The sequence below is a fragment of the Natrialba sp. PRR66 genome, assembly GCF_034808065.1.
GTDB classification, from domain to species: Archaea; Halobacteriota; Halobacteria; order Halobacteriales; family Natrialbaceae; genus Natrialba; species Natrialba aegyptia.
Genome location: NZ_JAXHGN010000001.1, coordinates 451790 through 509460, shown reverse-complemented (window position 1 = coordinate 509460; position 57671 = coordinate 451790). Strand labels below are relative to the sequence as shown.

51 protein-coding genes, 1 tRNA gene and 3 pseudogenes (1 of these 55 cut by a window edge) are annotated in these 57671 nt (G+C 60.8%); 20 read left to right on the top strand and 35 right to left on the bottom strand.

The genetic code is table 11. The annotated features are described in order from the left end of the window. Window positions 1–304: 304 nt before the first annotated feature. The 6 genes and pseudogenes from SM755_RS02400 to SM755_RS02375 all read right to left on the bottom strand — a co-directional run bounded on the left by SM755_RS02400 (window position 305) and on the right by SM755_RS02375 (window position 8161). Window positions 305–1129 (bottom strand): annotated as a pseudogene (locus SM755_RS02400) (IS5 family transposase). Between the two features lie 245 nt (window positions 1130–1374). After that, a pseudogene (locus tag SM755_RS02395) lies at window positions 1375–2368 on the bottom strand (IS110 family transposase). A 508-nt stretch (window positions 2369–2876) separates the two neighbouring features. Then, entirely contained in the window at window positions 2877–3692 is an 816-nt protein-coding gene (locus SM755_RS02390; RefSeq protein ID WP_323171285.1) for a methyltransferase domain-containing protein, read from the bottom strand. Between the two features lie 264 nt (window positions 3693–3956). Further along, window positions 3957–4595, bottom strand: a complete 639-nt coding sequence (locus SM755_RS02385; protein ID WP_323171284.1) for a CPBP family intramembrane glutamic endopeptidase — start codon at window positions 4593–4595, stop codon at window positions 3957–3959. Between the two features lie 515 nt (window positions 4596–5110). Continuing rightward, window positions 5111–7066, bottom strand: coding sequence for a serine hydrolase (locus SM755_RS02380; RefSeq protein ID WP_323171283.1), 1956 nt, complete (start codon window positions 7064–7066; stop codon window positions 5111–5113). Window positions 7067–7323: 257 nt separating this feature from the next. After that, window positions 7324–8161, bottom strand: a pseudogene (locus SM755_RS02375) (IS5 family transposase). A 505-nt stretch (window positions 8162–8666) separates the two neighbouring features. Here SM755_RS02375 and SM755_RS02370 point away from each other — a divergent pair. After that, on the top strand, window positions 8667–8852 hold the full coding sequence (locus tag SM755_RS02370) for a hypothetical protein (RefSeq protein WP_323171282.1): 186 nt from the start codon (window positions 8667–8669) through the stop codon (window positions 8850–8852). 142 nt (window positions 8853–8994) lie between these two features. On the opposite strand, the gene rpsJ is transcribed toward SM755_RS02370, so the two are convergent. The 8 genes from rpsJ to SM755_RS02330 all read right to left on the bottom strand — a co-directional run bounded on the left by rpsJ (window position 8995) and on the right by SM755_RS02330 (window position 16056). Then, window positions 8995–9303 (bottom strand): 30S ribosomal protein S10, encoded by a 309-nt coding sequence (gene rpsJ / locus SM755_RS02365; RefSeq protein WP_004215311.1) that lies wholly within the window; start codon window positions 9301–9303, stop codon window positions 8995–8997. Continuing rightward, window positions 9304–10566 carry a translation elongation factor EF-1 subunit alpha gene (gene tuf / locus SM755_RS02360; protein ID WP_323171281.1) on the bottom strand — a complete coding sequence of 421 codons (1263 nt, stop codon included), beginning with the start codon at window positions 10564–10566 and terminating at the stop codon, window positions 9304–9306. A 171-nt stretch (window positions 10567–10737) separates the two neighbouring features. Further along, window positions 10738–11691, bottom strand: a complete 954-nt coding sequence (locus SM755_RS02355; RefSeq protein ID WP_323171280.1) for a homoserine dehydrogenase — start codon at window positions 11689–11691, stop codon at window positions 10738–10740. Then, complete coding sequence (locus SM755_RS02350) at window positions 11691–12248, bottom strand: amino acid-binding protein (RefSeq protein WP_369335238.1); 558 nt, start codon at window positions 12246–12248, stop codon at window positions 11691–11693. Before SM755_RS02350 ends, SM755_RS02355 begins: the two co-directional genes overlap by 1 nt. A gap of 315 nt (window positions 12249–12563) precedes the next feature. Further along, entirely contained in the window at window positions 12564–12929 is a 366-nt protein-coding gene (locus tag SM755_RS02345; protein ID WP_323171278.1) for a NifU family protein, read from the bottom strand. 76 nt (window positions 12930–13005) lie between these two features. Further along, on the bottom strand, window positions 13006–14439 hold the full coding sequence (locus tag SM755_RS02340) for a hypothetical protein (RefSeq protein WP_323171277.1): 1434 nt from the start codon (window positions 14437–14439) through the stop codon (window positions 13006–13008). Window positions 14440–14497: 58 nt separating this feature from the next. Further along, entirely contained in the window at window positions 14498–15475 is a 978-nt protein-coding gene (locus SM755_RS02335) for an ROK family protein (protein ID WP_323171276.1), read from the bottom strand. Window positions 15476–15597: 122 nt separating this feature from the next. After that, window positions 15598–16056, bottom strand: a complete 459-nt coding sequence (locus tag SM755_RS02330; protein WP_323171275.1) for a universal stress protein — start codon at window positions 16054–16056, stop codon at window positions 15598–15600. 138 nt (window positions 16057–16194) lie between these two features. On the opposite strand from SM755_RS02330, the gene SM755_RS02325 reads away from it, so the two are divergent. Further along, window positions 16195–16953 (top strand): SDR family NAD(P)-dependent oxidoreductase, encoded by a 759-nt coding sequence (locus tag SM755_RS02325; protein ID WP_323171274.1) that lies wholly within the window; start codon window positions 16195–16197, stop codon window positions 16951–16953. A gap of 49 nt (window positions 16954–17002) precedes the next feature. On the opposite strand, the gene SM755_RS02320 is transcribed toward SM755_RS02325, so the two are convergent. Then, window positions 17003–18235: a digeranylgeranylglycerophospholipid reductase gene (locus SM755_RS02320; protein WP_323171273.1), complete on the bottom strand. Its 1233-nt coding sequence runs from the start codon at window positions 18233–18235 to the stop codon at window positions 17003–17005. Window positions 18236–18496: 261 nt separating this feature from the next. Here SM755_RS02320 and SM755_RS02315 point away from each other — a divergent pair, with 261 nt between their 5' ends. Continuing rightward, a complete protein-coding gene (locus SM755_RS02315) occupies window positions 18497–19276 on the top strand; it encodes a MarR family transcriptional regulator (protein WP_323171272.1) in 780 nt (259 codons plus the stop codon). A gap of 27 nt (window positions 19277–19303) precedes the next feature. On the opposite strand, the gene SM755_RS02310 is transcribed toward SM755_RS02315, so the two are convergent. From SM755_RS02310 to SM755_RS02285, 6 genes are all read right to left on the bottom strand, one after another. Then, a complete protein-coding gene (locus tag SM755_RS02310) occupies window positions 19304–19549 on the bottom strand; it encodes a hypothetical protein (protein ID WP_323171271.1) in 246 nt (81 codons plus the stop codon). 215 nt (window positions 19550–19764) lie between these two features. Continuing rightward, entirely contained in the window at window positions 19765–20532 is a 768-nt protein-coding gene (locus tag SM755_RS02305) for a proteasome assembly chaperone family protein (protein ID WP_323171270.1), read from the bottom strand. A 6-nt stretch (window positions 20533–20538) separates the two neighbouring features. Beyond that, entirely contained in the window at window positions 20539–20718 is a 180-nt protein-coding gene (locus SM755_RS02300; RefSeq protein WP_006109835.1) for an RNA-protein complex protein Nop10, read from the bottom strand. A 106-nt stretch (window positions 20719–20824) separates the two neighbouring features. Then, entirely contained in the window at window positions 20825–21625 is an 801-nt protein-coding gene (locus SM755_RS02295) for a translation initiation factor IF-2 subunit alpha (RefSeq protein WP_323171269.1), read from the bottom strand. Further along, window positions 21622–21795 (bottom strand): 30S ribosomal protein S27e, encoded by a 174-nt coding sequence (locus tag SM755_RS02290; RefSeq protein ID WP_006109837.1) that lies wholly within the window; start codon window positions 21793–21795, stop codon window positions 21622–21624. The genes SM755_RS02295 and SM755_RS02290 overlap by 4 nt, the downstream gene beginning before the upstream one ends. A gap of 5 nt (window positions 21796–21800) precedes the next feature. Further along, window positions 21801–22082: a 50S ribosomal protein L44e gene (locus SM755_RS02285; protein WP_160062122.1), complete on the bottom strand. Its 282-nt coding sequence runs from the start codon at window positions 22080–22082 to the stop codon at window positions 21801–21803. Between the two features lie 158 nt (window positions 22083–22240). On the opposite strand from SM755_RS02285, the gene SM755_RS02280 reads away from it, so the two are divergent. The 3 genes from SM755_RS02280 (at window position 22241) to SM755_RS02270 (ending at window position 23201) form a co-directional block, all read left to right on the top strand. After that, window positions 22241–22507 (top strand): HAH_0734 family protein, encoded by a 267-nt coding sequence (locus tag SM755_RS02280; protein WP_323171268.1) that lies wholly within the window; start codon window positions 22241–22243, stop codon window positions 22505–22507. A 106-nt stretch (window positions 22508–22613) separates the two neighbouring features. After that, window positions 22614–23066, top strand: a complete 453-nt coding sequence (locus SM755_RS02275) for a GtrA family protein (RefSeq protein WP_323171267.1) — start codon at window positions 22614–22616, stop codon at window positions 23064–23066. A gap of 60 nt (window positions 23067–23126) precedes the next feature. Beyond that, window positions 23127–23201 (top strand) — tRNA-Met (locus SM755_RS02270). 281 nt (window positions 23202–23482) lie between these two features. Here the strand turns inward: SM755_RS02270 and SM755_RS02265 are convergent. From SM755_RS02265 to SM755_RS02245, 5 genes are all read right to left on the bottom strand, one after another. Beyond that, window positions 23483–24847 (bottom strand): oligopeptide/dipeptide ABC transporter ATP-binding protein, encoded by a 1365-nt coding sequence (locus SM755_RS02265; RefSeq protein WP_323171266.1) that lies wholly within the window; start codon window positions 24845–24847, stop codon window positions 23483–23485. Then, window positions 24819–26027 carry an ABC transporter ATP-binding protein gene (locus tag SM755_RS02260; RefSeq protein WP_323171265.1) on the bottom strand — a complete coding sequence of 403 codons (1209 nt, stop codon included), beginning with the start codon at window positions 26025–26027 and terminating at the stop codon, window positions 24819–24821. The genes SM755_RS02265 and SM755_RS02260 overlap by 29 nt, the downstream gene beginning before the upstream one ends. 149 nt (window positions 26028–26176) lie before the next feature. After that, the gene (locus tag SM755_RS02255; RefSeq protein WP_323171264.1) at window positions 26177–27358 is read right to left on the bottom strand and encodes an ABC transporter permease; all 1182 of its coding nucleotides are present in this window, start codon (window positions 27356–27358) and stop codon (window positions 26177–26179) included. After that, window positions 27358–28326: an ABC transporter permease gene (locus SM755_RS02250; RefSeq protein WP_323171263.1), complete on the bottom strand. Its 969-nt coding sequence runs from the start codon at window positions 28324–28326 to the stop codon at window positions 27358–27360. Before SM755_RS02250 ends, SM755_RS02255 begins: the two co-directional genes overlap by 1 nt. A gap of 78 nt (window positions 28327–28404) precedes the next feature. Further along, a complete protein-coding gene (locus SM755_RS02245) occupies window positions 28405–30171 on the bottom strand; it encodes an ABC transporter substrate-binding protein (RefSeq protein ID WP_323171262.1) in 1767 nt (588 codons plus the stop codon). Between the two features lie 454 nt (window positions 30172–30625). Between SM755_RS02245 and SM755_RS02240 the strand changes: the two genes are divergently transcribed. The 7 genes from SM755_RS02240 to SM755_RS02210 all read left to right on the top strand — a co-directional run bounded on the left by SM755_RS02240 (window position 30626) and on the right by SM755_RS02210 (window position 39456). Continuing rightward, window positions 30626–32395 (top strand): ABC transporter substrate-binding protein, encoded by a 1770-nt coding sequence (locus tag SM755_RS02240; RefSeq protein WP_323171261.1) that lies wholly within the window; start codon window positions 30626–30628, stop codon window positions 32393–32395. A gap of 151 nt (window positions 32396–32546) precedes the next feature. Beyond that, on the top strand, window positions 32547–33611 hold the full coding sequence (locus SM755_RS02235; RefSeq protein WP_323171260.1) for an ABC transporter permease: 1065 nt from the start codon (window positions 32547–32549) through the stop codon (window positions 33609–33611). Next, window positions 33612–35327: an ABC transporter permease gene (locus SM755_RS02230; protein ID WP_323171259.1), complete on the top strand. Its 1716-nt coding sequence runs from the start codon at window positions 33612–33614 to the stop codon at window positions 35325–35327. A 5-nt stretch (window positions 35328–35332) separates the two neighbouring features. Further along, window positions 35333–36823, top strand: coding sequence for an oligopeptide/dipeptide ABC transporter ATP-binding protein (locus SM755_RS02225; RefSeq protein WP_323171871.1), 1491 nt, complete (start codon window positions 35333–35335; stop codon window positions 36821–36823). Beyond that, a complete protein-coding gene (locus tag SM755_RS02220) occupies window positions 36820–38232 on the top strand; it encodes an ABC transporter ATP-binding protein (RefSeq protein WP_323171258.1) in 1413 nt (470 codons plus the stop codon). Before SM755_RS02225 ends, SM755_RS02220 begins: the two co-directional genes overlap by 4 nt. Window positions 38233–38369: 137 nt before the next feature. Beyond that, window positions 38370–38765 carry a hypothetical protein gene (locus SM755_RS02215; RefSeq protein ID WP_323171870.1) on the top strand — a complete coding sequence of 132 codons (396 nt, stop codon included), beginning with the start codon at window positions 38370–38372 and terminating at the stop codon, window positions 38763–38765. 178 nt (window positions 38766–38943) lie between these two features. Next, complete coding sequence (locus tag SM755_RS02210) at window positions 38944–39456, top strand: hypothetical protein (RefSeq protein ID WP_323171257.1); 513 nt, start codon at window positions 38944–38946, stop codon at window positions 39454–39456. A gap of 144 nt (window positions 39457–39600) precedes the next feature. Here the strand turns inward: SM755_RS02210 and hpt are convergent, their stop codons facing one another. Further along, window positions 39601–40170: a hypoxanthine/guanine phosphoribosyltransferase gene (gene hpt, locus SM755_RS02205; protein ID WP_006664373.1), complete on the bottom strand. Its 570-nt coding sequence runs from the start codon at window positions 40168–40170 to the stop codon at window positions 39601–39603. A gap of 392 nt (window positions 40171–40562) precedes the next feature. Here hpt and SM755_RS02200 point away from each other — a divergent pair, with 392 nt between their 5' ends. Then, on the top strand, window positions 40563–41402 hold the full coding sequence (locus SM755_RS02200) for an aldo/keto reductase (protein WP_323171256.1): 840 nt from the start codon (window positions 40563–40565) through the stop codon (window positions 41400–41402). A gap of 89 nt (window positions 41403–41491) precedes the next feature. Here SM755_RS02200 and SM755_RS02195 read toward each other — a convergent pair whose 3' ends face one another. The 4 genes from SM755_RS02195 to SM755_RS02180 all read right to left on the bottom strand — a co-directional run bounded on the left by SM755_RS02195 (window position 41492) and on the right by SM755_RS02180 (window position 46692). Then, entirely contained in the window at window positions 41492–42265 is a 774-nt protein-coding gene (locus SM755_RS02195; RefSeq protein ID WP_323171255.1) for a hypothetical protein, read from the bottom strand. 111 nt (window positions 42266–42376) lie between these two features. Beyond that, window positions 42377–43561, bottom strand: a complete 1185-nt coding sequence (coaBC, locus tag SM755_RS02190) for a bifunctional phosphopantothenoylcysteine decarboxylase/phosphopantothenate--cysteine ligase CoaBC (RefSeq protein ID WP_323171254.1) — start codon at window positions 43559–43561, stop codon at window positions 42377–42379. A 66-nt stretch (window positions 43562–43627) separates the two neighbouring features. Further along, on the bottom strand, window positions 43628–45850 hold the full coding sequence (locus SM755_RS02185; RefSeq protein ID WP_323171253.1) for an IucA/IucC family protein: 2223 nt from the start codon (window positions 45848–45850) through the stop codon (window positions 43628–43630). A gap of 104 nt (window positions 45851–45954) precedes the next feature. Continuing rightward, window positions 45955–46692, bottom strand: a complete 738-nt coding sequence (locus SM755_RS02180) for an NAD(P)/FAD-dependent oxidoreductase (protein WP_323171252.1) — start codon at window positions 46690–46692, stop codon at window positions 45955–45957. Window positions 46693–46863: 171 nt separating this feature from the next. Here SM755_RS02180 and SM755_RS02175 point away from each other — a divergent pair, with 171 nt between their 5' ends. Beyond that, window positions 46864–47385, top strand: a complete 522-nt coding sequence (locus SM755_RS02175; protein WP_006664379.1) for an SRPBCC family protein — start codon at window positions 46864–46866, stop codon at window positions 47383–47385. A 239-nt stretch (window positions 47386–47624) separates the two neighbouring features. Further along, entirely contained in the window at window positions 47625–48962 is a 1338-nt protein-coding gene (trkA, locus tag SM755_RS02170; RefSeq protein ID WP_323171251.1) for a Trk system potassium transporter TrkA, read from the top strand. Window positions 48963–48991: 29 nt separating this feature from the next. On the opposite strand, the gene SM755_RS02165 is transcribed toward trkA, so the two are convergent. Further along, window positions 48992–50125, bottom strand: a complete 1134-nt coding sequence (locus SM755_RS02165) for a M42 family metallopeptidase (protein ID WP_323171250.1) — start codon at window positions 50123–50125, stop codon at window positions 48992–48994. A gap of 147 nt (window positions 50126–50272) precedes the next feature. On the opposite strand from SM755_RS02165, the gene SM755_RS02160 reads away from it, so the two are divergent. The 4 genes from SM755_RS02160 (at window position 50273) to SM755_RS02145 (ending at window position 54926) form a co-directional block, all read left to right on the top strand. Next, window positions 50273–51439: a beta-ketoacyl synthase N-terminal-like domain-containing protein gene (locus SM755_RS02160; protein WP_323171249.1), complete on the top strand. Its 1167-nt coding sequence runs from the start codon at window positions 50273–50275 to the stop codon at window positions 51437–51439. Continuing rightward, window positions 51436–51825, top strand: coding sequence for a Zn-ribbon domain-containing OB-fold protein (locus SM755_RS02155; protein ID WP_323171248.1), 390 nt, complete (start codon window positions 51436–51438; stop codon window positions 51823–51825). Before SM755_RS02160 ends, SM755_RS02155 begins: the two co-directional genes overlap by 4 nt. 184 nt (window positions 51826–52009) lie before the next feature. Beyond that, the gene (locus SM755_RS02150) at window positions 52010–52864 is read left to right on the top strand and encodes an NAD+ synthase (protein ID WP_006664384.1); all 855 of its coding nucleotides are present in this window, start codon (window positions 52010–52012) and stop codon (window positions 52862–52864) included. A gap of 445 nt (window positions 52865–53309) precedes the next feature. After that, window positions 53310–54926 carry a BCCT family transporter gene (locus SM755_RS02145; RefSeq protein WP_323171869.1) on the top strand — a complete coding sequence of 539 codons (1617 nt, stop codon included), beginning with the start codon at window positions 53310–53312 and terminating at the stop codon, window positions 54924–54926. A gap of 47 nt (window positions 54927–54973) precedes the next feature. Here the strand turns inward: SM755_RS02145 and SM755_RS02140 are convergent, their stop codons facing one another. The 3 genes from SM755_RS02140 to SM755_RS02130 all read right to left on the bottom strand — a co-directional run. Then, entirely contained in the window at window positions 54974–56047 is a 1074-nt protein-coding gene (locus SM755_RS02140; protein WP_323171247.1) for an alpha/beta hydrolase, read from the bottom strand. Window positions 56048–56270: 223 nt separating this feature from the next. Then, window positions 56271–57446, bottom strand: a complete 1176-nt coding sequence (gene meaB / locus SM755_RS02135; RefSeq protein ID WP_323171246.1) for a methylmalonyl Co-A mutase-associated GTPase MeaB — start codon at window positions 57444–57446, stop codon at window positions 56271–56273. Then, a protein-coding gene (locus SM755_RS02130; RefSeq protein WP_049903206.1) for a cobalamin B12-binding domain-containing protein crosses the window boundary here: on the bottom strand, window positions 57443–57671 show its 3' portion. The gene runs 230 nt beyond the window's last position; only the last 229 of its 459 coding nucleotides appear in the window; the start codon falls outside the window, past its right edge; the stop codon is at window positions 57443–57445. The genes meaB and SM755_RS02130 overlap by 4 nt, the downstream gene beginning before the upstream one ends.

Below are 57671 nucleotides of genomic sequence, written 5' to 3'. Positions count from 1 at the left end.
GCAGCACGGGGGAATGACTCCTCCACAGCAGGAACAGGTTCCCGGTGCGACTGCTTCGGTTGCGTCACTGTCCTCGTTTTCATCGGTAACATCAAATTCCATGATGCAGTTAGATAAACGATGTAATCAAATATAAATTTTTCCCTATTCTATTTCCTTATTTAAGAATGAACTCCATATAGAGTTGAATAATATACAGACACCCGATGTTGATCGCAGTGAGGGGCGTGCACGTGCTAATTGGCGAAGCAGATCGGCCTGAAGCCGCTACAATTTGCTGTGTTGAATAGATGCTGAGTCACGGTTAGAGTGGTTCACAGAGCGGTTCTATGTTCGAGATGGCGAACATGAGGACGATTTCACGGAACTGTCGATACCAGCCCAGCGCTCGCACGGCATCGCCGAGCGAGCGCTTCGTTGTCGAATACGAAGTCTCGACCATCCAGCGCTGAGAGTAGCCTTTTGTCCAGATAAGCGCGTTGTGTCCTCGCGTCAACGGCCTCGATCCACGCTGTAAGATAAGTGGCTCGACACCGAGCGCGTAGAACTCGTATTTCGTGAGCCAGTTGTGAAAAGCTTTGTCGGCGGCGACGGACAGCAGGTCGTCCGCGTTCCGGCGGACGATCTGCGGCCCGGTCTTCGTATCGTGTTTCCACCGGGCCGAGATATGTACGTCAAGGACGGCAAGAGACTCTCTATCGGTTAGCGTCGTCATTTTTAGCGTCTGGACGGTACTTCCCGACCGCTGGCGGTAGTACGATGAGGCCGAGCGGCGGTCGAAGAACGTGTTGTCGAGTGCTGCGTGGCCAAACTGCAGGTGTTACTGCGCTGAAACGCGCAGCAACGTCCGCCACACCCACATTTCAGCCGATCGAACGATTTGTAGATCGTGCTGTAGTCCAGGAGATCGTCTCGATCGAAGTCGAGTACGTCACGAACCTCGGCCATATACTTCAGCCGATTTGGTGTTTCTCGGTAGCTGTGGCCGTCTTCGAGCCGAACACAGTGCAGAACGACGTGCTTCCAGCGGGCGAACCCGCCGCTGGCGGGCTCGCCCGCGTGCTTCCCCCAACGCTTGTTTGACTAGGTGCCGACACTGCTCAACGAAGTCGAGGAGATCGACGTCCATAGATCAGAATCGATTTCCTCGGCTTCGCCTTTCTAATCCGTGAAATCAGTCGATTAGATCGCTATTCGCCTATGGAAACGCTGCTAACCGACCAAACCACCGCTGACGATAAAATGATTGGGGCGTACTGATGTCTGCCGCCCCGCACAGCCGGCAGGTGGTCGGTATCTTGGGCTGTGCGGTTGGTGCGGTGCGGTTTGCTGTTGAAGACAGCAGTCGCTCATGGAGGGCCTCAGATCCGTCGTCTACGCACTCACACCAAGTGGATCGTACACTTCACCTCGGTCAAGCATGTGATAGATCGAAACCAGCATCTTCCGAGCGGTTGCGACGATTGCTTTCTGTGAGTTCTTCCGTCGCGCTAACCGCTCGTAGAACCGGCTGAGATACTCGTCGTGGCTGGTATGGACTGCAGTATGCGCAGCCTGGACCAACAACCACCGAACACGTCGTGATCCACACTTCGAGATCCCTCCCTCGATCCGCGAGTCATCTGACTCGCGGATCACCGGGTTCAATCCGACGTAGCTGACAACTTCTTTGTCCCCATCGAACCGATCAATCTCACCCAACTCGGCATAGATCGTCAGTGCCGTATAGTAACTCACGCCAGGAATCGTCATGAGCAGCTGGGTCTCCTTCAGAGACCCAGCGCGCTCTTCGATCGCTTTTTCGAGTTCCTGGATCTCGTCGGTGAGTGTCTCGATCACTTCAAGATAGAACTCCAACAACGTATCCCACGGTGTCGGGAGCGAGAGTTCCTGCAGGAACTCTCGCCCCTCGACACTCAGCGGCTTCACATCCTCAGTGATCCCGTGATCGGAGAGCAGTCCGTGGATTTTGTTGGCATACTCTGTCCGGTTCTCGACAAGCGACTGTCGCCCGCGCACTTGTGCGCGGGCTTGTTTAATCGGTTGGAACTTAACTCTCCGGCACAGAGTTCAACCGAACCATCCGTGCTAACTCTTTAGCGTCAACACGATCAGTCTTCTTGTCAGTGTCAGCGATCTGGTTCAGTTCTTTCGGATGGGCAACAGTCATGTCCAAATGTTGTGCAAGCGTATCGTGGATGTGGTAGTAATTGCTGGTCGCTTCGATAGCTGCTTGCGAACCAGCGTACCGCTGGGCGAGGTCGTCGAGGTTCGCGTTTTCGATGCGAACCTCTTCGACGATCTCTCCAGCATCATCCATTACTGCCACGTGTGCGTACCGTTTGTGGACGTCGATTCCGAGGTACATGGTCTGTTCACCCGGGACGCCAGTGCGTGAAGCAGAGATTCACCTATTCGGGCTTTCCCGGGGTGCCGCGTCGCGCGGCACCCGGGCTGTCACGCCCATGACTCGGCTTCTTTCGCACACGGACCAGTCAACACAATGTGCTTGATGGCACGGAATACCGGTCGGTCTCTTGCGCCCCATGCTTGGTTCACACTCTCATGGAGTAGCAGCGTTTCCATCGAGTCAACACGGTACTACAATTTGTTCTCTTACCGGTTGCCAGTCCAGTCGGTTTCCGTCTTGGTATATCGCTGATGCGGCACTGTCTAGATGAGAGTTTGAGGAAAGAGCAGGTGGTGGCGAGAAGTGCCTATGCAACTCGCCAACCTGCTCAGAGAGAGCTTAGACGTGGACTGTGATGATCTTTGGGAACTATTATAGCGGAAGCTATAGGCAATCGCCGACAGAGTACCGGAAAACAAGTGATACCGTTCTCGACGGCCGGCTTCGTCTCTCCTAAAACGACGAACTATGGAACTCGCGCTACAACAGAAAAGGCAGATCCCGCTGCTAAAAACTGATCTCTTTCGGAGGCCTGCTCTAAGCTCTTAAGCCATTGATCGGCCTCAATCTGACTGATCAAACCAGCATTTATCATCGACTTCAGTCTCTGCTTCAAACGGAATGTGAGGACCGCTGTCTCGGCATCATTAAGTGTTAGCGAATAGGAATTGACATGGACATCTTCGAATTCTGCTTCCCTGAATAGCCGGTATAGCTTCCGCCCTATCGAGGGGTTCTGGACGGGTGCAAACTCCGAATCTATGACATCGGACGCTATCTCGGAATCCGGCATGTCGAGAGCGTATGTCATCCAGTCGGGTTCTGTAGCCATAACGAAGCCGCCGGACTGAGTCACCCGTTTCATTTCCTGGATCGCATCTACAGGCGCTGGGACGTGCTGTAATACGCGTTCTGTTCTAGATCGATCAAACACATCATTCGAAAATGATAGATCAGTCGCGTCGTCAACAACAAATCTCACGTTCTCCTGCTCGCCGTATCTCGCCCTTGCCGTTTCAATCATTGATTCGCTGTTATCAGCTCCGACGACTGTCCCGTCCTCACCGACGTATTCAGCAATTCCGTCTACGTCTATTCCGATTCCACATCCCAAATCGAGAATTTTGTCTCCCTCGCGGGGACGAATCGCCCGATAACTGGCTTCTTTGGCTTGCTGCGCCCACTCGGTATCGGAAACATCTTCTAGAAATTCGATGTATCGTTCTGGATCGTGGCTGTCATCTACGTTTTCCCAGGTGGTTTCTTTAAAACTATAATTCATATCCCATATATTCGCCTTCTTCCTAATTAAACCACCGGTCTATTCTTATGAACAAGGCCATTTAAGAACAATTGGGAGTTGTTCTGGCCATAGAGTTTCCGTATATCAGATATAGCGATTAACGAGCATATGAAATATTGTAAAAGGTCATTCGCCTAATGGCTAATCTTCGACATCACAAGAGAGTTTCGCTCTTCTGAACGACGCCTTAGGCAAGGGTCTCCGCCACGCAACGTGGATGTAAGTTCAACAAGCCGCAATAACTCAGGATCGAACCTGAAGAGAAACTCGAGTCAGCCAGGAAGTGTCCGCGTGAACAAGAACTGCTGCGAGATTGTAGCCGCAGTGTGCCAACAGTGGCGGTAGAAGTGATCCGGTCACAACGAAAAGTGATCCGTAGACCAGTCCGTTTTCGAACTTGAACAGCACTTCTATCTTCCCGTATCCGATGTGGTGTATACCGAACGAGAAAGCGGACACGACGACAAAGACACCTGTCCCGAAGAAATGCTCGAGGAAGACATACCCCCCTCTGAAAATAATTTCCTCAAAAATCGGTACGAACAATACGGGGAGCATCGTGACTACCGATTCTGTTCCGTTACGGAGCGGTTTTTCGGCTATGTGAACCTTAATGTACGAATCGAACACGTATAATCCAACCCCAAGCGGAATTGTCGCGAGATATATCCACTGGGCCGTCAGCGGGATCTTGGTCAGACTGGTGAATACGACAGCAGAACCGACGACTACCACAAACCCGCTGTTAAACCAGTGTGCGTATAGGTGAAAATTGACAGGTAGCCACCGATGTACGACGACATAGATAGTCATCATATACGCTAGTGAAAGCAACGGGGTAGCTAGGAGGAGAATAATCCAAAACGGAGAGACAGTACTCATCACTCTCAGTTCGGTCGAAATGATATTAATGATTTATGGTTTTTGCTATGGTGATAGGAAATTCTGCAGGACCTGCCTCTTCAGTTCGTTCTCTATAGGCGTTCGACCATCCAAGTGCTTGGATCGACTGATCTTGGTCGTAGCGCTACTGGAGCAGGACAGCTTAAAACTCGATGTTGCAGCATCCCACAGAATCGCCATAATAGCGATTGTATGCACCGCTCACGAGCGGGTGCGATGACACGAGGAGGTTCAACGGTTATCCTCAATCCTGATGACGCTGGTTGTCTCGAATAGGCGCCCATCGGCTAGGTACATATACTGACGACCGATTTGGTTCGATACGGGCTTGGACCGATTGGCTACTCAACGCTAGAGAGACACCGTGACATCCAAAGACGGCGGCACTATCGATCGATACTGTGATATTTTGCCAGCGTTACGACCCTTCCGCAGGAGCATTGTTCTTAGTATTACTCGTCCCATCAACGTTGAAGTAATCTTGGATGTGGCCGTTACGTCGTTGGAACCCCAAGCAGGTTCCAGTAGTGAAACAGCCACAGTAGCACTGCTAGTGAACCGACGACTACGGTGTAGTGCACTCGAGCCAGAAACGACCAGAGCCTCTCACGCCAAACTGGGACGATGTAACCAGCGGCAGCAAGGGTTGCGACGGTAGCAGCGAGCGGCATAGCAAACAAGGCCCTGAAGCCTCTCGGCGGTCGGTTGAACAATTCAGGACCACCTAGAATCGATGTGATTACAGAAACAACGAGAACCGCCGCGACGAATCCGAACAAGAGCGCACCGGCACCACCCGCCGACCATCGCGCTCGCCGTGCCTGCTTGGCTTCGAGCGACGAAGAATCTCGGTATCGACGAACGATCACAGCAAGGGGCCATCCGAGGACACCAGATAGAACTACGAGCGATGAGGCGAGTGCTAGATTCGTTTGCATGGCCATATTGTCGTACAAAGAAACCGGAACGAGTGTGCGTGGAACTGAGCCGACCGCGCGGGCCGAATATTCTCCGTATGGTACTGTGCTGATCGAAAATCCCGCGACCGTGCCGTTATTCTCGTGAAACACGAGTGTTTGCTTCCCGTCCGCTCGACGGAAGACGAGCGGTTCGATTTCGACCCAGCGCTTAGTAGTGGATCCGTCCGTGACTAGCGTTCCGTCCTCCTCAATCCAGACCTCGGTGTCGGGAGCGTAGAACGACGCAAGCAGTGCTTTCTCATAGGTTGCGTTCTTGGCTGCGTGGAGATCTCGATACGTTCCCTCGAGGTCGTCAGCTCGTTCTGGACGGCCACTGGGCGTCAGTTCCGTATTGGTCGCTGGCACGTAATGGTCAAGAAACGCGTCCTGAACCGACCAGACGCTGGTACCGGGTTCGTGACCCAAAAACGAGACGAACAGTCCAAGATCAAGTTCCGGAATTAGGATGAGTGAACTTCGGTAACCGGGCCCGTCTCCGTCATGAGTGAGAAAGCGAACGCCGTCTCGATGGCGTTCAAAAAATCCGAACGTCATTCCGTCGAATTTTTCGTGGGGGGTGAACCACCGTCGGTGCATATCACTGGTTGCTTCTTCCGAGAGAATGCGCCCAGCGTCGGTTGCACCGCCGTTCAGGTGGGCCAGCATGAACTGCGCCATGTCGGTCCCCGTCGTCCACAGCCCGGACGACGGTGGGCCATTTGAGTGCCACAGTAGGTAATCGAGGAGGTGATCGCGGGTGTTCGAATCAAGGTGGTTAGGAATCGCCTCAAACGTGGACCGCTCCATTCTGAGTGGGTCGAATACATCGGTCGCGGCGTATTCATGGAACGGCGATCCGGTTACGTCGGCAACTAGCTGTCCGGTTAACGTGGCCACGTAGTTTGTATACCCCATCAGCTCGCCCGGTTGATGGATCCGTTCCGGTTGATAGGAGTCGATAGCGTCCTCGAGTGATTGTCGATGATCAAGGTCGCCAACCATCTCGTTCCGAATTCGATTCTCGTATCCAGCAGTGTGTGTTGCGAGATGTGACAACGTAATCGGCTTGTCGTACGTCTCCTGAACCGACACCGATTCGAGGTAGGGGTTCACATCATCATCTGGATCGATAACGCCCCGATCGACCAGTTGCATCGCTGCGGTGAATGTGATCAGTTTCGAGATCGAACCAGCTTGAATCGGCGTTTTCTCGGCTTTCACTGCGGTCTCGTCGAACGGTGTCTCTCCATACCCGCGTGAAAGAACGACCGATCCGTCGCGGACTATCGAAACAACTGCACCGGTCGCATCGTGTTTTGCGAGTTCAGCTTCAACGGTCTCATCGACAAAGGCTTCGAGGGAGTCGCGGCCTTCTGCGGTTGATCCGGTGTTCGTCGCTTGTGTCTGATCCGGAGCCACACCCAGTCCGATTGTGGCACCCGCAGTGGCGCTTCCCGCAAGAAAACGCCGCCGGGTAAGATATTCAGACATAGGTAGTACTATTACTCATTTTAATTATTAATCTTTCGATATTTATCTTATGATAAGACTGATTCGGATAGAGGTGCGACGTGTCTAGATGAGGCTAAGAAAATGGAACGTGGTGTTTCAAGGTGTTATTTCCCGAAACTCACGCTACAATCCTAATATCGGTCGGCTCCTATTCTGATAGAGATCGATGCCCAGTTGTATTTGCCTAGCCTTTCTCTTTTGAATACTGTTTAAGGGCCCTGTTTGAACTCATGATTTCACGGGTATGAGTCCTGGATGGCACGTTCGATGTTGCGGACTGCCGATTTCATTACAAGTCCACGGAATTGGCCGAACCAGGTTCTCGACCAGAGCGTATCGCCGTATCTGCGTCGGAGACCAAAAACACTGAGTCAGCGTTCGAGCGCTGGTGGTACGCCCGATCCTTGATGAGCAAATTTCTCGCCCACCCCCGCATCCCAGGATCTCGCTGCGGAATCAGCGGCGTGATACTTTCCGCATGCAACCTCGTGCGAAGTTCCTCCCAGTCGTCGCCCTTATCGGCAGCGACAGTCGCGAAATCGTCGAGATTCCGCACCAACACCTGCCAGCCAACTTGCGTATCGTGAGGTTGTTTCACCGAACAGTATATATCGAGAACCACATTGGTTTCACAATCGACGAGCAGCGTCGTCTTCACCGCCTCGAACGTGTAGTCCGTCCGTCTTGCGTAGTGCTGGCCGGCCTGGACGCGATCAACACCGGTTGCGTCGATCGCCTGTACATCACCAAGATCATACAGTTCGACAGACTGATCGAGGATCGCTCGCCACCGCTTCATCGGAATCGCCTGCTTTCGCGTACACACGGTTGAGAAGTGTGGGACCGTTTTTGGCGTCAATCCGAGTGATTCCGTCACTCTTGGCATCTCGCGGAGGACGTCCATCAGCTTCTGATACGGATGGCGAGATACTCTTTCAATCCCTGAACGGCGAGAACCACCCAGTCAGCGTAGCCGTCTTCTCCCGGACGGTAGGCCGGAGCTGGCGTACCAACGACGGCTTTTTGGGCGAGCGATACAAACTTCTCTGTGAAGCGGAAGGTCTTCGTGTACACAACGAACCCGTCCCGCTTCACTTCCTAGTATGTTTATCAATTCTCTTGAGATACTATCACGATGATACGAGTTCGATCTACACTGCTAACGTTTGAGCGTCTAAACAAGCCCTGTTTAAATTCTCGAAATAATCGGTGTTGACCGGGCTTAACCGACTGTTCATACCGGGTTCACAAAGCGGACTGCAATCAGAGGCCAAATCACGTCGTGGTTGACGAGAGTGTGATTCGGTTCAACGGTGAGCAGTATTAGCTGTACGCTGCGACTAATTCCGACTCAAACAAATTATCGCATCGCTCTTGAGTAGCACATTGTTTATGGAACGCTGTCTTGCTATTTTACGGAGATAGACTGGTGTTGAGTTATGGCTTTGGATCCGCTCTACACGTCGATCTGTATCAATCGAACCAGCGAACGAATCGGATCAACAATATCCTACAGAAGAGCGTTGTCGCATACACTAGGTGACCAACGAAAACGACGGTCATAGCGAGCGCGTTCTTCATGGAGTTATACGAGAATCACAATGTTGAAGATGCAATAATTTTCGTTGATGGTAACAAATCACTGAACACGCCTGTTAGCACCACGGCCTTGATTTCGGATGCGAACGATAGGGAAATTGGAACAGTATTGAACACGCCTTTAACATCTACTAGCAGCACACAGGCAATAACTGCTGACCAGTAGCTCAATTCATTCGCGTTTGCACGGAATCAGCTACTCGAAACACGCCATTCGAGTCAGCACCAGTACGATTAGAACTCATCTCATCCAGATAATTCACTCGGCGATACAAAAAATACGAGACGGAGTCACAGTTACCGTATGCTTAGTCTTCGAGGACGATCTCGATCGAGACGTCGTTTGGCACCTGAATGCGCATGAGCTGTCGGAGTGCGCGTTCGTCGGCGTCCAGATCGATCAGGCGCTTGTGGACGCGCATCTCCCAGTGCTCCCACGTGGCGGTACCCTCGCCGTCAGGCGACTTCCGGGTCGGCACCTCAAGGGTCTTGGTCGGCAGCGGAATCGGACCGCTCAGGTTGACGCCGGTGTTGTTCGCAATCTCGCGGACGTCGTCGCAGATGTCGTCTAAGTCGTCTGGACTCGTGCCCGCGAGTCGAACGCGTGCCTGCTGCATTTATTTCTCGTTGACGTCGAGGACCTTGCCGGCCGCGATGGTCTGGCCCATGTCGCGGATGGCGAAGCTCCCGAGTTCAGGAATTTCGCTGGACGGTTCGATGCTGAGGGGCTTCTGCGGTCGGATCGTCACGACCGCATTGTCGCCCGACTGGATGAAGTCGGGGTCTTCCTCGGTGACCTCGCCGGTACTGCCGTCCATCTTCTTGTCGATGGATTCGATCGTACAGGCGACCTGTGCCGTGTGGGCGTGGAAGACCGGCGTGTAGCCGGCCGTGATGACCGAGGGGTGCTGCATGACGACGACCTGGGCCTGGAAGGTCTCGGCGACCTTTGGCGGGTTGTCGGCTGGGCCACAGACGTCACCGCGGCGGATGTCGTCCTTGCCGATGCCGCGGACGTTGAATCCGACGTTGTCACCGGGTTCGGCCTTTGGCACTTCCTCGTGGTGCATCTCGATCGTCTTGACCTCGCCACCGACGTCCGATGGCTGGAAGACGACGTCGTCGCCGGTGTTCATGATACCGGTTTCGATGCGGCCGACCGGGACGGTCCCGATACCCGAAATCGTGTAGACGTCCTGGATCGGCAGGCGGAGCGAGGCGTCCGTCGGCGGCTCCGGCTCCGGCAGGTCGTTCAGGGCCTCGAGCAGGATTTCGCCGTCGTACCAGTCCGTGTTCTCGGAGGATTCGGCGATGTTGTCGCCCTCGAACGCCGAGATGGGGATGAACGAGGCGTCTGCGGTGTTGAACTGCACCTGCTTGAGGAGCTGCGTAACTTCCTCGACGACGTCGTCGTAGGTGGATTCCTTGTAGTCGACGACGTCCATCTTGTTGACGCCGATGATGAGTTCGTCGATACCGAGGGTGCGAGCCAGGAAGACGTGCTCCTGGGTCTGGGGCGCGACACCGTCGTCAGCGGCGACGACGAGGACGGCGTTGTCCGCCTGGGATGCGCCCGTGATCATGTTCTTGACGAAGTCGCGGTGACCAGGACAGTCGACGATTGTGAAGTCGTACTCGTCGGTGGAGAACTCCTGGTGGGCGATGTCGATGGTGACACCACGCTCTCGCTCCTCGGCGAGGTTGTCCATGACGTAGGCGAACTCGAAGCCGCCCTTGCCCTTCTCTTCGGCTTCTTCGCGGTGCTGTTCGATGACGTGCTCTGGTACGCTCCCCGTCTCGTAGAGGAGTCGTCCCACGAGCGTACTCTTCCCGTGGTCAACGTGGCCGATGATGGCCAGGTTCTGGTGTTGGTCGCTCATTGTTGTAGCTCACGCGCAGAGGCGCTTATATCGGTCCTTTTTGCTCGTTGCGGTTAAAACCATTTCGAAAACGTATTCGTCCGAACCCGACGCCCGCTTGCGGTTTGTGTCATGTCCACACGGATCGGTCCGAAACGAACACTGACAGCTGAACTCGACTGTCGTGCTCAGTTACAGTGGTGGAAGACGACCCACGTCGGAGAGGACTGCCGTCGCCGTTTCGGGACCGCCAGCGCCCCGACCGCTCGAATGAAGCGAGCCGGCGTTTCGGGTTTCGATCTGGACGATATTTCGCGTCCCGGTCACAGCGAGGGCCCCGTTTTCGGGGACGAGTCGTGGACTCACACGGACCCCGTCACGAGTTGCCTCGCCAATGAGTCGAATCGTGCGCCCGTCTTCGGCGGCGAGTTCAAGCGCGCTGCCGGGGACGTTCTGGATACCTTCGACGGTTGCATCGTCGAGCGAGAAGCCGCCGTCCGCCAGGACGTTTGCGAGGATGACGAATTTCAGGGCGGCATCGGTGCCGTCGACGTCGAACGTGGGGTCGGCTTCGGCGACGCCTAAGTCTTGGGCTTCCGCGAGGACGTGTTCGTAGTCGAGTCCCTCGGCGGCCATGCGGGTGAGGATGAAGTTCGCAGTGCCGTTGAGAACTCCGCGGACGGCGGTGACTGCCTGCGGCGTCGAGTCTTCGATCGTCGAGAGGACGGGGATCGCACCGCCGACGGTGGCCTCGAATCGGATCGCGCCTGCACTGCCGGCTTCCAGTTCACGGAGTTCGTCGTAGCGTTCGGCGACGGGGCCTTTGTTCGCGAGCACGACGTGGTGGTCGGTCTCGAGTGCACGCTTCGCGTGCGTAAAGCCGGGGTCAGCGTCGCCGAGCGTCGTCGGGGTGGCCTCGACGAGCACGTCGTAGTCGGTCTCGAAGACGGCTTCGGGCGCAGTCTCTCCGAGGTTTTCGCCGCTTCGTTTGCGCTTGACTACGTCCGTCACGTCGATGCCCTCGGAGTCGACGGCGGCGCTCGTCGAGTCGGCGAGGGCGACGACCTCGTGTTCGTACTCCGCGGCGAGTTCAGCGACGGAGCGGCCGACGTTTCCGGCGCCGAGGATCGCGAGGCGCTGTCCCATCAGGCGTCACCTCCGAGGAGCGGCTCGACGACGGTGAGGTCCTTGGTTGAGCCGATCGAGCGGATGGCTTCGAGCGCGGCGTCGGTTCGGCCGGAGTCGACGGCGAGTCGCAGTCGGGCGCTGGAGGTGGCCTCGGTGCCGTCGGGGGCGGCGAGCGAGAGGTCGATGACGGCGGCGTCCGCCTCGGTTTCGATCCGCGAGAGCGTCTCCGAGAGGTCGTTTTCGACGAGGTGGCCGACGAGGACGACGCTGATTTCCTCGCCGTAGCGTTCGGCACCGGCCTGGATGACGTTGACGCCGGCACCGCGGAGTCCTTCGACGACGTCGTCGAACCGATCGGGTGGGCATTCGAGGTCGACTTCGACGGGGATGTGGCCGCGGGGTGTGATGTTGCCCCGCTCGTGGTGTATGCTCAGGAGATTGCCGCCGTTGTCCGCGATCGGGGAGAGCGCACGAAGGAGCTCGCCGGGTTCGTCGACGAGTTCGAGGCGGACGGTGTAGGCGTGGACGCCACCGTCGGTTTCTGTTTCAGTTTCAGTTTCCGCTTCCGCTTCCATTTCTGTTGTGGTTTCGGCGTCCTCGCTGTCCGTGTTGGGGTTGCCGTCGGCGTCGTCGGATGTGGCCGCGTGGTCGACAGCGGTCGTGTCTGGGTCTGCATCTCCAGTTGCGTCCGCGTCGTCGGCCGCTTGGCCGTCTACGGCGGGTTCGTTACCCATTACCCTCACCTCCTGCGGTCGGACATCCACACGTCGTCATGGTGACTTACTCCGTAACTCGAGCGTAAAAGGATATAGGAACTCTCAAAACTGACCGATCCTGCCAACGACAAGCACACAGCGGTGGGATATCCGCTATCGATCGAGACCAGCAGTTCAGAGGTGGTCTTTTCCGGGATTCGACGATCCCCAGTCGCCGCGGCCGCCTTCGGTCCGGTCGACCCCCATAATCGACTCGGCCTGGTCCGGCCCGCCGAGGCTTTCGCGAGCGTCCGGCACGCGAACCGTCACCTCGTCTATTTCGGGCCACTTGAGGAGTTCAGCCTCGATATTGCCCGTCGTCACATTGCTGACCGAACAGCCCTTGCACCCACCGCCGAGTTCGATGATGACTTCGCCGGACTCCGGGTCAGCCTCGCGGACCGCGCTGGTTCCGCCGTGCATCTGGATAATCGGCATCTCGCGGGCGAGCCACGTCTCGACGCGTTCCCGAAGCGGCCCGTCGGTATCGGAATCACTCATTTGCCCGCCCTACGAACTCGAGGAGTGAATAGGTTTGGTCCTCGAGCGATCGGACCGTGCACTGCGACCGAACTCGTCAGGAACGCAGTCGGCGACGCAGCCACGCCGCGCCGACCATACCGCCTGCAAGTCCCATTGCGCCGGCAGCGCCGGTGAACCCGGGGATCGACTCGCCGATAGCGCCGCCGTCGTCACTGCCGGACTCGGTATCGCCGCTATCCGGGTCCGTCGGGAACGTAACGAGTTCACCCGTCGTCCCCGCCTTGGGAATCACGTCGGTGCTGCTCGCGACGAACGCCGTCTCCGGGTCGAGGATGCGGGCGGTCCAGAAACCGGTCGTTTCGGCGTCGCGCCAGGCGGCGAGTTCGGTTGGATCGGCGGGGTCGGAGACATCGTGAATTTTGACGCCGCCTTGGTACCAAGCGGAGTAGAGCCGGCCGTTCCGGAGTTCAAAGTTGTGGGCGGTCGTCCACGTGCCGCCGCGGTAGGACTCGTCGTCGGCGGCGGGGGCGTCGATGCTGGCTTGGTGGGTGGGCGTTGTGGGATCGCTGATGTCATAAAGGTCGATCCCGCCGGCTCCGTCCGGGTCGTCGCTGCCGGTGGCCCAGGCCTCGCGCCCGACGGCCATGAGGTCGCCGGTGTCGTCGACGGCGGCGTAGTGGTCGTTGCCGGGGAGGCTGAACTGGGCCGTCTCGTCGTCGAGCGTGCGCTGTTCGTCGCGGTCCAGTTCGGGATCGACGACGTGCGAGACGTACGCTGGCGCGTCCGGGTCGCTCACGTCGACCAGGTAGGTGCCGGCGTTCCAGAACGGGAGATACGCGATGTCGTCCTGGACGTAGACGTCGTGGACGTAGCGGGCGAGCCAGTAGAGGTCTTCCCACGTAGAATCGTAATCGAGCAGCGCCCAGCGCCCGCGTTCGGTGACCGTGTCGTCGCCGAGATCGAAGATGACGAGTTCGTTCGCCGCGGGCGGCGAGCCGTTGGAGACGACGAACAGGCGGTCGCCCTCGAGATAGCAGTTGTGGATGTGAAAGCCGGTTTCGTAGGGTTCGATAGCAGGAGTCGGATCGGCGGGGTCGCTCACGTCGTAACAGCAAAAGCCGTGAAAGACCTCCTCAGAGGTCGGATTGGCGGGGCCGGGGACGACGAGTCGGTTGCCGTCTACTTCTACGTCGAGGATTTCGATAAGCGGGGTCCCGTCGACCGTGATCCCGCCCTCGCGAGCGAGCACCGTCGGGTCCGCGGGGTCGGAGACGTCAACGGTCGCAAAGCCCGTCGTGGTTGCGACGTACGCGATGTCGCCGTCGTCACCAACGACGGTTTCGGCCGCGCGGTCGATCTCCACGCGCCCGAGTGGTTCGTACGACGACGGCGTCGCATCCTGGGGCGTCGAACTGACGTTCGACGTGCTATCCTGCGTGGCTGCGGGAGCGCCGGTGGCGGCGGTCGCGGACACCGAAAGAGCGGCCCCCGCTGTCAGCCCGGTTCGGAGGAACGATCGGCGGCGCATACAGGCATCTCGACCTGTTGATTCAAATACTATTGGTTCTCCCGCGAGTCCGTCGGTGTCAGTTTTGAAGGCGAGTCCGATCGCCGGTCCCCTGTGTCAGTGCGCTTGCGATCGCGCCTTCGAGAACGACGTCATCGCCGTGATCGGTCACTCGAATTTCGGGGACGTTCGTCATCACCATGTCGGCGATGCGGTCGCGAATCGGGTCGACGACTAACGCTTCGTTGTGGAGGGCGACGGCCCCGCCGAAGGAGATCATGATCGGCGCGAACGAGTGGATTACGTTCGTTATCCCCATGGCGTTCCAGTGGGCCAGTTGGTCGATGACGTACTCGGCGAGTTCGTCTTCGCCGGCGAACTCGAAGACGTCCTTGGCGGTGAACTCGGGGCTCTCGAGGGGGAGATCGGTCGAGATCGTGGGGTCGTCCTCGGCGAGCAGGCGTGCGTAGTCGGGAATGGCGTTGCCCGAGCAGTAGGCTTCCCAGTGGCCGTCGCGGCCGCAGCCGCAGGTCAGGCGACCGCGCGGGTCGACGACGCAGTGGCCGACCTCGCCGGCGTTGCCGTCCCAGCCGCCGAGGATTTCGCCGTCGCAGCAGATGCCGGCTCCGACGCCCGAGGAGATGGTGATGTAGACCATGTCGTCGGGGTTGCGGTCGGCGTGAAAGCGCTCGCCGATGACGCCGGCGGTTGTGTCGTTGTGGAGGTAGACTTCGTCGGTATCGAGCAACTTTTCAATCGGTCCCGTGAGCGGAATGCGGTCGATCGAGTCCGGGAGGTTCGCCGGATCGATCACAGCACCCTCCGCGAGGTCGAACGGGCCGATCGAGCCGATACCGGCGGCGACGACCTCGCCCGGCGTGACGCCGGCGTCGCCGCAGGCTTCTCGGAGCGTTCGAAGAACGCCTTCCGTAATGTCGATTCCCGTCGGTCCACGTGGTGTGGCGTTCCGACTGACGCCGATCGTCGTCCCGTCGTCCGTAGCGACGGCCGCCCGGACGTTCGTCGCGCCGAGATCGACGCCCGCATAGTAGACCATCCTATTCGAATGAGCGCCGCGGCGTTACTTAACTACACATATTGTACTCGACAACGAGTAGTGACTGCGACAGATTTCGTTCCGTGGTATCGTGTTATCGGGTTACCGACGATCGGCGACGCTCACTCGTCCTCGTTTCGGACGAACGTCACCGGACAGGGAGCCGAGAGGAGAACCTCCTGTGCGGTCGAGCCGAAGACCGCCTTCCCCGTCGGCGACCGCCGCCGCCCGCCGACGACGACCCGATCGGCGTCGACTGCCGTTGCCATGTCGACGATCGCTGGCCCGTGGTCGCCGACGGCCCCTCGCGTCTCGTAGTCGATCTCGTACTCGTCGAGCGTCTCCTGTAATTCCCTGATCGTCGAGTGGCGCATCGCGACTTCGTCCGGATCGTCCTCTGCCACCTCAGTATCGAAATCCAGGCGCGTCAATACCTCGTCGTACTCGGAACTGGTAAAGACGTGGCCGAGAACGACCGTCGCATCCGCCGGTGCCGCGATTTCGACGACGGTTTCTGCCAGTTTCTCGCTTCGATCAGCATCACCCGGTCCAACCGCAAGAAGGACGGTTTGTAGCGTCATGTCTCGACTATATTCGCCATCCTACTTAAGTGTCAGACCTAGTGTCCAAACTGGCGCTGCGGGACCAGAAACAGCACCGATAGCGCCTCCCGAAACCGCTGGCGAGCCATTTTTCCACCCACCCGATGAGAACTCCGTATGAACAACCTCTCACTCGATGGCCGTACAGTCCTCGTGACGGGAAGCGCCCGCGGTATCGGGCGTGAACTCCTGCTTTCGACGGCCGATCGTGGCGCACGAACCGCCGTTCACTATCACACGAGCGCCGAGGCCGCCCGCGAAGTCGCTGCCGAAGCGCGCTCGCGCGGTGCCGAAGACACGATGACCGTCCAGGGTGACGTTACCGATCCAGACAGCGTCGACGGCCTCTTCGCCGCGGTCGAATCCGAACTCGGCCCCGTCGACGTCCTCGTCAACAACGTCGGCGACTTCGCGCCGCATCACTGGGCTGAACTCGAGTTCGAAACGTGGAACCACGTTCTCGAGACCAATCTCAACGGCACCTATCTCTGCTCGAAGCGGGCGCTCCCGACGATGCGCGAGAGCGACAGCGACAGCGACGGCGGGTACGGCCGTATCGTCAATATCGGCTACGCGTCGAGCGAGAAAGGGCTCGTCAGCCCGGTGAACTTCCCGTATTTCGTCGCAAAAGCGGGCGTATTGATGTTTACCCGGATGCTCGCTGCGGAAACGCAAGACGACGGCATCACCGTCAACGCGATTTCGCCCTACGTCGTCGAGAACTCCGAAGAGTTTCCCGAGGAACTGCCGCGCGATCGTCCCGCGAGTTTCGACGATCTAATCCAGCCGCTGCTGTTTTTCCTCGACCCGGATTCGGGATACATCAGCGGCGAGAACGTCGAAGTCGACGGCGGGTGGCTTCCGGAACGCGTCTGAGTTGACGGAATCGGAATACGTATGCGGACGGCTGCCGACGGATTGTCCCTCAGAAACCGAACTCCTGTTTCGCGAACTGGGCGAGCAGCGGCACGTCCTCGAGACCGAGGAGGTTTGAAATAGCGCGGACGTTCCCCCGGTTTGCCTTCGCCAGCGTGTCGTCGCCGAGTCGATTCAGATCTCGCATCAGCCGGTCGTAGCGGTCGTTATCCGCGAGATACAGGAGTTTCGTCATCCACAGTCGGTTTTGCATGTTCGGGGCAACCTCTCGGTGCCAGAGCGTCTCGTAGACTTCGAGATTCTCCGCGGTGGGCTCGATATTGCCGTGCTTGAGGCAGCTATCGGCCGCGGCTGCGGCCATCCGGCCGGATTGCATACACTTGTTGATCCCCTCGCCCCAGAGCGGATCGACCGTCGGCACGGTGTCTCCGATCGCCATGAAGCGGTCGGTGTGTAACTTGTTCGGCATCTGGATGTGTGCCGATCCGCGGTGTTGTTTCTCGTCGAACCGGGTTGCGTCCCGAAAGCGCGGGTCGGTCTCGACCCAGTGATCGAGGTAGTCGTCGATGCTGAACCCGTCGCGAGCGTACTGGTCGTGACTCCCGTTTTGAATGTAACAGAGGCCGACCTTGGCCGTATCCTCGCCGGTGTGGAAAATCCACGAGTAGCCGCCGGGCGCGATCTCGTGATCCAATCGCAGCATCATCGCGTCGTGGAGATCCGCGAAGCCGGGTCGGTCGATGTCGATTCCCTCGAACTCGTACTCGATCCCGATCGCGTGGTTCTCCCGCTTGAGGTCCGTCACACCAAGTTTTTTCGCAAGCGGTGCGGCCGGCCCCGTCGCATCGATGATGATTTCGCCGTAGACCTCCTCGTCGCCGTTGTACGTCACACCGACGATCTCGCCGCCCTCCGTGATCGGAGCCGTAACCCGCGAATCGAAGCGATACTCCGCTCCCGCGGTCTGGCCCTCCTCGACGAGGAACCGCTTGAAGTCGGCGAACTCGAGAACCGCCCCGGACTGTTCTTTGACGAAGTAATCCGTCGGCGATTCGAGGACGACGCTATCGGTATACTGCATCACCACCTCGTCTGGAATGCCGAACGCGGACATCATCGACGGAAACGTCCCAGCCGTCGACTTGTTGCTCTGGCGCGGGAACTCCTCTTCGACCTCAGTTTCGAGGACGACGACATCGTAGCCTCTCGTCGCGAGGTCACGGGCACACTGGGCACCGGCCGGTCCGGCACCGGCGATCACCACGTCGTGGCGGTCGTTCATACTTTCCAGACTCTGTCGAACCCTAATGAGTTTGTTCAGTCGTCCCTGCGACCTGACTGCACTCTCACCACCGGCGTGTGGCTTGGTATCTTCCGTGCAGGCGACGGGCTCCGATGACTTACTACCGTTACTACCGGATCGAGCCGCTTGTAGCTTTCACTACCTGCGCACCGAGTGTACCCGCGCACCGAGTGCAGCGCCCGTCGTCAGTTCGGCGTATCGACCGCGTACCTTTTTGCCACCCCTCGAAAAATGCACCATATGGTCGACGTCCTCGACAACAAACGGGCCGCGACGCGATTCCGCATTCTCGTCCAGATCGCCGAGCGCCAGCCCGCCGTCAGCCAGGGGGAAATCGCCGAGGAAGTCGGCGTCACGAGCCAGGCCGTCAGCGAGTACATTCGCGAACTCGTCGACGACGGGCTCGTCGAGAAGGAAGGCCGTTCGCGCTATCGTGTCACTCGCGAAGGTGTCGACTGGCTCTTCCACGCCGCCGACAACGTTCGTCGCTTCGCAGACCACGTCACCGGCGACGTACTCGCTGCGATGAGCGAAGACGCCTACATCGCCACCGACGACATCGAAGAGGACGACACCGTCTCGCTCTCGCTCGAAGACGGCCTCCTTCACGCCACACCCGGCGGCGACGGCCCCGCAACCGGCATCGCCACCACCGACGCCGAAGCCGGCACCGACGTCGGCGTCACGAGCTTCGAGGGCGTCATGGAACTCGAACCCGGCTCCGTGACGGTGCTCCAGGTCCCCTCCGTGCGAACCGGCGGCAGCCGAGCGATCGATGCGGCCACCGTGACCGACGCCTGCGACGACGCCGAACTCGTCGTCGCAACCGGCGTCGAAGCCGTCGTCGCCTGCCGGCGGGCCACCGTCGAACCCGCAGTTACGTTCGCCGTCGGCGAGGTCGCCGCCGACGCCGCCGAACACGGACTCGATGTCACCGCAATCGCGACCACCGATGCCGTCGGCCGTGTTACTGATGCGCTCCGTGACGCCGATGTCGCCTACGAAGTACTCGAAGGGTAGAGCCGGCGAAACACGCGGCTCATTCCCTCACTGGGCCGGCAGTTGGTCGACGATTCCCTCAAAAACCGTTTTTGGAATGTGATAGAGCTGTTCGCCGCCCATCGAGCGGGTTTCTTTGACCAGAACGATTTCGTTTTCGATATATTGCTTCTCGACGTTCGCGATGAATTTCGCCTCGTACTTGGAAACCGAGTTCGCCGACTCTTCGTTCCCGAAATCACTGATCGTAGTCCATTCGTCGCTATTAAGCGATTTTTGGGCGCTTCTTTGCATTACAAGCACATGATTATGGGTTTGAGTGGATAACTCTTCCCATAATAGGAACTAAGATCTATAGAGTCCCTAGAACAGCCTCTCCTATGGGAACAATCTGCCATCCCACGCACCCTTCCTGCATACTATTCACAAAATGCCCACAAGAAATACACAGACAGCCACGCTAGTAATTGCGGCCCGAGACTCCCACCGCATCGCTCTCGGAACCGAGTTCAGCCGATGTACCGCAAGTCGTCGTCCGTCGGCACGTCCATCTGCTGTTGTTGCTCCATCTCCTGAATCTTGCCGATCACGCCCTCCATCTCGTCGGCCCGCTCGTCGAGCGTTTCGTAGTCCAGTTCGATATCGAGTACGTCCTCGAGCACTTCGAGGACGGCACGCGCACTCTTCGGGTCGACGAGATAGCCGCTCGTCTCACCCATCAGACACGCGGCCTCCAATCCGCGGCGCTCGCCGAGTCCCAAGAGCAGCCCCGAGACACCGACGATCCCACCCGCCGGCTCGTCTTCCCTGAACTCGACACCCGCTTCCTCGAGTTCACCGAGCATCGACTCGTCGCTGACAGCGCCGACGACGGCATACTCATCGATGAGTTCACCCGTCGGCACGCCGCCGAGTGCGAACACCTCGCTCGCGCCGAACTCTTCGGCGATATCGAGGAAGGCACTCGTCAGCACGTAATGGCCTTCGTTGGTCTGGGCCTGGTGATCGCCGGTCAACAGAAGTAGATCGCGGCCCTCTGCCGGCGAGATTGCGTAAATCTCGACGCAGGTGAGTTCGGAGACGCCACCCTCGATGCTCACCTGCGGCGGGAACTCGTGTGAGTACACCCGTCTAACGAGCGTGCTCTCGCCGTCGAGTTCTTCGAGCAGGTGGTCGACGGCGAGTTTGCCGACGTGTCCGACGCCCGGCAGCCCCTCGACGAGTACGGGGTCGTCCAGTGCAGCCTCGGCGACCGCGTCGATGTCGAGTTCGTCCATACCCTATCAGCGGTTGCGACGTTTAAGAGCGCGTCGGTACTCGCCGTAGGGGTCTTCCGGATCGAAGGGTGCGGGGGCGCTGTTCTCGGTGGGTGCGCCACAGTCGGGACACGTTTCAGACAGGCTGTATCGTGGCCGGTCGTGTTGGTCACGCCACGCCGAACAGACACGGATGTCGGATTTCATTGGATCTGTGGTGTGCGTCTGGATACAACGGATCGATGCTGTCGATCCGAACGCTCGGGGTCCAAGCCGCGTCTGGCCCCGCCATCGTCGTCTGGGCCGTGTTCTACTACTCCTCGTCCGTTCGGCGGTCGCGGTGGTACTCGCCGTCGCCGCCGTGGCCCTCGATGGCGGCGATTGCACGCTGGGCGCTCTCTTCGAGTTGGGATTCGGCCGTCTTGTAGTTGGGTGCCTGCACGCGGATGCGGTACTCGGGTGCGCCGACGTAGGTGACGTCGAGGTCGACCTCTTCGGGCACCTCGCCGTTTCCTTCGGCTGCGGTCAGCGCCTCGCGGATCCCGTCGACGCCGCTTGCAGACGGGTTCTCGAGGTCGACGTAGCCAGTAACGTTGACGTACGGCACCGAGACGTTTTCGCGAGCGGTTTCGACGAGTGCGTCGATCTCGTCGTCCGTGAGTTCGGTATCTTCGAGCGCCTCGTGGCCGTGGATTGCGGCCTGTTTGAAGCCCTCGTAGAGGCTGCCGTGAGCACCGATCAGTTCGTTCGCGATCGCGGTGTATTCCTCGTCTTCGATCTCTTCGCCCGTGGCCAGATCCATCCAGTTGTCGGCTTTCTGCTCGTTTTTCCACTGCTGGATCTTCTCGGAGCGCTGGTGATCGTTGACGTCCTTGAGCGAGAGATCGATCTGCTGGGACCCCTCGTCGACGTCTAGGACCTTACAGACGACGATCTGGCCCTCGCGGACGTGGTCGCGGACGTTCTTGATCCATCCGCTTGCGACCTCGGAGATGTGAATCAGGCCGCGCTTGTCCTCGTACTCCTCGAGATCGACGAAGACACCGAAGTCTTCGATCTCGTCGATCTTGCCGACGACGAGTTCGCCGGGGTCGGGCCAGCCGCTGTACTTCATCGTGACTCGACTGTATCCGTGATCTCGTGTTCGATCTCGGCCTTGCCACCGGTCGGTCGCGCGAGGGTGGTGCCACAGACGGCACAGGCGACCTCCGTCGCGGCCTTGCCGAAGACGGTCTGTTCGTTCTCGCAGTCACTGCAGCGAACGGTGTAGAAATTTCCTGCCATTGAAATCACTCCTGGAACTCGAGTCGGCCGGTACGCCATCCCTCGCGGAGGTGGGCCTTGCCGCATTCGCTGCAGCGGTACTTGAGATCGGTCTTCTTGGTGGGCTTCTCGCCGACAGGCACCTTCGAGAAGCGACCGGAGTTACCGATGCTCGATGTGTTCCGTCGGGTTCGGCGAGCGTCCCATTTCATGCCGGAGGAACGACCCGTTCGGGACTTCTCGACTTCGTGTTCGTGATGTTCGTTACAGTGCGGACAATACGTATTGAATCGGCGTGGCATCTGCATGGTTATCTCACTTGACGTGGGCTAAGATAGCGCTGTTTAAAACCCGTTTGGTTCGTCGTCGGGCCCGCTCCGGGAAAGCCACCGCAAGATCCCTGTCCGCGCTTTCGTGTGCGCACGCGTTCGAAGCGTTTAATCTCCTCTCGTGAGAACCCACCCATATGAAACAGCTCATCATCCACGGCGACCCCGGGATCAGAAAGGGTGCGATCATCGAAGTCGACGGTGAGCAAGTGGTCTGTTTCGGGATCAACCGCAACGGCGAGTGGCACGGCCCCGAGGAGGTCCAACTGTGGTGTACCGTCGGCGCTGAATCCGAATACGGGGACTTCGAACGCCGAAATTTCATCCCTCACTTCCTTGATGTCGAACGCGTCGATGCCGACGCCGTCGACGTCGTCCGACCGCAAGGTGAACTCGCAGTCTGAGTCGGCGCGCCGGTCTGTCGTGCAATTACGAGCCGGAACCCGACGATCTGTTAGTGAGGTCGCGTCGAAAATGAGTGCTGAGCGCAACCGAAACTGGTATTCGACGATGATCGACTCTTTCGCTGAGACAATCCGGACGCGGCTTCGTGCGCTTCTCTCGGCGAGGCGATTCCGCCAGTTCGCCGGCGTCGGACTCGTCGGTGCAACGGTGGATATCGGCACGCTAATCCTCCTGGTTGAGGCGATGGAGGTCTCAGCTGTTCCGGGGAAAGCCCTCTCTTGGGAACTCTCGATCGTGGTTATCTTCGTCCTCAACGAGTGGTGGACGTTCGCCAGCCACGGCAAGATGCACTTGCGAGCCCTGGGCACGCGATTTCTGCGGTCGAACGGGGTACGATTCCTGGGGTTTCTAGTGACACTCGGCATCTTTACGCTGCTGGTCGAGAGCGCCGGGCTTTGGTATGGAGTGGCGAACGTCCTCGGGATCGGTGTGGGATTTTTCGTCAACTACACTTGTGAGAGTCTCTACACGTGGCAGGTCCACCGCGATGAACGGTAGAAACTCCCATACGGCGGTTGAATCACAACCCTTAACTAGCACACCGGGTTACGATATGGTAGCGGGATGGGATAGCCAGGAGATTCCGGCGGGCTCATAACCCGCAGACCGGTAGTTCAAATCTACCTCCCGCTATACTTCTGCCGGAGCAAACTTCTGACCGGCAAGTTCGTTTCGTCACTCGGATCAGTTACACCGTTCAGACGTTGGTATCGGACAAAAGCGTCTCTCTCGTGGATCCAGCTGTTCCCGGCCGGCGAGCTAGTACTATCAGTGACGTTTGAGATGGAGTCTGGCTGGTCTCCGTCTTGGGTACGGTTCTCCTTTCGTGATACCTGGCTGTCGCTTCTCCTGGTCCGCAAGAGCGAAATTACTGACTAACACACCGAGATTCGGAGATGATATCGGAGTGACGGTCAATCCGACCGCACCGTCTGCTCGAGTTCAGTCGGCGGCAGTTCGTTTTCGAGGCGAAGACAGGAGGCGGTCTGTCCGGCCGTCGTGTCCTCGAGCGTCGGAGACCGTGACTCGCAGGGTGTCGCGAATTCGGTTACGAGTCGCTCGCGGGCGGCCGCCGGATTGCCGCTGACGAGCTCGTCGAGTGCCGCGTCGAGGACGGATTCCGCCCGGGGATCCTCAAGCGAGTGCGGGATGGCGAACTCGTCGCGGAGGCGGGCTTTCGTTTCGGTGGCGGACACGTCGTCGAGAGTTTCGTCGGATTCCCGTTCGGTGATGACTCCTTCACGGATGGCATCGACATCGACGGTGCCCTGATCGAGTTTCTGTCGCAGGTCCATGACGCGTCGCCAGGTCGACTGCTCGAACTCGTAGTTCTCGGGCTGAATGAGTTCCGGGCAACGGGTGTGGAACCGGCAGCCGGTCGGTGGGTTCGATGGACTCGGCACGTCGCCGGTGAGTTCGATACCCATCCCGCGATCCGTCGGATCGGCGGTCGGGATCGATGCCAGCAGTGCTCGAGTATAGGGATGCTGCGGGTTCGTAAAGACTTCCGACGCCGTCCCGAGTTCGACGATTTCACCGAGATACATCACGGCGACGCGGTCACAGATCTGGCGGATAACGGCCAGGTTATGGCTGATGAGCAGGATACTCAGCCCGAAGGTCTCCTGCAGGTCGGTCATCAACGCCAGGATTTCGGACTGGATCGAAACGTCGAGCGCGGACACCGGTTCGTCGGCGATAATCATGTCGGGGTTCATCGAGAGCGCCCGTGCAAGGCCGACTCGCTGTTTCTGTCCGCCGCTGAGTTCGTGCGGATACCGATCCGCCTCCCTCGCTGTTAGTCCCACCCGTTCGAGCAGATCCGCGACGATCTCGCGCCGCCGGCTTGCGTCCGTCAGGCCCTGTACGGCCAGTGGTTCGGCAATCGCCTCGCCGATACTCATTCGCGGATCGAAACTCGATTCCGGGTCCTGGAAGATCATCTGCACCCGCCGTCGGAACGCCTTCAGTTCCGCTTGATCGTACTGAGTGATGTCTTCCCCGTCGAATCGAACCGTCCCCTCGGTCGGCTCCTCGAGCCGGATCAGTGAACTCGCGGCAGTCGATTTCCCACAGCCGCTCTCACCGACGATTCCGACGGTTTCGCCCGGGTACACATCGAAGTCGATACCGTCGACGGCGCGAACGCGACCGACTTCCTTCGAACGGAGTCCCGTCGTGATCGGGTAGTGTTTCGTCAGGTTTCGCACCGAGAGCAGCGGCGCTTCGGTCCGAGCTGCAGCCGGCTGGTCACTCACGGGTGACACCCCTATCTCCATCTCCATCTCCATCCCTATCCCTATCCGTATCACTATCTCGACTGCCACCTGTCTGACCGGATGGCCGTTCCTGCGGCGTCGATGATCGGTCGGAGCCGAGCTGATCGAGGACGGACGGATCATCAGTTGACCGGTAATGAATACACGATACTTCGTGCTCGATGTCTTCGTTCTGGACCGCTCCACCGACGGATTCGAAGACCGGCTGTTCGCCGACCGTACACTCCGCGACCGCGTACGGACACCGGTCTGCGAACCGACAGCCCGTCGGCGGCGCCGTCGGGTCCGGGAGCGATCCCGGAATGCCACCGAGCGATCCGGGTCCGGGAAGACATTCGAGCAATGCCTTCGTGTACGGATGGGACGGCGACTCGAAGACGTCGTAGACGCTGCCCCGCTCCATCACCTTCCCGGCGTACATGACGACGACGCGGTCCGCGATTTCGGCGACGACGCCGAGATCGTGTGTGATAAAGACGATGCTCATCCCAGAGTCGGCCTGTAGCTCCCGGAGGAGTTTGAGGATCTGGGCCTGAATGGTCACGTCCAGCGCCGTCGTCGGCTCGTCCGCAATGAGCAGATCCGGTTGGCACGCAAGCGCCATAGCGATCATCACTCGCTGTTTCATCCCGCCGCTTAGCTCGTGGGGATAATCATCGAGATGTGAACTCGCTTCGGGAATGCCGACGCGATTGAGAAGGTTGATGGCGTCCTCGCGAGCGGCGTCATCGTCGACGTTTCGGTGGAGCTGGATCGCTTCGACGAGTTGCCAGCCGACGGTGTAGACCGGATTGAGTGCACCCTGCGGGTTCTGGAAGATGTGGCTGATCCTCGCCCCGCGGATATCGGTGAGTTCGTCCTCGGTTCGCGACGCGAGGTCGATGCCGTCGAAGACGACTGAACCGTCGGCGATCGATCCAGGCGGACTCTTGAAGAGTTGGGTGATCGACTCGCTCGTTACCGTCTTTCCGCTGCCGCTTTCGCCGACGATACAGACCGTTTCACCGCGTTGTACGGTGAAATCGATGCCGTCGACCGCGTGTACCGTTCCGTCGTCGGTATCGAACACCGTTTTTAAATTCTCGACGGCGAGCAGCACCTCGTCGGGTTTCGCGTCGGAAGACGATTCGGCTGCGGTACTGTCACGTGCCGGGGAGGCCGCACTCGTATTCGAGTTCATAATTGTTTTGTTTCCGCGTGCGTTTGCGTTGGTGATACTAGCTGGTGTCGAACGATTCGTTGCTGTGGAACCGTCGGTAGTCGGTGTCGACGGCGTCTGGTCAGTGTGGGGCGGATGGGGCGCGTTGTCCGGTCGGTTTGTGGCCATTGTCATTTGTCACCACCATTCGCTCGTGGGTCCAGCGCGTCACGGAGTGCATCTCCGACGAAGTTGAACGCGAGAATCGTAAAGAACAGGAAGATTCCGGGAATCGTCGAGACCCACCAGGCGTTCGGTAGATCGGATCTCCCAGAGGCGATGACTTCGCCCCACGAGGGAACCGTCGGATCGCCGAGGCCGAGAAACGCCAGACTCGCCTCGAAGAGGATAAGGCTGGGTATCAAGAGGGTCACGGCTGTGATGACGCTGTTAGAGACGTTCGGCAGGAGGTGACGACGCATCGTCCAGTAGCCGCTCGCGCCGGCGTTTTTCGCCGCCAAGACGTATTCTTCCTCGCGGCGTTGGAGTGCCTCACTGCGGACGATGCGAGCGATGCCGCCCCATCCGAGTAGCCCGAAGATGACGATCATACTGAAGAGACTCCCACCGTAGAGATAGACGATCATGAGGTACAGGAAGAACGTCGGGAACGTAATCTGGATGTCGACGTATCGCATGAGGGCGGCGTCGATCCAACCGCCGAAGTAGGCGGCGCTCACGCCGACGATAGCCGCGATGGTAATCGTGATCAGCGCGGCGATCAGGCCGACTTGCATGCTGACCTCCATGCCGTAGATGACCGAGACGAGGATATCCTTGCCCTCGTGGGTCGTTCCGAACGGATGAGCCCAGGTGCCGTGACAGCTCCCGCCGGCAACCTCGCCAGCACACTCGACGGGGAGCCAGTTGGGGGCCGACGTAAAGACCGGCGGCTGGTAGGCGTTGCTCGGATCGACGGTCGGCTGCTCGAGGAATCGCGGTCCGATCGAGCCGATGAGAAAGATCACGCCCAGATAGATGAGGCTGGCAACCGCCGCCCTGTTCTTTCGAAACTGCTGCCAGTAGTACCTCGTCATGCGCCCGTTCTCGTACAGCGGCACGACGACGCCGACGAGAATCGTCAGCAGCGTCAGAATGTACAGCCAGTCGAGCGCCTGGAGGCTGATCCCGAGCGGTTCGATCGTGTCGGCTCTGGGGGGCTTGAGGACGTAGTCGTAGAGGAGACCGACAGCGAACAGCAGATATGCGCCGATTGTGACGATCGTCTTGCGCGAGAACGCTCGCGTCGTTTCGTCGATATCGTCCCAATCGACATCCTCGAACGTTTCCCGCGGCTCGTTATCGACCGCCATCAGGAATCACCGTACTCGATACGCGGATCGAGTATCGTATAGGCGATATCCTGCGCCAGATTTCCGATAATCGTCAGAAACGCCGGCAGCAACACGGTCCCCATCACGAGCGACGTATCCTGATTCATAATCGCCTCGAAACTCAGCGTTCCCAGTCCGGGAATGCCAAAGACGACCTCGATCAGGTACGACGAGACGAGGATGATCCCCAGCAAGTCCCCGACAAGGATCGTCGCAATCGGCACCGACGCGGGCCGGAAAATATGGCGAGTGAGCACGCGCCAGTCTCCAACCCCCTTCGCCTTCGCCGTCTTGACGAACTCGGCTTCGACGTACTCGAGCGCCTCCGCCCGCGAGTACCGCATCAGACTCGCGATCGAACTCAACGTCAGGACAACGATCGGCAGTATAAACTGTGCCAGGTTTTCGAGCGAGAACGTCGCGGCCGTCGTATCGAAGATGATCGGTACCCAGCCCAACATGCCGCTGAAGAGTACGAAGAGCACGATCCCGAACCAGAAGTCCGGGATGCTCAGCCCGAAGAAGGCAAAGAACGTCGCTGCGTAGTCCCCGCGTGTGTACTGGTTCGTCGCGGAGTACAGGCCGATCGCAATCCCGAGCACCGACGAAATGAGAACCGACGGCACGGCGTACATCATCGAGTACGGGATTGCCTCCGCTATCGCCGTCGTCACCGGCTGCGAGCGCGTTTCCGACCATCCCCAGTCGAGCGAGAGCATGTTGCCCATGTACTCTATATACTGGACGTGAATCGGCTGATCGTAGCCGTGGTAGCTCTCGTACGCGGCACCGATCGACTCGGGATCGTCCCCGGCCTGTGCCGCCTGAAACTGGAGTTCAGCGAGTTGCGTGTCCGGGGTGAAGTAAAGCAGCAAGAACGTTAGCGTCAGGACGATCACCGACGCGACGACTGCCCACGCGACGCGACGCAGAATGTAGGTTGCCATACTCACGAGCCATCACCGAGCGGGTCGAATGCAAATCTGATCATATCACAGGGTAAATATCGATCACGATGTGGGACTCTACGCCTCGTCGAAGGCCCAGGTGCGATCGTTCCACGACTGCCCGAACTCCTCTCTGGGCCCGTCAACGCGGCTGCGGTAGCCGATAATATCGTCGCTCATCGAGACGAAATTGACCGGCTGATCCTCGCTCAAAATACCGAAGATTTCGGCCATAGTCGCCTCGCGTTCTGCCTGGTCCGTCGAGGTCCGTACGGTCTCGAACATCGATGCCAAATCTTCGTCCGGAACGTAGCCGTAGTAGTTCGTTGGGGCCCGTTCCGTCCAGAACGCATCGATCGCCGCCGGGGTCCGTGGATACGTGTTGAAATTGATCCCGTACATCAGATCCCAGTCCTCCGAACTCGCGGAATTGTCCCGCGGACCGTCGTTGTTCGGCCCGCCGGTCCATGGCTGCTCGTCCTCCGTGCCCTGCCACGAGTTCTGCACGTAGTTCGGAATCAGCTGGTCGAAGGAAACCGACTCGAACTCGATGTTGATGCCGAGAGCGGACAGTTCCTCGCCCATGAACTCGGCCGTCGTCTCCGTGGCTTCGGTGCCGCGGGAGTAGACCAGCGTGAGCGTGACCTGCTCGCCGTCGGGCCCGACGAGGGTATCGCCGTCGTAGCCGTAGTCCGAGCTCAGGTTGGCTTCGAGGCGGTCGCGAGCGCCGGCCCGGTCGTAGCTGTCGCCCTCGCCGAACTGAGTGACCTCCGACTCGTCGTACCACTCGGACCAGTGTGGCTGGAACGTATGAGCGGTTTCGGCGTAGCCGCGGAGAATATTTTCGGTGATTTCGACCTTGTCGATGGCCATCGACAATGCCTGACGGACTTCGCGCGTGCGTAGTTCCTCCCAGCCGTTCATCCGCTGGTTGTACGCGAGAATCGTCAGATACGAGTACGGCACTTCCATGATCTCGACGTCAGACTGCCCCTCGAACCGTTCGACGCGGGTCGATGGGACGTTCGTTTGGTCGATTTCGCCCTGTTCCAGGGCGGTCATCCGAGGGCTTTCCTCGCTCATCGTATGCCAGGTGTACTGCTCGAAATTCGGCGCGGTCTGCCAGGCTTCGATCTCCTCTTCGCTTACGTAATCAGGGAAGTCCTCGGCGTCGAGCTCGGTCATGTAGTAATCGTCGTTTTTGACCGCGGTGAACTCTGAGCCACGCTCCCAGCGCTCGAAAGTATAGGCACCCAGATTCCCGGTGTACGCGAGTTCTTGAATCTCGTCGTCCTGATCGAGACCCTCTCCGTCCTGCTCGTCGACGTATGGTTCGAGGAGCCCTTTCGGCAGACAGTACGACCCCCAGAGGACCGGCTCGAACGGCCAGTCGGCGTTCGGACGTTCGAGTTCGATCTGGAACTCGAGTTCGCCGGTCTGTTCGACGGTGACCCCTGCCCAGTTGCCGGCGGCCTCGGAGAGCGCCCAGTTATCCGTTCCCTGGTGGACTTCCTGGATCAGATACACCCAGTCTTCGGCGGTCATCTGACCGTAGTCACCGCCCCACTGGAGGTTGTCCCGGAGGGTCGCGACGTACACCTGCGAGTCGCCGGTGTCCTCGACATCCAACCAGAGCGGAAAGAGTTGGGTATCGCTGGTGATGGTGTAGGCACTGTCCATCGTCAACGCAAGGCGATCGCTGGTGTTCTGATCGGACACCTGAATGAAGTTCAGCGATTCGGCATCCGTCGTGTCTGCAGCAGCATATCCGTTTCCTCCCCCGCTGTCGCTACCGAGACAGCCGGCAGCTCCGATCACGCCTGCTGCAGTAAGGCCCTGCAACATACGGCGACGATTGATACCATTTCGGTATCGGTTGTTATTCTCCACCATGTAACTGTGGACCAAACACAGATATAAATAAGTTAGTATTTGTTATTCAATATAATATTGCCGTGACTATAAACAGCGGCTTTTGATGCCTATCCGTCCTAAAATACCTCATTACAGATCACGAACATCGGACAATATATTCTTAAGAGAGAAGAAACACACAATACATTGTGAATGAATATCGGTGGGATTGGGGAGATTTTACCGAGGTGCGCGCGAGCAGTTCCCATGTCATATTCACCCGCTAATTCACACCAGTTCGGGGGTGAACTCGGTCGAACGACCTTATTTAGGGAACAATCATCGTTGAATATTCTACATCAATGGACAATTGTGTTCACGTAATGGTACCACACCGAATCCAAAACAAAATTTTATGGCATATGAGCATCTGGTGTCAGTCGAAATGGCGAATGAAATCGATAAATCCCGGCGTACGTTCCTGAAGGCGGCCGGGGCAGGTGCAGCGATGGCAACCGTTGCCGGATGTATTTCCGGTGACAATCCCAACGAGGGAGACAGCGAGAATGTGCTAAACACTATCAATTCGACGGTCACTTCGTTGGATCCGATCCAGTCGACGGACACGGCCTCGGGTGAGGTCATCAAGCAGATCTACGAGGGATTGACGTACTTCGAGAACGGCGAAACGACCGTCGAGAACCTCCTCGCTGAGGAAGTCGACATCTCCGACGACCTACTAACCTACACGTTCACGCTGAAAGAGGCGACGTATCACAACGGGAGCGAACTGACCGCGGACGACTTCGTTTTCGCGTTCCGGCGACTTGCCGAATCCGAATACAGCGAGCGGGCAAACTTCCTCCTCGAAGGAACGATGCTCAACGTCGAGCACGAGACCGACGGCGACGAGGAACTCGTCGCGGACTCGATCGGCGTCGAAGCGGTCGATGACCGGACGTTAGAAATTCGACTCGAGACGCCGAACCCCAACGCGCTCGAACTCCTCGCATACGACTCGTTCGCTGCGATTCCAGAGGGAATTGTCGGCGACATCGAAGGCTACGACGGCGAGTACGACCAAGGTGATTTCTCCACCTCTGAACCGGTTGGAACCGGACCGTTCCAGTTCGAAACCTGGGAATCCAACGCGGAAGTGGAAGTGTCTAGATTCGACGATTACCACGGGAGTGTCGCAAATATCGAGGGGGTCCATTGGAAGATCCTTGAAGAGGACAACGCGCGCTTTACGTATGCGACGAACAAAAATGCGGATCTCTTCCGGATCCCAACGCCCGAGTACGATCCGAACCTGGTCGACGCTGAAACGGATGATCAAGGGCGGGATATTGGAACGTATGGTCCGTTCGAAAACGGCGAAGAACTCAATTATGTCGGCGTCCCGCAACTGTCGACGTACTACTTCGCATTTAATGCGACAGCGGTCCCTCGTCCAGTTCGGCAGGCGATAGCATACGTTCTCAATCGCGAGGAACTTGTTCAGGAGATTTTCGCGGGTCGCGGTGAGGAGGCGTACACGTTCACGCCACCGGGTGCGTTCCCGGGCGGGGCCGAGCGCCGCGAAGAGTTCATTCAGGACTATCCCTACGGGATGAACGAGAGCCAGCGAGATACTGCAGAGGAACTCCTCGCAGACGCCGGTTACACCGAGGGCGATCCGTTCGAGGTGACACTAACCACCTACGAGAGCGAAGTGTTCCAGAAAGCCGGTCGAACCCTTCGTGACAAGCTCGCCGGGCTCGGTGTCTCGATACAACTCACACAGACGCCGTTCTCGACGCTGCAAGAGCGCGGTGAAAACGGGCAACTCGACTTCTTCTCGCTCGGATGGACCTGGAGCTGGCCGGCAGCGGACTACGGGATGTTCGGCTTCGAGCCGGAGAATACCGATACCTCACGGATGCCGACGGAAACGAACGGCTACTATCTCGACTGGCACGCGGAGGACTCGGACGCTTCGAGAAAGGCCCAGGAAGCGTGGGAACAGGTCGAAGCGAATCCCGAGCCGGAAGAAGGCCAGGAAGCGCGTAACGAGGCCTACATCGAGATGGAAGAGGCAATTTGGGACGATGCGATCATGCTGCCGCTGTATCACGACACCCGCGAACAGTTCGCTTACGATCACGTCGACATCGAACCGTTCGGCGCGATGGGGGACTACCAGCAGCGGTACAACAGCGTCACGCTGGAGTAACGATTGCTATTCGGTGACGCGGCTTCGGGTTGCTCCCTGACCCGGCCGTGGTCATTGCTGTCAACGATAATAGGGAGGTTTATAATCCAGGAATGCTCGAACCATCTATAGTACGACACATGATGCACATGTTGCAGACGGGTGGTCACCCGTGAGCCGCTGGCGGTACTTCTTCCGTCGGCTGCTCCTGTCGATCCCCGTCGTCTTCGTCGGGCTCACGATTACGTTCGTCCTCGTACGAATGGGCCCGGTCGACCCCGTTGCCGCTATTATTGGTCCCGAAGGGGGGGCCGCGAACCGCGCACGGATCGAGCAGCGGCTCGGTCTGAATGAACCACTCTGGCGGCAGTACATCGACTTCATGGTCGATATGCTGACGCTCAACCTGGGTCAGTCCTGGGTCATCCAGCCGAATACGAGCGTTGGTGAGTTGTTAACCATCTACGCTCCGCGGACGCTCTGGCTCGGGTTCTGGTCAGTCCTGATTGCGATTTTCGTCGGGATTCCGCTTGGCTTCTATGCTGGGCTGAATCCAAACACTGGGGGAGATTACCTCGCGTCGTTCGGCGGAATCGTCTGGCGTGCGATGCCGAACTTCTGGCTCGCAATCATCTTCCTCGCCGTCTTACGCCAGTCCGAGAAGTTCTTCTTCGGAATTAACTGGGACACCGTCGGGGTTACCGTTCCCGGTATCATCGGACAACCGCCGCTCAATTTCATCGCAGTCACCGACTGGGTTTCACTCGGGATCGTTAGCATCCCGATTGGATTCTACTTTTCGCCAGTAACTCTCGCAGCTTCGATCAAACAGATCCTGCCCCCTGCGATCGTTCTGGGCTCGGCTGCGATGGGGAACGAGATGCGAATCGGACGCACCGCCGTTCTCGAGACGATTAACTCGAATTACGTCGAGACTGCAAAGGCGAAGGGACTTCGGAGTCGGGCCATCGTCTGGAAGCACGTCTTCCGGAACGCACTGGTTCCGCTCGTCCCGATCATCACCAACGAGGCGTTCATCCTGATCGGCGGCTCGGTCATCGTCGAATACATCTTCGGCATCAACGGGCTCGGATACCTGTTCTACCAGGCATCGATCCAGGGTGATCTCCCGCTGGTCGGATCGCTGATGTTCGTCTTCATCCTCCTGATCGTCTCGGTAAACATCCTCCAGGACTTCCTCTATACGGTTCTGGATCCACGCGTGGGGTACGAATAGATGAGTATGAACGAATTCGACGACAAGACACTTCGAGAGCGTATCGCTGCGAACCCGCGGCCGGCCTTGCTTTGGCTGGTCGGTGCACTCGTCCTGGTTGCACTCGAACTAGGACGGATCGCCGACGGCGTTCTTCGACTCGGCGGCGCGGTTGGAATTATGGTCGAGATGATCGTGACGATCCCGAGTTCAGTACGAGGATCTGTTGGCAGTTCATTCGGAACCGGTGCTGGCATCGCTGCCTTCGTCATCACGGCGTTCGTCCTGCTGGGAATCGTCGCCATCGTCGTCAAGTGGCTGTTCATCCCGTGGTCGCTCGTCGACCGACTTGGAATCGACGTGAGTACGGGTCGTGAAGATATCCTCGAACGGCTGCTCGTGACCGGGCTGCTTGCGATCGTTGCCGCTGCGCTCGTCTGGACACCCGCCGGCGGGCTCTTCGAGATGCTCATCGGTGTCCTTACGCGCGGTATCGAAGCAGTCGGGTCGCTGACGACGATTACGAGTCGAGAGATCATTCCGAATCAGGGTTACCAGCTGTCGGACGGAAGTTGGGAAGGGACGTTCCTTGGCCTCTCGCCTGCATGGGCGTGGGCGCTTCGCGTGCTCGTCGTCTACGCGTACGCTCTGACCTGGCTCGCCTGGCTCTGGAAGGGCTACGAAATCTTCCGAGAACACTACCGCAATGCGGACTGGACACCCCGTGATGACAGCATCAATCGCTTTCGGAATCATTACTGGGGAGTCTTCGGCTTCGTCGTCGTGTTCATGTTCGTCGTGATGGCGCTTTGGGCCCCTGCCCTCAGCCCGGTCACAGCGGAGGAGAATCTCTACAGCCCATACCAACACGAAATCCAGTACCAGGGTGACGATGGGCTTCAATCGATAACCCACGGCGATGCAAACATGCAGAGTCGATCAGAGAAAAACTCGAACGTCGGGCTGATGAGCTACGACGACTACAACCGCTTCCATCCCTTCGGGACAAACACAGACGGGAAGGATCTGTTTACCTTCCTGGCTTACGGCGCGCAAGTCTCGCTTGTGATCGGACTCCTCGCAACGGTTCTTATGGCAGTAGTTGCGACAGTTATGGCGCTCATCACAGCATACTACAAGGGCGTCACTGATTTGTTGACGGTCGTCGTCAGCGACTCAATAACGTCCTTGCCACGGCTTCTGTTAGTACTGTTACTCTCAGTACTATTCACGAAAGCAAACCATCCGATCGCGGAGATTTACGACGGGGGATTACTCCTCGCACTGATCTTCGCTGTAACGAGCTGGCCCGGGCTGTGGCGAGCGGTCCGCGGACCCGCACTCCAGGTATCAGAACAGGAGTGGATCGACGCCGCAAAGAGCTACGGGCAGAGTCCGGCAGAAACCATGCGAAAACACATGTCGCCGTACATCGCCGGTTACATGCTCATCTATGCCTCGCTCTCGCTCGGTGGCGTCATCATCGGTGTTGCCGCCCTCTCGTTCCTCGGGTTCGGGGTTCAAGCACCCACACCCGAGTGGGGGCGAGCCGTCCAGCAGGGACAGGCGTACGTTTCGTCCCCCTCGTGGCACGTCGCCACGATCCCCGGTCTCCTGGTCGTCTTCCTGGTGACCGGATTCAACGCGCTCGGTGACGGCATCCGCGACGCAATCGACCCAGAGAGTGATAGCGGCGATGGAAATGCCGCTGCTGCCGCTACCGGGGGTGGTGGATAATGGCAATGGAATCTAACGCTCCATCGGGTACTCCGTCAACAGCATCGTCGACAGCAGACACAACCGCGACGGCAGCGTCGAACGCCGCGACGACACCCGGTGACCGGAACGACCCAATCATCACCGTTAGAAACCTCCAGACCTCCTTCTTCACCGACAAGGAGGTCATCCGGGCTGTCGACGGCGTCGACTTCGACATCCGACCCGGCGAAACCGTCGGCGTCGTCGGCGAGAGCGGGTCCGGGAAAAGCGTCACCGCCCGCTCGATTATGGGTCTCGTCGATTCCCCCGGACACATACTGGAAGGCAGCAGTATCCGCTTCCAGCACGTCCCAACACTTCGATCGTTCGCCACCACGTTCGCCGGCCGAACCGTCAGCCTCGATGAACTCGAGGCCGAACACGACCCGGCCTCGCTGTTCGACCACCCCGAAATCGACGCGACGCCGTCGACGTTCGGCTACGACGACCGCGAGGAGGCGACACTCGAGGACTTCGTCGGTGCCTACGGTGACACGCTCGAGTTCATCGGCGCGGACGAGTGCGTCTTTGTCCGCGACGGCGGTGCCGACGACCCCGAGTCGATTACGGGCGGGTTCGTCGAACTCACGCGGTGTACCGGCGAGATTCAGCGGAAGATGCGTGGCGGCCGGATTGCGATGGTGTTCCAGGATCCGCTGACGAGTCTGAACCCGGTCTATACGGTCGGGAACCAACTCGAGGAAACGCTGCGGCTCCACCAGGATCTCTCCGGGCAGGCGGCAACGGAGGAGGCGATCGAGTTGCTCGAGGCGGTCGGGATTCCGGACGCGCGACGGCGCGTGACCGAGTATCCCCACCAGTTCTCCGGCGGGATGCGCCAGCGTGCGGTCATCGCGATGGCGCTTGCGTGCGATCCGGAGGTACTGATCTGTGACGAGCCGACGACGGCACTGGACGTGACGATCCAGGCCCAGATTCTCGACTTGCTCAAGGAACTCCAGCACGAACGCGACCTCGGAATCCTGTTTATCACCCACGACATGGGTGTGATCGCGGAGGTGACGGATCGCGTGAACGTCATGTACGCAGGCGAAATCGTCGAAACGGCCGGCGTCCATTCGCTGTTCGGCGATCCGAAACACCCCTACACGCAGGGGCTGCTCGAGTCCATTCCGGGGCGACAGCAGGGAGAGCGCCTGCAGACGATCGAGGGGAACGTACCAACGCCGAACGAACCCGCGACGTACTGCCGGTTTGCCCCTCGCTGTCCGAAGGCCTTCGGCGACTGTGAGGCCGTTCATCCCGAGACGGTTCCCGTCGGCGATGGACATCCCGAGGACGAGCAGGCGGCGCATACGACTGCCTGTCTCCTGTACGTCGACGAGTATACGGCGGCTGCGCATCCGTCCGGTCGGACCCCGGACCAGGGGGCTGGCGAGGTGGAGGCGACGGGCGGGAGTGCCGACGCTGCGACCGACACAGAAACCGAGACGCCACGAGGTGATGACCGATGAGTCAAAACGCCCTCGAGACGGGTACGGCAGAAGCGGACGTAGACACGGACTCACGCCAGGATTCGGATGTCATGGTCGAGGTCCGCGACCTACGAACTTACTACGAAGGCGATGGGCTACTCGGCGGGACCCCAGTCAAGGCCGTCGACGGTGTCAGTTTCGACATCAAACGCGGCGAAACGCTCGGGCTGGTCGGCGAATCCGGCTGCGGGAAGAGTACGCTCGGGCGAACGCTCATCCAGCTCGAATCCGCGACCGGCGGCGAAATCCGCTTCGACGGGACGGACATCACGACGCTGTCGGGAGCCGACCTCAAAGACTGGCGGCGCAACGCACAGATGGTGTTCCAGGATCCGGACTCCAGTCTCAACGACCGGATGACGATCGGCGAGATCGTCCGCGAACCGCTCGACGTTCACAGCTGGAAGACGCCGCGGGAGCGCCGCCAGCACGTCAAGGAACTACTCGATACCGTCGGCCTCCAGCGAGAACACTACTACCGGTACCCACACCAGTTCTCCGGCGGACAGCGTCAGCGGATCGGTATTGCACGCACGCTGACACTCGAGCCCGAGTTCATCGTGCTGGACGAACCGGTCTCCGCGCTGGACGTCTCGGTCCAGGCAGAGGTAATCAACCTGCTCGAGGACTTGCAAGAGGAGTTCGGGCTGACCTACCTCTTTATTGCCCACGACCTCTCGGTCGTGCGCCACATCTGTGACCGGGTTGCGGTCATGTATCTCGGGAACATCATGGAGATCGGACCGACGGAGGAACTGTTCTCCAATCCGGCAAATCCCTACACGCACTCGCTGCTCTCGGCGATTCCGGAGCCCGATCCGACCGCCCACAAGGACCGGATCACGCTTCAGGGAACGCCGCCGAGTCCGCGATTCCCGCCGTCTGGATGCCCGTTCAGCACTCGCTGTCCGGCCCGTATCCGACCGCCGGAGTACCAGGACCTCGACAACGAACTCTGGCACCAACTCGATACGCTTCGAGAAGTCCTTCGCGAGCGGGATCGCACGGAAAAGTCGGTCACCGACCGCATCAGAGAGCTGCTTGGCAAGGAGCCCCACTTCGGGACGATCGACGAAATCTACGCCGAACTGTTCGACGATCAGGTGGTGCCGCCGGCCGTCGAAGAGGTTCTCGACGAGGCCGCTGAACTCGCCCGCGGTGGCAACGAACAGGCAGCGCTCGACCTGCTCGGTGCGGAGTTCGGCAGCATCTGCGAGGGCCACGTGCCTGACGGTGCCGACGAGGCGAACGACGCGGACGCAGAAGAGCCGGTCGAACCCGACTACCACGTTGTCAGTCCATCCGGCCGTCGGAGCCTCTGTCACCGCCACGATTCCGATGCCGACTACCGAAAACCGGAGCACGTTCTCGATGATCGTCATCGGTAACGTCGTGGCTCCGTAGCGGCAGTTTCACAGCTGTCGCTGTAGTACGATTACAAGACGCCTCTCGACCATCTCACATGAACTCGGATCGTCAGTCACAGTCTCAATCCCAATCACAGCACCGAACTCGGCTTCTCGTCTTGATCGATGCGCTGACGTATGCCGGCGCAGTCGCCGCGATCAGCACGATCTGCGCCGTCGTCTTGGGGCTGATAACCGGTGGTGGCCTCTCACGGGCGAAACTCGTATTGTTCTTCGTGGGCTTCATTCTCCTCGGATATACCACGGCTCGGCTGTGGCCCCGGTCGCCATCCGATCTCGAGGACGACGCGGCTCTCTCCGGTGTTTCTGGTGATTCGATTCCGGAAACGGCGGATCAGACGCGGTTTCAGGCACTCGTCGCATCCCTTCCACCGAAGCGGTGGTTCCAAGAACCGCCGCCGGAGGACCGGATCAATCCAGCCGGGAAACTTTTCTTCGGGAGCCTCGCAGTTTTACTGATCTCCTATCTGATGGAGGCGGTGTTCGGTATCTGACCGGCCACTCGCTCGTCCCCGCCTGACCCCGTGTCGGTCTTGATCCGCTGTCTCTCGAGCGCATTGTCTCATTGAGCGGAGCCACCCTCAGAAAGAGCACTACGATACCGTCAGAAAAACCAGAGGGCGGTGTGTAGGCGTGAAAAGAGTTATCCCACTGCTGTGCCCAACGAGGTGTATGACACAAATCGGGGATGACGAGTTCACTCAGCAGCGAGAGCCGGTCAGCGGGACTGCGATCAAGAACGCCTGGGTACAGACCACCGAAGACCTGTCTGCTCTCGAACAACAGCGGCAGGAAAACGGCTGGGACACCGTCGCCATCCCGGCCCTCCAAACCGCAGCAGTCAGCCGGGACGCTGGCAAGAAACACGACGATCGATATGGGCTCTTCTTTGTTATCGCGGACAACCACGCAGACTCGTTCACGAACGCCTTCGAACGCGGCGAGTTCCCGCGGTACGAAGCCTACCGAAACGAAGTCGATGGTGCCGTCTTCCTCGTGGTCGAACTCCTCGATCCCGAAAGCGAGACTGCAATCTTGCTTGCGGGACAGTACGAACGCCGCCACGTTCCGGGTATGGTCGCCGCTGCTAACGAGGAAGGTGAACTCTATACACACGTGAGGACGCTCGATAAGACGGTACTCGGCTCGTTCAAACACGATGAGTACGCCCCGCTGGTACCGTGATCGGGGAGTGTCGGCGTCGATAGTAGCACGTGAGAGCACCGAGTTGAGAATCGCCAGTGACAGCCGGCTGCACTCGTCTCGACGGCGGTGTGACTTCCGCGTTCAGGTAGACAGCCACTCGATCGACAAGCGACGTAGAACGGACTAGAAGTCGCCGTCTTCGTCGACGATGACGACCTCGCCGTCGACGACATCGACGTTGATCAGCGTCTTGACGGTATAGCCGGCGTCGTCGACTTTGTTCTCGCCGCCGACCTTCTTGATGACGGCGACGGTGTCGACGACTTCTGCACCGATTTCGTCGAGTGCTTCGAGGACGGAGGCGAGCGTGCCGCCGGTCGAGAGAACGTCGTCGAGGACGAGGACGTGTTCACCCTCGCGAACGTCGTTGATGTACATCTCGTTCTCCGAGTAGCCGGTTTTCTGGGAGATGGCGACCTCGTCGTCGAGGCCGTACTGACGCTTTCGGATCACGGTCAGCGGAATATCGGTCATCAGCGAGACGGCGGTGGAGATGTGGATACCCATCGCAGCGGGGGTAACGATCCGATCGACCTCTTCGAGTTCGGCTTTGCGGATGATTCGGATGACGATTTCTCGGAGGAGTGTGGGGTCGAGTTTGGGGACGCCGTCGCTGATGGGATGGACGAAGTAGTGATAGCCGTTCTTTTCGATGATCGGCGCGTCGAGGAGTGACTGCTGTAACTGATCCATGTCGTGGGTGGGACGGACGCGGAGTAAAAGTTGACGATACGTTCGAGGAGTGTGGTGGTGTATCAGGGGAGTGAGAACTGTCGGTGGACGTATCTGTGTGTCGCTGAATCATGTTGTGATGCCGGTGTCGAACCGTGTTCGTCTCACGTAACCGTCGAAACAGATGTGTAACTATAGTGATGGTGCAACGATTACACACCGTCCCCATAGCCGTCGTGCGATCAGGTGTGCAGTAACTCGCAGTGGCTACTATAGCTGTTGTCAACCCCATGTGGGAAAGTGCCACTCCGTCCTGAGAAGTGCCGAGACGAACAGCGACCGGACGACCGCGACTCATGGCAAGGCTGTGGACGAACCGAATCGTTTTGCCGTGCTGCGGTGAACATCGTCCGATGAGTCCACCGACAACGACGCTTCCGAGTGGCGACGAACTGCCGCTGGTTGGTATCGGGACCTGGAATATCGACGGTGACACCGTCCGCGAGTCGGTTCGAGCCGGTTTAGACGCTGGCTACGGTCACATCGATACCGCCGAGGGATATCGGAACGAACGCGAAATCGGCGACGTACTATCCGAGTACGACCGCGAAGACGTGTTTCTCACGTCGAAAGTCCTCCCGAAAAACCTCGACTACGAGTCGGTGATCGCCTCCTGCGAGGCGTCCCTAGAGCGGCTGGGAACCGAGTATCTGGACCTGTACCTCATTCACTGGCCCAACCCGGCGATTTCGCTTCGCGAGACCCTGGACGCGATGGCGACGCTTCACGACGAGGGAATGGTTCGAAATATCGGCGTGTCGAACTTCGACGCGTACCAACTCAGTTGTGCACGCCATATCGCGGATGTGCCGATCGCCGTCAACCAGGTCGAGTATCACCCCTGGAACACGCAGGATGCGCTCCTCGAGTACTGCCGCGGAACCGAAACCGTCATCGAGGCCGCTGCACCCTTCGGTCGAACGGACGTCTTCGCCGACGAAACCGTTCAGGACATCGCGGCGGCGTACGACCGATCGCCGGCCCAGATCGTCCTCAAGTGGGCCGTCGAAAACGAAATCGTCGTACTGCCGAAGTCTACGTCGCCCGAACACGTCCGTTCGAATCTGGACCTGTTCGACTGGACACTCGACGAAGAAGACCACAATCGCCTCGACGCGATCGACCACCACCAGCCGGTGTACGATCTTCCGACGCGCGACTGGACCGACGACACCTACGGAATCGCCGAGTAAGCTCACCCGTACTCGTTGTGCCAGTGGGACGACGAGTTCAGTCGCGTGTGGGTTCGGGCTGGTCGGTTCACGTCTCCCCGCCGCCGTCGTTACTCTCCCGGCCCGTAACTGAGTTCGGGCGGCTGCTCACCGCGGCCGAGGCGCATATGTCGCTCGTGGTAGATGTGGACGACCGCCGTTACCGTCACCGTTATCGAGACGAGTGCGAGCCAGGACAGATCCGACAACATCGTGAGCGGATAGATTCCGAGCCAGAGCGCGGCGACCAGTGCCGACCCGATCGCACCCAGCGACAGGTACAGTTCCCGCCAGGCGAACTCGTGACCGGGAACGATTTCGAGATAGACGCTGATATCTCGGGTCCGGTCGGTCGCCCGGATAACGCCGCGATCGGAGTCGAACTGGAGAATGCCGACTTCGTCCATTTTCGGGAGATGCGTCTGCTGAAGCGTGGTATAGACGCGCTTTCGCTGTGCGGACGTAACGCCGTCGAGGGTGGTCTCGTACTCCCACGCCGCGAGTTGCTGTGCGAGGTCGCCGAGTTCAACGGGCCGGCCATCCTGTTTCAGAAAGTGGAGGACGTAGCGCCGGCGCTGATTGCGCAGGACTTCGAAGACTTCGCCTTTCGAGAGGGGGTCCAGCTCAGCGTCAGCGCCCGCAGCCGAGTCGGACGCAGACGCGTCCCCGGACCCGTTCCGTCGTGTCGAGTTCGCCGCAGCGCCCGTTTCCGTTTTCGTTTCCGTTCCATCGGATGTCGAGTCATCGCGCGCTCCAGACCCCTCTGCTTTATTGTCACGTTCACGCTCGGCTCCCCCACCCTTCGACCCGCGTTCGATACGATCATCCCGTTGTTGCTGGACCACTCCGAATCACCTCTATCCACTCAAATCCGCGAGCATTCAATCGAGACTGAATGCGTTAGTTCAGTGGGATGAACGCCACCTATATAACTTTCCTGCCCCACTTTGCATGCATCAATCGGTTGACTCGTTGTCCAGCACTGCCGCGATCGAATCCGCAATTTCCCCACCTAGCGCCGCTTTCGGCCCCTCGAACTGGGCGACATCCGTTGCGTGAACGAGTAATGCGCGCGTCTGCTCTGCACCCATTACGCTCGCATCGTTCGCGACGACGAACGCGAGTTCAGCGCGCGCGAGCATCTCTCGGGCTTGATCGATCATCTTCGCGTCGTCACCCGACGTTTCGGTCTTGAACCCGACGATGGGCAGGTCGGGGAACGCCTCGCGAAGGTCGTCGATGAGCTTCGGGGTGGGTTCGAGATCGAGCGTGAGATCCTGTCCGGAGCGGATCTTCTCCGGACTGGTTTCGACGGTATAGTCGCCGATGGCGGCGGCCGAGACGAGGGCATCGGCGGTGGCTCCGGACCCGCCGGCGCAGACGTCTCGCGTGGTTTCGAGCATCTCCGTGGCGCTTTCGACGCTTCGGACATCGGCGTAGGGGACGGATTCCCCGTCGTGGACGAGCGTCACGTCGGCACCGCGAACGTAGCAGGCGGCGGCGACGGCGCGGCCCATCTTCCCCGACGATCGGTTCGTGAGGACGCGCACGGGATCGATGGCTTCGGTCGTCGCGCCGCTCGTAATGACGACGTGCTGGTCCGCAAGCGGACGGTCGCCGGCCGCGCGGGCGGTCTCACAGACGATCGCCTCCTCGGTCGCGATCTTCGCTTTTCCCTCCTCGATTCGCGGGTCGACGAACTCGACGCCCCAGTCCTCGACGGTCTCGATGGCCTCGAGTACGCCGGGGTGGTCGTACATCGGCTTGTGCATCGCCGGTGCGATCACGATCGGGGTTCCGGCTCCGAGTGCAGTCGTCGCACACGTCGTCACGGGCGTATCGTCGATCGCACCTGCGATTTTGCCGACCGTATTGGCCGTCGCTGGCGCGATCAGGAAGACATCCGCCCAGCCGTCGTTTCCGCAGAGTTCGACGTGTTCGACGCTACCCGTAATCTCCGTGACGACCTCGGTGTCGGTCGCGAACTCGAGCGCCCAGGGGTGGATGATCCCCTGTGCGCTGTCGCTCATTACGCCGCGGACTGTGGCCCCTCGTCGTCGCAGTTCGTGGGCCAGTTCGACCGTCTTGACGGCCGCGATCGAACCCGTCACCCCGAGCGCGACGTTGACGCCTTCGAGCATTCGTCCGGTATTCTCCCGGCAGTGTGTTAAGGGTAGCGAGGCGCTACCCGGTAGCCAACGGCCCGCTCAGGTGGGGTCGATCACCGCTCGCCCCGCTGGCGTCAGCGGATTCGATACCTCACTGGTCACGTACTCGTGGCGCTTGCCGCGTAATCGCATCGCGGTCAGGGCCTTGTGAGTCGCCCGCTCCGCAAACAGCGCGCGCTCGTCGCGACGAACGCGGGCGTCGGGGACCGCCGTCTCGGCGCGGACCTGCTCGAACGCCCGTTCGCAATGCGCCCGAATCCGGGCCCAGCACGCCCGCTCGTCGACGGCCGTTTCGGCGGCGATCGTCGCGACGAGTTCAGCGAGGTGGTTCTGAAAGAGTGCGTAGTACAGTTTCCGATAGAGGTCGCGCTCGCCGTCGGCGTCGAGGTCCGAGTCGGGGTACGGTGTAAACGAGAGTCCGTGCTCGCCGAGGCGGCCGCCGTGCACGCGGATCCCGCCGAGGTCGCGGACGAGCGTGCCGATCGGACGCGCGCGCTCGCGATCGAAGACGACGAGACTGTTCTGGAGGTGGCTCTCGAGGGCGACGCCGTACGTCGTTAACAGGCGTAGCTGCTCGGGAACGACGACACCGGCGTACGCGTCGACGAACGCGAGCGCCGCCTCGGAAACGGTCGTCGTCTCCGTCACCGTCGCGTAGCGCTCGATGAGGTCGCAGACGAGTGGCCGCCCCGTCGCAGGCGACTCGGCGAGCAGGCTCGACGCCACCACTGGAATCGCGTCGTCCGCGCCCGCGACCAGCGGGTGTGCAAGTGGATTGGTCCGAACCAGTGCCGAGAGGTGACGGGCGTCGTCGAACTCGTCGCCGGCCGTGTAGGGCTGCGAACCGCCGGGCGGGTAGTAACACGTCGCTGCCGGTTCCGGAACGATGCCCAGCGACTCGAACGACCCGTGCTCTGTAATCTCCCGCACGAGGGCAGTCACTCGCGGGCCGTTCGCGACGGCCTGTGGGGACAGTGTCCGAACGACGTTCGTCGTCTGGACATCGATCGCGAGTTTGAGGTGCGAAAGCGGCCCGTCAGCCGTTCGCTCGCTCTCGAACGGGACCACCGTCCGGAGATTGAGTTGGGGCGTCGCCGGTCGGCTGCACTCGGGTATCGGGACGATCCGCCCGGACGAACACTGTCGCGCGTAGCGCTCCGGAACCGTGCGATGGTACTGGAACGGGTGGACCGGAACGACGGCGTACGCGGCTGCATCGGCCGACCCGGGAATCGCTCGCTCGAGCGACGCCTCGAGCCCGTCGAACAGCCTGAACAGGCGAGCGGTCAGACTCTCGCCATCCGCACCCCTTGCCCGTGTTTCGAGCGTGGCGTCCCGTTCGATGGCGACGAACCGCAGGTCGACTCGGTCGGTGAACTCGGGTGCGTACGCGAGTCCGTCCGCAGCGGTCATCCCGCGGCGAAGCTTCCCGGCCGGATGGAACGGGTGACCGTCAGTAACGATCCGCTCGAAAGCGGCGGCGTCATCGGCGGCGTCGATACCCGTCTCGATCGGAGCCAAGGGGGAGTCAGCTGCCGTTTCTGCTGTCTCCGCCGCCGTCTCGACCGCTCGCGTGTGAACGCCCCTGGCGAGTCGTGCGAGCGCGAGGTTCGCAACGCTTTCGGCGATTTCCTCCCGGATTCGATCCGCCTGTGCGGCGTCGGAAAACCCGCCCTCGCGTTCGAGCAGCGAAACGAGTTCACCCGGCCTCGAAACCCGCGTCACGGATGGGGGGCGGGCGTTCGCTACGGATTCCGACGAGCGAGCCGTCGACAGCCGGGACACCGGGCCGACGAGTCGGTAGCGGTCGTACCCGTGTCGGCGTGCGATCGGGGCGACCAGAACCGTCTCCGAAGCCGGAAACGGAAGCAGCGCGAGTTGCCGGCATGTCGTCGGAAGCGGTGTGACTGCTTCGAGCAGTTGCGTCCCATCGAACGCAGTGCGTTCAAACACCTCTGTGTCCGGGATAGCGAGCGACTCGCGCTCCACGACCCGCGCAGTTGGAACGCCGGCAGGTCGCCCGCGGAGCACCCCGTGGACGAACCGGTGGAGAATCTCGCGCCGGGCGAACTCGATCGCCTCGAGGAACGTCTCCTCGGCGGAGACGGCGCGGTTTCCACCGCCGGTCTCACCACCGTCACAGCCCCTATCGCCGCCGTTGCCGCGGCCGTTCAAATAGCATACCGCCGCCCCGAACGCGTTCCGTTCCGCGCTCGTTCGAAGGCGAAGCGGCGTGCAGTCGCGCTGGTTCGACCGGGTCATACTCGCATCACGACGGTATCTGCACTCCCACGGAGATCGTGATAACTTGATGGGGGACCGGCACTCGCTGCAGTCGGTGCACCTGAACTCGAGTTCAGGTGGAGTCAGTCCCGTTCGACGCTGGGGTGCATCGTCGGCTGGTCGTCAAGCGGTTCTGCGAAGGCGTCGCGCATCGTCTCGCGTGCGCGCTCGTCGCGTGCGCGCCGTTCGTCGTCGTCGATCTCCTCGCACCCCGGCGGCACGTCGCGGCCGCGGCCGGTGAAGTAGCCCTCCGGGGCGACCCAGTCGTGATAGAAGTTGACGTCAGAGTCGTGGATCACGGCGAGGCCAACCTTCGCGCCGTGGCCCGCTGCGACGATCGTCTGGTGGGGTTCGCCCGCGAGTCGGCCGGCCGCGTAGACGCCGTCGACAGCCGTTCGCCCCGCTTCATCGACGGAAACGAAGTGTTTGCTGCCGCGTTGTGTCCGGCCGACATCCAGCGGGACGAGATATTCGCTGTCGGACCACGAGGCCGCGACGATCCGGCGCGCCTCGATCGGGTCGCCGCCGTCGGTTTCGAGGACAAATCCCGCGTCGGGATCGTCGTCGTCTCGGCGTTCGGTCCTCGTCACCCGCCCGAGTTCGAACGTTGCACCGGCGTTTCGCGCCTGTTCGCGGGCCAGTTGCAGGTATCGGCGGGCGTCGACGCCGTTCGGGAAGCCGGGGTAGTTCTCGAGGCTGGCGTTGCGTGCGAGGATGGATTCGCCGCCATCGATGACGAGCGTGTCAAGTCCTGCGCGCGCGGTGAAAATCGACGTGGCGAGGCCGGCGACGCCGCCGCCGACGATACAGAGATCGTGCATGGATGGTCGTTGTCCGGCACGGCTATAGAGGTTGTTCTCGGCGGCGGAAGACGAGCAGCAAGCGGGCAGGTGTCGGTGCGTGGATGGGTATGGCGGCGAAACCGGAGGAGGAGCGGAGTGCCGGGCTACAGCAATGAGAATCCTTACGGGCGGGCCCGACATACTGCCGCCGTGGACAGAATTCTCCTCAGTACCGTTGCTTATCGTTCGCCGGAGGAGGTCTTTCCGTACGTGCGGTCGTTTACCGACTATCCGCGCTATACGGAGCACTTGACGGACGTTCGCGTCCACGGCGACGGCGGTGTCGGCTCGGTCTACGATCTCCGACTCGCCTGGTGGAAACTCAGCTATACGGCCCGATCGGAGGTGACGTCGATTACGCCGCCCGAATCGCTCACGTGGGAGTTACGGAACAACCTCGACGCGCGCGGCGAGTGGCGGATCGAACCGGAACCCGACGCCGCTCCGCCGGAAGAAGAGACCGCGAGCCGGATCTACTTCGAGGCGGTGTACGATCCCCACTCCGCGGACGAGAACGCGATTTCGCTGCCCCGGTTCGTCTCGCTCGACTGGGTGATCGGGAAGGTCAAGCCGCGACTCCTGAGCGAGGCCAAAGGCGTCGTCAGCCGACTCGTGGAAGACATCGAGGGCCGTCCCCGCGACGTAGAATTAACCGTTCACGAGTTACCCTGATCCGCGATCCGTGGACCGACGGTGCCCGGTTCGAAACGGCTACTCTCCTCTCCGCTATGGCTGGCTGGTCCGGCCACGGTCACGTCTGCTGGCAGACAATTCTTAGGCCGTGCCCGCGTACGTGGCGTATGGAACAGGCTGGCGTCTCCCGACGAACTGGAACCCGCTGTCCTCGTGACCGGCACCGATACCGGAGCACGGTGAGCCCAACCGCCGACGGCGGCGGCCGGTGATTCGCAATGCGCGTCATCGTCGTCGGTGCCGGCGAGGTCGGCACCCACATCGCGGACAGTCTCGACCAGGATCACGAGGTCGTCGTCGTCGACCGCGACGAGCGCCGCGTCGACTCGATCACCTACGAACACGACGTGATGGCCATCGAAGGAGACGGCACGTCCGGACAGATGCTCGACGAAGCCGGCATCGACGAAGCCGATCTGGTCGTCGCAAGCACCGACGACGACGCGACGAACATCGTCGTCTGCGGCGCGGCCAAAACCGTCGACGACCCGTTCACGATCGCGCGCGTGAAAAAGACGGACCTCCTTCGCACCTGGGAACGCTCGGACGGCGCGTTCGGCGTCGACGTCATGGTGAGTACCGATCTTCACACGGCCGAGACGATCGTCGATATCGTCAACCTGCCGGGCGCGCGTGACGTCGACAGTTTCGCGAACGGACTCGTTCGCATGGCCGAGTTCGAAATCAGCTCGGACAGCCCGGTCGCCGGCAAAACCGTCGCCGACGCCGACCGATTCGAATCGTTAACGTTCGCCGCACTCATCCGGGACGACGATGTCGTCGTCCCGACCGGCGAGACCGTCATCGAGGCCGGCGACGAACTCGTCGTCATCGGCTCCGTCGAAAACACTCGCGAGTTCGCCGGCACACTGTCGCCGCTGCCGACGCTCGAGGAAGCCGACGAGATCGTCATCGTCGGCGGGAGCGAGATCGGCTATCAGACGGCGCGACTCTTCGAGGAGCACGGCCTCGAATCGCGACTCGTCGAACGCGACCCGGATCGCGCGCGTGAACTCGCCGAGCAGTTGCCGAAGACGCTCGTTCTCGAGAGCGATGCGACGGATATCGACTTTCTCGTCCGCGAGCACGTCGGCGAGTCGGACATCGTTATCGCGGCGCTCGATAGCGACGAGAAGAACTTGCTCGTCTCCCTGCTGGCGAAACGGATCGGCGTCGAACGGACGCTCGGCGTCGTGGAGTACGGCGAGTACGTCGACCTCTTCGAGACGGTCGGCATCGACGTTGCGGTCAACCCACGGTGGGTGACGGCCGAGGAGATCACCCGGTTCACCCGGGAACAACGGACCGAGAACCTCGCAATACTAGAACACGACCGCGCGGAGGTGCTCGAGTTCGAGGTCGACGACGAGAGCCTGCTGGTGGACACGCCGATCCGCGAGGCGATCGCTGAACTCCCGGATGGGGTCGTGGTCGGGGCGATTACGCGGGATGGGGAGTTGATTACGCCTCGCGGCGAGACGCGGGTCCAACGCGGCGACCACGTCGTTGTTTTCGCCGAGACACCCGTTATCGACGTGGTTGCGGCGGCGTTGTGAGTACGAGCGGTGGAGAGGGCTGTCGGCGGTTACAGCGTGTAGTCGTGCTCGCCGTCCTCGCTGGCGAGGAACGCTTCGAGGAGGTCGATCGTCGCCGCCACGTCGTCGACGTGGGCGGTCTCCGTGACGGTGTGGAGATACCGCGTCGGGATCGAAATCGCGCCGACGGGTTTCGCCCCGGCCGTGTGCTGGAACCCGGCCGTGTCGGTGCCCCCGGCGGGCAGAATTTCCACCTGCGAGTCGATTCCCGCCTCGTCGGCGACGGCCTGGAGGCGGCGGTGGACCTTCGCGTTCGTGATGACGCTCGAGTCTTTGAGTTTGATCGCGGCACCCTCGCCGAGTTCGGTGACGCGCTCGCCGCCGCCGAAGCCGGGAACGTCGTTGGCGACGGTCACATCGAGTGCGATGGCGAGGTCCGGGTCGACGTCGACGCCGAGGGCGTGAGCGCCGCGCAGGCCGACTTCCTCCTGAACGGTGGCACAGAAGTGGATCGTCGCGTCGAGATCAGCGTCCGCGAGCCGGCGGGCGGCCGAGAGCATCGCGAACAGGCAGATGCGGTCGTCGAGGGCTTTGCCGGTGATCGTCTCGCCGAGGCGCTCGGTGGATTGGTCCATCGTGACGAGATCGCCCGGCGAGACGCGCTCTGCGAGTTCGTCGGAGGGGAGGCCGGTGTCGACGTAGAGGTCCGAAACGTCGGGTGTCCGCTCGCGTTCGTCTTCGTCGAGCGTGTGCGGCGGCGGGGAGCCGATAACGCCCGGCAGGTCACCGTCGTCGGTGTGGACGGTCACGCGCTGGGCCTTGAGAACGCGCGCGTCCCAGCCGCCGAGCGGTTCGAGTTCGAGAAAGCCGAAGCCGCCTCCGTCCTCGCCGCCGTTGCTATCGCCGTTCGCCCCGTTTCCCGTCCGGCCGGCGCTTCGCACGTGCCGAACCATAAACCCGATCTCGTCCATGTGCGCGGCGACGGCGACCGAATACTCGGATTCGCCCTCCAGCGTGGCGACGACGTTTCCCATCGCATCAGTTTGGATGCGGTCGGCGAACGAGTCGAACTCGTTGACGACCAATTCGCGAACGCGGTCCTCGTAGCCGGGGACGCCGCTCGTCTCGGTCAGGTCGGTCAACAGGTCGAACTCGAACGGAAGCGATCGTTCCGTGTCACTCATACACACTACTGTGTTCGAGGTGGGTATAAACGCGCGGAAACCGCCCGTACTCGGGCGGCGGTTTTTCACTCGCATTCCGAATTAACTTTCCTGATGGACTCGTCGGCAACCGCGGAGTATTAACGGGTCCACGAAGTACGAGTGTACATGACTGGCGTACGCGTCGCAGGAACGGGGTTGACCCCGTTTGGAAACGCGCCCGAACGGACGACCAGGGATCTCTTTGCCGAAGCGAGCAGCGCCGCCTTCGCGGACAGCGGCGTCTCCCGGGAGGATGTCGAAGCCGTGCTCTACGGCAACTTCATGGGTGAACTCTCCGAACACCAGGGTCACCAGGGGCCGCTGATGGCCGAAGCCGCCGGCGTTCGGGCACCGGCCACCCGCTACGAATCGGCTTGCGCGTCGAGCGGAATGGCCGTTCGGGACGCCGTCATGCGCGTTCGCAACGGCGAACACGACGTGGTCCTCGTCGGCGGTGCCGAGCGCATGACCAACCTCGGGACCGCCGGCGCGACCGAAGCGCTCGCCATCGCGGCCGACGAACTCTGGGAGGTGCGCGCGGGGATGACCTTCCCCGGCGCGTACGCGCTGATGGCCAAGGCGTACTTCGACGAGTTCGGCGGCGGCCGCGAGGACCTGGCTCACGTCGCCGTCAAGAACCACGAGAACGCCCTGACTAACGAGAAGGCCCAGTATCAGAAGTCGATCGAAGTGGCGGAGGCGCTCGACGCGCCAACGGTGTCGAGTCCACTCAGCCTCTACGATGCCTGTCCGCTTTCGGACGGGGCGTCCGCGCTAGTGTTGACGAGCGAGGCGTACGCCGAGGAACACGACATCGACGCGCCGGTCGCGATTACGGGCACTGGCCAGGGCGGCGACCGGATGGCGCTGCACGACCGCGAGTTCCTCGCTCGCTCGCCGGCCGCCCGCGAGGCCGGGGAAGCGGCCTACACAGACGCCGGAATCGGCGCGGGTGACGTAGACGTTGCGGAGGTCCACGACTGCTTTACGATCGCCGAGGTGCTCGCGCTCGAAGCGCTGGATCTCGAACCCGTCGGCGAGGGCATTACGGCCGCCCGCGACGGCCGGACGACCGCTGACGGCGACACGCCGATCAACCTCTCGGGCGGGCTGAAGGCGAAGGGACACCCGGTCGGCGCGACCGGCGCGTCACAGATCGCCGAAGTGTCGAAACTCCTCGCTGGCACGCATCCGAATAGCGAGCACGTCGCCGACGCGACAACTGGCGTCGCCCACAACGCGGGTGGAACGGTCGCCAGCGCCACCGTCCACGTCCTGGAGGTGGCAAAATGAGCGACGAATCCGCCCGCGACGCCGGCTTCGACGACTGGCTCGACGCCGCCGAAACTGGGGACGCCTACTACCTCGAATGCCCGGCCGGCCACACCTCCCTCCCCCCGCGTCGACTCTGTCCGGCCTGTGGCGCGACTGAACTCGACGAGCGATCGCTTCCGGAAACGGGCGAGATCGAGACGTTCACCGTTACGCACGTTCCGACGCCCGCCTTCGAGGACGATGCCCCCTACGCGACCGCGATCGCCGACTTCGGTCCCATCCGCGTGACCGGTCAGGTCGTCGATCTCGATCCCGACGCGGTCGATACCGGCCTGCCCGTCGAACTCGACGTCACGAGTTCGGAAACGACGGGGGAACGGGTGCTCGGATTCAAGACGGTCTGAGATGGACGGCTGTCGGTCAGTGCCGGCGCACCCGCGACCGTCTGCAACGCTCGCCAGGCAATCGGTACAGCAGTCCGTCTGAGCCCGAGCGCCGCCGTGGTAGCGTTCTTCGATCCGAGCACGCCGGTCGCACATTGTAGGCAGGTGCTTTTTATGTCTTGGTCCCGCTAAACCGGGCGTTCGCATGGCGAACCTCTACGAGCAGACGCAGGACGAGATCGAGCCGGTTGATCTTCGATTCGCTACAGACGAGATCGATGCACAGCTCACACATCTCACCGAGTTCATTCGAAAGCGCGTCGACGCCGCGGACGCCGATGGCGTCGAAATTGCGCTCTCCGGTGGCATCGATAGCACGACGACGGCCCATCTGGCCGTCGAAGCGCTCGGGACCGAGAACGTCCACGGGATCATCCTCCCGAAGGCGGTCAACGAAGCCGAGAACATGAGCGACGCCGAACGCGTCGCCCAGGATCTCGGGATCGAGTACGAACAGATCGGCATCGATCCGATCATGGACCGCCTCCTCGAACTCGCCGACGCGGAGTCCGACAACGAGTCCGAAGCCCAGTGGGAGGGCCGCTACGTCGGCAACACGAGCGCCCGCGTGCGAATGACGACGACCTACCTGATCGCCAACCGCGAGAACCGACTCGTCCTCGGCACCGGCAACCGCGCCGAACTCGCGACGGGCTACGTGACGAAGTACGGCGACGGCGGCGTCGACTGCAACCCGCTCGGCAACCTCTACAAACAGCAGGTCCGCCAGCTCGCCGCCGCTCTCGGCGTGCCGGAAGCCATCGTCCAGAAGACGCCCACCGGCGGCATGGTCGACTACGAGAGCGACGAGGAAGAACTCGGGTTCGACTACGATACGCTCGACGCCGTCCTCGCGTTCTACATCGACGGAAACCTGCCAGCCTCGGTCGTCGCTCGGCTCACCGAGACGACGGTCGACGGCGTCGAACAGGTCGCAACGATGCACGAGGAGAGTTCACACAAACGAACCCCACCGGCAACGCCGGAGCCACTGTTCTAAGCTACCCAGTCCACCGCACCGAGAGCACGAGTTCGGACGAGCACCGTACAGTATCACGACCATCACGATCGTCATGAACACCGCGAGCGTCCGGATGCGGAGTCGAGCCGACCGACCGAACGACACGGCGAAGACCGCCACATCGATCGGCTGACCTGACTGGAATATGTCTATTTCCAGCCCGCGAGTCACCGTCGAGTTCGAACGCCCGGACGCGGTGTTTCGGGACGAAATCGGTGCGACAGTCGTTTCCTTGTCATCTCAGATCCAGTGACAGTAATAGCCAACCACAGCCGTCTGCAGGCCACACACGGCACACGCAGACACTCACACAGCCGCTGACACGACACACCACACCATACCGATATCGATACCCACCAGTTCACCAGCGACACCAATGACAGCCCCCGACAACACACCTCACACGGACGGCGGTGATGCACGCATGGGTCGACTCCGAAACGCCTGGGACGAGTTCACGACTGAACTCGATCACGTCGTTTTCGGTGCCGGCGTGCTCGTCACGGCGCTTACCGTTCTCGGATTCGTTTTTCGCCAGGAGGCAACGGCCGACCTGATGGACGGTATCAACGAGTTCCTCTGGTCGAACTTCGGGTGGGCGTACCTGCTGATTATGTTCGCCCTGATAGCGTTCGTCGGCTTTCTCATCTTTAGCCCGTGGGGGAACATTACACTCGGCGGAGACGACGAGGAACCGGCCTTTCGATTTCCCGCGTACTTCGCGATGTTGTACTCGGCGGGGATTGCGGCGGGAATCGTCTTCTGGGGGCCGGCGGAGGCGATTTTCCACTACGATACGGTCTCGCCGTTTCTTGATGCCGGTTCGCAAACCCCCGAGGCAGCCGTCGGCGCGATCCAGTATACGTTCTTCCACTGGGGCATCTCAGCGTGGACGGCTTACGTCGTCCTGGGGATTCCGATCGCCTACTACGGCTACCGGTACGACGCGCCGCTTCGGATCTCGACGATCCTCGCGCCGTGGATCGGACTCGACAATCTCGACCGTCCGGTCGCGAAACTCGTCGACATCCTCGCGGTGTTCGCGACGATCGGCGGCGTCGCGGCGACGCTCGGGTTCGTCGGCAACCAGTTCCTGACTGGCCTCGAGTGGACGACCGGCACCTCGGTCGGCGACCTGACGACGGTACTCATCATTACCGGCCTGACGGTTGCGTTCACCGTTTCGGTGACGCTCGGCGTCCAGAAGGGCATCCGACGAATCTCTTACTTCAACCTCGTATTGTTCCTCGTCCTGCTCGTCTCGACGCTCGTGCTCGGCCCGACGCAGTACATTCTCTCGGTTGGAACGCAGGCACTCGGCGGCTACATCAACGAGTTCATCACGATGAGTTTCTACACCGGTGCCGGCGCTGCGGGTGGTGGAAGCGTCGCGGACTGGATCGGCGAGTGGACGGTATTCTACTGGGCGTGGTGGTTCTCGTGGGCCCCGTTCGTCGGGCTGTTCATCGCCCGCATTTCGCGCGGGCGGACGGTTCGACAGGTCGCCGTCACCGGCGTCGTCGCCTCGACCGGTGTGACGATTCCCTGGTTTGCGACGATGGGCGGCTCGGCGATTTTCGCCCAGCAGCGCGGCCGGGCGGACATCCTCGCCGTCGTCGGCGAACTGGGCGAAGGGGCCGCTGGCTATCCGCTGTTCGAGACGTTACCGCTTGGCGGCGCGTTAGCGGCGATGTTCCTCGTGCTCGTGACGACGTTCTTCGTCACGTCGGCCGACTCCTCAACGCTGGCACTGGGGATGTTAACCACGGGCGGAGCGAGAGAGCCCTCGACGATCAACCGCGTCGTCTGGGGACTGCTCATCGGCGCACTCGCGTCGCTGCTGATGGTTACCGGCGGCGTCGATGCGTTGCAAGCGGCCGCAATCATCACCGGCGGCCCGTTCGCGATCATTACGCTGGTGGCAGCCGTCTCGGTCGCACTCGCGTTCGGCGACCGCGAATCGATGTTCCTCCGCGAAGAGGACGACGTGTCGGTTCCCGGCTCTGATGATGTCATCGACAAGGATGTCGCAGACGACTAACGGCACGTCGGGTCATCAGTCAGCGGCACACACCACCTCGTGACAGCTCACGCGTTCTCGCCGAACCCGACGTCGGCATCCCCCGTATTCCCCTCCAGCAACTCCGCCGTGAGATACGCGACGAACTCGTCCGGGTGTTCGGCGTGGGGCAACTGCGTCGCGTAATCGATCGCGACCAGATCGAGATCCGCCGCTTCCGCCAGGTCCCGCCCCTCGCGCAACGGCACGAGTTCGGCGTCGCGCCCCCAGATCAGCGTGGTCGGCGTCTCGAGCGCGGCGAGTTCGGTCGCGAGGTCGAACTCGTCGGACGCGGTATCGGGCTCCGTGGTTGTGTCCGCAGTATCGCTTTCGTCACCGGTGCCGGTCTCGTCACCAGCATCAGCACCAGCACCGGTATCGGTATCGACACCCGGATCGAGCATCCCCGCCGCAAACGACGCCGGTGCGTAACGGGCACCCGGCTGGTGGGCGCTCTGCCAGGCGTAGGCGACCGTTTCCTCGTCGATCCGCTCCGGATCGTAATAGCCGTCGCGGTCGTAGAAGTACCGAATCGACGGCGCGCTCGCGAGCAGGTTAAACAGCGTCGTCCCCACGACCGGTGCCCGGAGCAGCGTCCGCACCCACGGTCGTGCCGACCCCGTGTCGTCCGTCGGACAGATCAACACGAGTTCGGCGATGTCGGATTCCCGCGCGGCCCCGACCGCGAACGACCCCGTGAGCGAGGAGGCGACGACGATCGGCTCGTCCGTCACGTCGCTCACGAACTCACGAAGGAACTCGATGTAGAGCGTCGGCGAATAGACCAGCGGCGGGCGCTCCGAGCGGCCGAAGCCGGGAAGATCGACCGCGTAGACGTGATAGTCTTCCGCCAGTCGCTCGAAGATTTCGCTGAACTCGTGGCTGCTCGCGCCGGCGTGGACGCCGTGACACAGGAGCATATCGGGATCGTTCGGATCGCCGGCGACCGTGTAGGTGGTTTCGATGCCGCGCCAGCGATAGGTTCGCTCGACGCCGGTAAACGGGTTCTCGAGGTCGCCGGCGCGTTTCGCGAGGAGGCGGTTGCCGACGATGGCTGCACCGACGGTTCCGATGGCCGCTCCGAGGACTGTACGGGCTTTCATGGGCGAGGGCTACACCGGGGACGGTCTTAGAAGTAGGGTTATCGTCCATCAGGGTCCGGTTGCCGGGTGGCGAGTCACGGCGGGAGTTCGACGGTGGCTCATACGGTCTGCTGTAACGATTTACCGGTGCGACCGCGTCCGTCATGCGGTTGCGCCGGAAATGACTTACAGCAGTCCGTATCACACGGTAGTGGTCAACGGCGGCGAGCAGGAGACAGTCGTCTTAGTGGCGGTCGGCGTCCGACTCCGATTCGAGTCTGGGGGCCTGCACAGCCGCTTCTTCGAGACAGGCAGCGACTGGTGAGAGCACCTCGGTGGCGATCGTGTAGGGATCGGTATCGCCGGTACGGACGGCTTCGGCGAGGTCCTCGACGCCGCCGGCCTCCTCGAGTTCGGTTTCGAGCAGCGTGTTGATGTCCTCGCGAAGGAGGGTGCGGATCTCCTCGGCGTAGCGCTCGCGGACCTTCTCGGCGCGGGTGCCGGAGTCGACGAGGAACGACTGGTGGGCGGCGAGTTCGTCGATGAATGTGTCGACGCCGGTGCCGTCGGTGGCGACGGTTTCGACGATGGAGGGGGTCCACTCGGCGGGGCTATCGGTGTCGTCACCGACTCCGCTTCGGCCTGCCTCTGCGTTTGAGTCCGTGTTTCCGCCTCCGTTTTCGTTTCCGGCTCCAGTTCCGGCGGTCGGTTCGGTCCCGTCGTCGGCCATCGTATCAGCGCCGTGGTGTCCGGACCCGCCGAAGCCGACGCCTTCGCCGATGTGGAGCATCTCCCGGAGTTCCTGGACGGTTCGGTCTGCGCCGTCGCGGTCTGCCTTGTTCACCGCGAAGACGTCCGCGATCTCGAGGATACCGGCTTTCAGCGTCTGTATCGAGTCGCCCGAGCCCGGCGGGACGAGGACGGCGACGGTATCCGCCGTCCGGACGATATCGACCTCGTTCTGGCCGGCACCGACGGTTTCGATGATGATCTTGTCCTTGCCGAAGGCGTCCATCGCCTTGACCGCATCCGCCGTGGCCGTCGAGAGGCCGCCGAGCGTGCCGCGAGCGCTCATCGAGCGTACGAAGACATCCATATCGCCGATCGTCGAGGCCATCCGGATACGATCCCCGAGGACGGCACCGCCGGTAAAGGGCGAGGACGGATCGATCGCAATGATGCCGACCGTCTCGCCGCGCTCGCGGTAGGTTTCGGCAAGTTTGTCGACCAGCGTCGATTTGCCCGCGCCGGGACTGCCCGTGATCCCGATCACGTCGGCGTTGCCTGTGTGGGCGTACAGTTCCGACACGAGTTCGCGATAGCCGGGCGTGCGATTCTCGATTTTCGAAATCGTCCGGGCGAGTGCGCGGTGCTCCCCGGCCAGAAGGGCATCAAGGAGTTCTCGATCGTCGGCGTTCATCGCTCGGGTGCGTTTTCGCGGACGAACTCGATGGTCTCTTCGATCGACGTGCCGGGACCGAAGATCGCAGCGACGCCTTCGTCTTCGAGTTCGGGGCGGTCTTCGTCGGGGATGACGCCGCCGACGAGGACGAGGGTATCCTCGCGTGCGCCGTACTCTTCGAGGCCGTCCATGATCTTCGGGACGAGGGTGTCGTGTGCGCCCGAGAGGATCGAGATGCCGAGC

Coding starts and splice junctions, on each gene's coding strand:
- SM755_RS02300 (WP_006109835.1), bottom strand. CDS start 20,718: ATGAAATCCGACATCCGTGTCTGTTCGGCGTGGCGTGACCAACACGAC.
- SM755_RS02335 (WP_323171276.1), bottom strand. CDS start 15,475: ATGGTCTACTATGCGGGCGTCGATCTCGGCGCGACGAACGTCCGGGCG.
- SM755_RS02380 (WP_323171283.1), bottom strand. CDS start 7,066: ATGTCTGAATATCTTACCCGGCGGCGTTTTCTTGCGGGAAGCGCCACT.
- rpsJ (WP_004215311.1), bottom strand. CDS start 9,303: ATGCAGCAGGCACGCGTTCGACTCGCGGGCACGAGTCCAGACGACTTA.
- SM755_RS02295 (WP_323171269.1), bottom strand. CDS start 21,625: ATGAAGTACAGCGGCTGGCCCGACCCCGGCGAACTCGTCGTCGGCAAG.
- SM755_RS02325 (WP_323171274.1), top strand. CDS start 16,195: ATGAACAACCTCTCACTCGATGGCCGTACAGTCCTCGTGACGGGAAGC.
- meaB (WP_323171246.1), bottom strand. CDS start 57,446: ATGAACGCCGACGATCGAGAACTCCTTGATGCCCTTCTGGCCGGGGAG.
- SM755_RS02305 (WP_323171270.1), bottom strand. CDS start 20,532: ATGGACGAACTCGACATCGACGCGGTCGCCGAGGCTGCACTGGACGAC.
- hpt (WP_006664373.1), bottom strand. CDS start 40,170: ATGGATCAGTTACAGCAGTCACTCCTCGACGCGCCGATCATCGAAAAG.
- SM755_RS02260 (WP_323171265.1), bottom strand. CDS start 26,027: ATGAACTCGAATACGAGTGCGGCCTCCCCGGCACGTGACAGTACCGCA.
- SM755_RS02185 (WP_323171253.1), bottom strand. CDS start 45,850: ATGACCCGGTCGAACCAGCGCGACTGCACGCCGCTTCGCCTTCGAACG.
- SM755_RS02285 (WP_160062122.1), bottom strand. CDS start 22,082: ATGCAGATGCCACGCCGATTCAATACGTATTGTCCGCACTGTAACGAA.
- SM755_RS02390 (WP_323171285.1), bottom strand. CDS start 3,692: ATGAATTATAGTTTTAAAGAAACCACCTGGGAAAACGTAGATGACAGC.
- SM755_RS02370 (WP_323171282.1), top strand. CDS start 8,667: ATGGAGTTATACGAGAATCACAATGTTGAAGATGCAATAATTTTCGTT.
- SM755_RS02340 (WP_323171277.1), bottom strand. CDS start 14,439: ATGCGCCGCCGATCGTTCCTCCGAACCGGGCTGACAGCGGGGGCCGCT.
- SM755_RS02210 (WP_323171257.1), top strand. CDS start 38,944: ATGACACAAATCGGGGATGACGAGTTCACTCAGCAGCGAGAGCCGGTC.
- SM755_RS02280 (WP_323171268.1), top strand. CDS start 22,241: ATGAAACAGCTCATCATCCACGGCGACCCCGGGATCAGAAAGGGTGCG.
- SM755_RS02155 (WP_323171248.1), top strand. CDS start 51,436: ATGAGCGACGAATCCGCCCGCGACGCCGGCTTCGACGACTGGCTCGAC.
- SM755_RS02385 (WP_323171284.1), bottom strand. CDS start 4,595: ATGAGTACTGTCTCTCCGTTTTGGATTATTCTCCTCCTAGCTACCCCG.
- coaBC (WP_323171254.1), bottom strand. CDS start 43,561: ATGCTCGAAGGCGTCAACGTCGCGCTCGGGGTGACGGGTTCGATCGCG.
- tuf (WP_323171281.1), bottom strand. CDS start 10,566: ATGAGCGACCAACACCAGAACCTGGCCATCATCGGCCACGTTGACCAC.
- trkA (WP_323171251.1), top strand. CDS start 47,625: ATGCGCGTCATCGTCGTCGGTGCCGGCGAGGTCGGCACCCACATCGCG.
- SM755_RS02345 (WP_323171278.1), bottom strand. CDS start 12,929: ATGAGTGATTCCGATACCGACGGGCCGCTTCGGGAACGCGTCGAGACG.
- SM755_RS02255 (WP_323171264.1), bottom strand. CDS start 27,358: ATGGCGGTCGATAACGAGCCGCGGGAAACGTTCGAGGATGTCGATTGG.
- SM755_RS02355 (WP_323171280.1), bottom strand. CDS start 11,691: ATGGGACAGCGCCTCGCGATCCTCGGCGCCGGAAACGTCGGCCGCTCC.
- SM755_RS02330 (WP_323171275.1), bottom strand. CDS start 16,056: ATGACGCTACAAACCGTCCTTCTTGCGGTTGGACCGGGTGATGCTGAT.
- SM755_RS02290 (WP_006109837.1), bottom strand. CDS start 21,795: ATGGCAGGAAATTTCTACACCGTTCGCTGCAGTGACTGCGAGAACGAA.
- SM755_RS02180 (WP_323171252.1), bottom strand. CDS start 46,692: ATGCACGATCTCTGTATCGTCGGCGGCGGCGTCGCCGGCCTCGCCACG.
- SM755_RS02275 (WP_323171267.1), top strand. CDS start 22,614: ATGATCGACTCTTTCGCTGAGACAATCCGGACGCGGCTTCGTGCGCTT.
- SM755_RS02240 (WP_323171261.1), top strand. CDS start 30,626: ATGGCGAATGAAATCGATAAATCCCGGCGTACGTTCCTGAAGGCGGCC.
- SM755_RS02145 (WP_323171869.1), top strand. CDS start 53,310: ATGGGTCGACTCCGAAACGCCTGGGACGAGTTCACGACTGAACTCGAT.
- SM755_RS02150 (WP_006664384.1), top strand. CDS start 52,010: ATGGCGAACCTCTACGAGCAGACGCAGGACGAGATCGAGCCGGTTGAT.
- SM755_RS02245 (WP_323171262.1), bottom strand. CDS start 30,171: ATGTTGCAGGGCCTTACTGCAGCAGGCGTGATCGGAGCTGCCGGCTGT.
- SM755_RS02265 (WP_323171266.1), bottom strand. CDS start 24,847: ATGGAGATAGGGGTGTCACCCGTGAGTGACCAGCCGGCTGCAGCTCGG.
- SM755_RS02320 (WP_323171273.1), bottom strand. CDS start 18,235: ATGAACGACCGCCACGACGTGGTGATCGCCGGTGCCGGACCGGCCGGT.
- SM755_RS02160 (WP_323171249.1), top strand. CDS start 50,273: ATGACTGGCGTACGCGTCGCAGGAACGGGGTTGACCCCGTTTGGAAAC.
- SM755_RS02310 (WP_323171271.1), bottom strand. CDS start 19,549: ATGCAAAGAAGCGCCCAAAAATCGCTTAATAGCGACGAATGGACTACG.
- SM755_RS02230 (WP_323171259.1), top strand. CDS start 33,612: ATGAGTATGAACGAATTCGACGACAAGACACTTCGAGAGCGTATCGCT.
- SM755_RS02140 (WP_323171247.1), bottom strand. CDS start 56,047: ATGAAAGCCCGTACAGTCCTCGGAGCGGCCATCGGAACCGTCGGTGCA.
- SM755_RS02250 (WP_323171263.1), bottom strand. CDS start 28,326: ATGGCAACCTACATTCTGCGTCGCGTCGCGTGGGCAGTCGTCGCGTCG.
- SM755_RS02225 (WP_323171871.1), top strand. CDS start 35,333: ATGGAATCTAACGCTCCATCGGGTACTCCGTCAACAGCATCGTCGACA.
- SM755_RS02350 (WP_369335238.1), bottom strand. CDS start 12,248: ATGGAAGCGGAAGCGGAAACTGAAACTGAAACAGAAACCGACGGTGGC.
- SM755_RS02200 (WP_323171256.1), top strand. CDS start 40,563: ATGAGTCCACCGACAACGACGCTTCCGAGTGGCGACGAACTGCCGCTG.
- SM755_RS02165 (WP_323171250.1), bottom strand. CDS start 50,125: ATGAGTGACACGGAACGATCGCTTCCGTTCGAGTTCGACCTGTTGACC.
- SM755_RS02315 (WP_323171272.1), top strand. CDS start 18,497: ATGGTCGACGTCCTCGACAACAAACGGGCCGCGACGCGATTCCGCATT.
- SM755_RS02220 (WP_323171258.1), top strand. CDS start 36,820: ATGAGTCAAAACGCCCTCGAGACGGGTACGGCAGAAGCGGACGTAGAC.